The sequence below is a fragment of the Mycobacterium ahvazicum genome (genome assembly GCF_900176255.2).
In the GTDB taxonomy this organism is placed as follows: Bacteria; Actinomycetota; Actinomycetes; order Mycobacteriales; family Mycobacteriaceae; genus Mycobacterium; species Mycobacterium ahvazicum.
Genome location: NZ_FXEG02000003.1, coordinates 1,366,890 through 1,423,757, shown reverse-complemented (window position 1 = coordinate 1,423,757; position 56,868 = coordinate 1,366,890). Strand labels below are relative to the sequence as shown.

The 56,868-nt window shown below is 66.3% G+C and carries 50 protein-coding genes, 3 tRNA genes and 4 pseudogenes (2 of these 57 running past the window's edge); 29 read left to right on the top strand and 28 right to left on the bottom strand.

Translation table 11 applies throughout. The features are described 5' to 3' along the window. Positions 1–137, top strand: the end of a protein-coding gene (locus MAAFP003_RS19285) for a dipeptidase (RefSeq protein WP_096289431.1). The gene continues 1,189 nt to the left of window position 1, outside the view; only the last 137 of its 1,326 coding nucleotides appear in the window; its start codon lies off the left edge, out of view; its stop codon occupies positions 135–137. A 13-nt stretch (positions 138–150) separates the two neighbouring features. Here MAAFP003_RS19285 and MAAFP003_RS19280 read toward each other — a convergent pair whose 3' ends face one another. The 3 genes from MAAFP003_RS19280 to MAAFP003_RS19270 are packed head-to-tail and all read right to left on the bottom strand — an operon-like array spanning position 151 to position 3,574. Continuing rightward, entirely contained in the window at positions 151–1,164 is a 1,014-nt protein-coding gene (locus MAAFP003_RS19280) for a VOC family protein (protein WP_096289430.1), read from the bottom strand. Between the two features lie 8 nt (positions 1,165–1,172). Further along, on the bottom strand, positions 1,173–2,018 hold the full coding sequence (locus MAAFP003_RS19275) for an alpha/beta fold hydrolase (protein WP_096289429.1): 846 nt from the start codon (positions 2,016–2,018) through the stop codon (positions 1,173–1,175). Between the two features lie 8 nt (positions 2,019–2,026). After that, positions 2,027–3,574, bottom strand: coding sequence for a bifunctional 3-(3-hydroxy-phenyl)propionate/3-hydroxycinnamic acid hydroxylase (locus MAAFP003_RS19270; protein ID WP_096289428.1), 1,548 nt, complete (start codon positions 3,572–3,574; stop codon positions 2,027–2,029). An 85-nt stretch (positions 3,575–3,659) separates the two neighbouring features. Here MAAFP003_RS19270 and MAAFP003_RS19265 point away from each other — a divergent pair, with 85 nt between their 5' ends. The 4 genes from MAAFP003_RS19265 to dmpG are packed head-to-tail and all read left to right on the top strand — an operon-like array spanning position 3,660 to position 7,090. After that, entirely contained in the window at positions 3,660–4,307 is a 648-nt protein-coding gene (locus MAAFP003_RS19265) for a TetR/AcrR family transcriptional regulator (RefSeq protein ID WP_096289427.1), read from the top strand. Beyond that, a complete protein-coding gene (locus tag MAAFP003_RS19260) occupies positions 4,304–5,101 on the top strand; it encodes a 2-keto-4-pentenoate hydratase (RefSeq protein WP_096289426.1) in 798 nt (265 codons plus the stop codon). The genes MAAFP003_RS19265 and MAAFP003_RS19260 overlap by 4 nt, the downstream gene beginning before the upstream one ends. 16 nt (positions 5,102–5,117) lie before the next feature. Next, positions 5,118–6,065 (top strand): acetaldehyde dehydrogenase (acetylating), encoded by a 948-nt coding sequence (locus tag MAAFP003_RS19255; protein WP_165796441.1) that lies wholly within the window; start codon positions 5,118–5,120, stop codon positions 6,063–6,065. Between the two features lie 2 nt (positions 6,066–6,067). Continuing rightward, positions 6,068–7,090: a 4-hydroxy-2-oxovalerate aldolase gene (dmpG, locus tag MAAFP003_RS19250; RefSeq protein WP_096289425.1), complete on the top strand. Its 1,023-nt coding sequence runs from the start codon at positions 6,068–6,070 to the stop codon at positions 7,088–7,090. A gap of 27 nt (positions 7,091–7,117) precedes the next feature. On the opposite strand, the gene MAAFP003_RS19245 is transcribed toward dmpG, so the two are convergent. The 3 genes from MAAFP003_RS19245 to MAAFP003_RS19235 form a co-directional block, all read right to left on the bottom strand. Beyond that, a complete protein-coding gene (locus MAAFP003_RS19245) occupies positions 7,118–8,350 on the bottom strand; it encodes an AI-2E family transporter (protein WP_096289424.1) in 1,233 nt (410 codons plus the stop codon). A gap of 88 nt (positions 8,351–8,438) precedes the next feature. After that, positions 8,439–8,777, bottom strand: coding sequence for a DUF3060 domain-containing protein (locus tag MAAFP003_RS29240; protein WP_165796440.1), 339 nt, complete (start codon positions 8,775–8,777; stop codon positions 8,439–8,441). A 247-nt stretch (positions 8,778–9,024) separates the two neighbouring features. Further along, complete coding sequence (locus tag MAAFP003_RS19235; protein ID WP_096289422.1) at positions 9,025–9,318, bottom strand: hypothetical protein; 294 nt, start codon at positions 9,316–9,318, stop codon at positions 9,025–9,027. 172 nt (positions 9,319–9,490) lie between these two features. On the opposite strand from MAAFP003_RS19235, the gene MAAFP003_RS19230 reads away from it, so the two are divergent. Then, positions 9,491–10,864: a cytochrome P450 gene (locus MAAFP003_RS19230; RefSeq protein ID WP_096289421.1), complete on the top strand. Its 1,374-nt coding sequence runs from the start codon at positions 9,491–9,493 to the stop codon at positions 10,862–10,864. Here MAAFP003_RS19230 and bcp read toward each other — a convergent pair. Continuing rightward, positions 10,861–11,334, bottom strand: coding sequence for a thioredoxin-dependent thiol peroxidase (gene bcp, locus MAAFP003_RS19225; RefSeq protein WP_096289420.1), 474 nt, complete (start codon positions 11,332–11,334; stop codon positions 10,861–10,863). The genes MAAFP003_RS19230 and bcp overlap by 4 nt on opposite strands. 100 nt (positions 11,335–11,434) lie before the next feature. On the opposite strand from bcp, the gene MAAFP003_RS19220 reads away from it, so the two are divergent. The 4 genes from MAAFP003_RS19220 to MAAFP003_RS19205 all read left to right on the top strand — a co-directional run bounded on the left by MAAFP003_RS19220 (position 11,435) and on the right by MAAFP003_RS19205 (position 14,615). Beyond that, the gene (locus MAAFP003_RS19220; RefSeq protein WP_096291277.1) at positions 11,435–11,662 is read left to right on the top strand and encodes a DUF3618 domain-containing protein; all 228 of its coding nucleotides are present in this window, start codon (positions 11,435–11,437) and stop codon (positions 11,660–11,662) included. A 249-nt stretch (positions 11,663–11,911) separates the two neighbouring features. Beyond that, positions 11,912–12,625 carry an ABC transporter ATP-binding protein gene (locus MAAFP003_RS19215; protein ID WP_096289419.1) on the top strand — a complete coding sequence of 238 codons (714 nt, stop codon included), beginning with the start codon at positions 11,912–11,914 and terminating at the stop codon, positions 12,623–12,625. Further along, positions 12,625–13,797: an ABC transporter substrate-binding protein gene (locus tag MAAFP003_RS19210; protein ID WP_096289418.1), complete on the top strand. Its 1,173-nt coding sequence runs from the start codon at positions 12,625–12,627 to the stop codon at positions 13,795–13,797. Before MAAFP003_RS19215 ends, MAAFP003_RS19210 begins: the two co-directional genes overlap by 1 nt. Then, positions 13,794–14,615: an ABC transporter permease gene (locus MAAFP003_RS19205; RefSeq protein WP_096289417.1), complete on the top strand. Its 822-nt coding sequence runs from the start codon at positions 13,794–13,796 to the stop codon at positions 14,613–14,615. The genes MAAFP003_RS19210 and MAAFP003_RS19205 overlap by 4 nt, the downstream gene beginning before the upstream one ends. On the opposite strand, the gene MAAFP003_RS19200 is transcribed toward MAAFP003_RS19205, so the two are convergent. Further along, positions 14,612–16,351, bottom strand: coding sequence for a DUF3556 domain-containing protein (locus MAAFP003_RS19200; protein ID WP_096289416.1), 1,740 nt, complete (start codon positions 16,349–16,351; stop codon positions 14,612–14,614). The two genes, MAAFP003_RS19205 and MAAFP003_RS19200, sit on opposite strands and share 4 nt — an antisense overlap. Positions 16,352–16,654: 303 nt before the next feature. Continuing rightward, positions 16,655–16,727 (bottom strand) — tRNA-Lys (locus MAAFP003_RS19195). Between the two features lie 267 nt (positions 16,728–16,994). On the opposite strand from MAAFP003_RS19195, the gene MAAFP003_RS19190 reads away from it, so the two are divergent. Further along, the gene (locus MAAFP003_RS19190; protein ID WP_165796439.1) at positions 16,995–18,191 is read left to right on the top strand and encodes a L,D-transpeptidase; all 1,197 of its coding nucleotides are present in this window, start codon (positions 16,995–16,997) and stop codon (positions 18,189–18,191) included. Positions 18,192–18,196: 5 nt separating this feature from the next. Here MAAFP003_RS19190 and MAAFP003_RS19185 read toward each other — a convergent pair whose 3' ends face one another. The 3 genes from MAAFP003_RS19185 to orn form a co-directional block, all read right to left on the bottom strand. After that, positions 18,197–19,858 carry a cyclic nucleotide-binding domain-containing protein gene (locus tag MAAFP003_RS19185; protein ID WP_096289414.1) on the bottom strand — a complete coding sequence of 554 codons (1,662 nt, stop codon included), beginning with the start codon at positions 19,856–19,858 and terminating at the stop codon, positions 18,197–18,199. Between the two features lie 476 nt (positions 19,859–20,334). After that, positions 20,335–20,410 (bottom strand) — tRNA-His (locus tag MAAFP003_RS19180). Positions 20,411–20,444: 34 nt separating this feature from the next. Then, a complete protein-coding gene (gene orn, locus MAAFP003_RS19175; RefSeq protein WP_096289413.1) occupies positions 20,445–21,092 on the bottom strand; it encodes an oligoribonuclease in 648 nt (215 codons plus the stop codon). Between the two features lie 95 nt (positions 21,093–21,187). On the opposite strand from orn, the gene MAAFP003_RS19170 reads away from it, so the two are divergent. Further along, entirely contained in the window at positions 21,188–22,744 is a 1,557-nt protein-coding gene (locus tag MAAFP003_RS19170) for a helicase HerA-like domain-containing protein (RefSeq protein ID WP_096289412.1), read from the top strand. 188 nt (positions 22,745–22,932) lie between these two features. Here MAAFP003_RS19170 and cmrA read toward each other — a convergent pair whose 3' ends face one another. After that, positions 22,933–23,739 carry a mycolate reductase gene (gene cmrA / locus MAAFP003_RS19165; RefSeq protein ID WP_096289411.1) on the bottom strand — a complete coding sequence of 269 codons (807 nt, stop codon included), beginning with the start codon at positions 23,737–23,739 and terminating at the stop codon, positions 22,933–22,935. A gap of 100 nt (positions 23,740–23,839) precedes the next feature. On the opposite strand from cmrA, the gene MAAFP003_RS19160 reads away from it, so the two are divergent. Beyond that, positions 23,840–25,189 (top strand): MFS transporter, encoded by a 1,350-nt coding sequence (locus MAAFP003_RS19160; RefSeq protein WP_096289410.1) that lies wholly within the window; start codon positions 23,840–23,842, stop codon positions 25,187–25,189. Here MAAFP003_RS19160 and MAAFP003_RS19155 read toward each other — a convergent pair. From MAAFP003_RS19155 to MAAFP003_RS29235, 3 genes are all read right to left on the bottom strand, one after another. After that, positions 25,186–25,983, bottom strand: coding sequence for an MmpS family transport accessory protein (locus MAAFP003_RS19155; RefSeq protein ID WP_096289409.1), 798 nt, complete (start codon positions 25,981–25,983; stop codon positions 25,186–25,188). The genes MAAFP003_RS19160 and MAAFP003_RS19155 overlap by 4 nt on opposite strands. Positions 25,984–26,050: 67 nt before the next feature. Further along, complete coding sequence (locus tag MAAFP003_RS19150; RefSeq protein WP_096289408.1) at positions 26,051–26,695, bottom strand: SACE_7040 family transcriptional regulator; 645 nt, start codon at positions 26,693–26,695, stop codon at positions 26,051–26,053. Positions 26,696–26,763: 68 nt separating this feature from the next. Continuing rightward, entirely contained in the window at positions 26,764–26,919 is a 156-nt protein-coding gene (locus tag MAAFP003_RS29235) for a hypothetical protein (RefSeq protein WP_165796438.1), read from the bottom strand. A gap of 98 nt (positions 26,920–27,017) precedes the next feature. On the opposite strand from MAAFP003_RS29235, the gene MAAFP003_RS19145 reads away from it, so the two are divergent. The 5 genes from MAAFP003_RS19145 to MAAFP003_RS19125 are packed head-to-tail and all read left to right on the top strand — an operon-like array spanning position 27,018 to position 33,086. After that, positions 27,018–28,604 (top strand): carboxyl transferase domain-containing protein, encoded by a 1,587-nt coding sequence (locus MAAFP003_RS19145; RefSeq protein ID WP_423790913.1) that lies wholly within the window; start codon positions 27,018–27,020, stop codon positions 28,602–28,604. Positions 28,605–28,609: 5 nt separating this feature from the next. Then, on the top strand, positions 28,610–30,595 hold the full coding sequence (locus tag MAAFP003_RS19140) for an acetyl/propionyl/methylcrotonyl-CoA carboxylase subunit alpha (RefSeq protein ID WP_096289406.1): 1,986 nt from the start codon (positions 28,610–28,612) through the stop codon (positions 30,593–30,595). Positions 30,596–30,601: 6 nt separating this feature from the next. Then, positions 30,602–31,768, top strand: coding sequence for an acyl-CoA dehydrogenase family protein (locus MAAFP003_RS19135; protein WP_096289405.1), 1,167 nt, complete (start codon positions 30,602–30,604; stop codon positions 31,766–31,768). Further along, the gene (locus MAAFP003_RS19130; protein ID WP_423790912.1) at positions 31,765–32,274 is read left to right on the top strand and encodes a MaoC family dehydratase; all 510 of its coding nucleotides are present in this window, start codon (positions 31,765–31,767) and stop codon (positions 32,272–32,274) included. Before MAAFP003_RS19135 ends, MAAFP003_RS19130 begins: the two co-directional genes overlap by 4 nt. Continuing rightward, positions 32,271–33,086, top strand: coding sequence for an HpcH/HpaI aldolase/citrate lyase family protein (locus tag MAAFP003_RS19125; RefSeq protein WP_096289404.1), 816 nt, complete (start codon positions 32,271–32,273; stop codon positions 33,084–33,086). Before MAAFP003_RS19130 ends, MAAFP003_RS19125 begins: the two co-directional genes overlap by 4 nt. Positions 33,087–33,093: 7 nt before the next feature. Here the strand turns inward: MAAFP003_RS19125 and MAAFP003_RS19120 are convergent, their stop codons facing one another. Beyond that, complete coding sequence (locus MAAFP003_RS19120; RefSeq protein ID WP_096289403.1) at positions 33,094–33,378, bottom strand: Mtp family mycobacterial-type pilin; 285 nt, start codon at positions 33,376–33,378, stop codon at positions 33,094–33,096. Positions 33,379–33,824: 446 nt separating this feature from the next. On the opposite strand from MAAFP003_RS19120, the gene MAAFP003_RS19115 reads away from it, so the two are divergent. Together MAAFP003_RS19115 and MAAFP003_RS19110 are read left to right on the top strand one after the other, a co-directional pair. Then, on the top strand, positions 33,825–34,160 hold the full coding sequence (locus MAAFP003_RS19115; RefSeq protein WP_133160874.1) for a hypothetical protein: 336 nt from the start codon (positions 33,825–33,827) through the stop codon (positions 34,158–34,160). A gap of 187 nt (positions 34,161–34,347) precedes the next feature. Next, positions 34,348–35,247 carry a bile acid:sodium symporter family protein gene (locus tag MAAFP003_RS19110; protein WP_096289399.1) on the top strand — a complete coding sequence of 300 codons (900 nt, stop codon included), beginning with the start codon at positions 34,348–34,350 and terminating at the stop codon, positions 35,245–35,247. 3 nt (positions 35,248–35,250) lie between these two features. Here MAAFP003_RS19110 and MAAFP003_RS19105 read toward each other — a convergent pair whose 3' ends face one another. Next, positions 35,251–36,021, bottom strand: coding sequence for an enoyl-CoA hydratase (locus tag MAAFP003_RS19105; protein ID WP_096289397.1), 771 nt, complete (start codon positions 36,019–36,021; stop codon positions 35,251–35,253). A gap of 141 nt (positions 36,022–36,162) precedes the next feature. On the opposite strand from MAAFP003_RS19105, the gene MAAFP003_RS19100 reads away from it, so the two are divergent. After that, complete coding sequence (locus MAAFP003_RS19100; RefSeq protein WP_096289395.1) at positions 36,163–36,405, top strand: hypothetical protein; 243 nt, start codon at positions 36,163–36,165, stop codon at positions 36,403–36,405. A gap of 19 nt (positions 36,406–36,424) precedes the next feature. After that, positions 36,425–36,694, top strand: coding sequence for a YdeI/OmpD-associated family protein (locus tag MAAFP003_RS19095; RefSeq protein WP_096289393.1), 270 nt, complete (start codon positions 36,425–36,427; stop codon positions 36,692–36,694). Between the two features lie 41 nt (positions 36,695–36,735). Here the strand turns inward: MAAFP003_RS19095 and MAAFP003_RS19090 are convergent, their stop codons facing one another. From MAAFP003_RS19090 to MAAFP003_RS19065, 6 genes and pseudogenes are all read right to left on the bottom strand, one after another. Beyond that, the gene (locus tag MAAFP003_RS19090) at positions 36,736–37,473 is read right to left on the bottom strand and encodes an LmeA family phospholipid-binding protein (RefSeq protein WP_096289391.1); all 738 of its coding nucleotides are present in this window, start codon (positions 37,471–37,473) and stop codon (positions 36,736–36,738) included. A gap of 410 nt (positions 37,474–37,883) precedes the next feature. Next, positions 37,884–38,591, bottom strand: coding sequence for a cutinase family protein (locus MAAFP003_RS19085; RefSeq protein WP_096289389.1), 708 nt, complete (start codon positions 38,589–38,591; stop codon positions 37,884–37,886). A gap of 57 nt (positions 38,592–38,648) precedes the next feature. Then, on the bottom strand, positions 38,649–39,281 hold the full coding sequence (locus tag MAAFP003_RS19080) for a hypothetical protein (protein ID WP_133160873.1): 633 nt from the start codon (positions 39,279–39,281) through the stop codon (positions 38,649–38,651). 1,519 nt (positions 39,282–40,800) lie between these two features. Beyond that, positions 40,801–41,373: pseudogene (locus tag MAAFP003_RS29700) on the bottom strand (PPE family protein); the annotation flags it as partial. Between the two features lie 346 nt (positions 41,374–41,719). Continuing rightward, positions 41,720–42,007: a hypothetical protein gene (locus tag MAAFP003_RS19070; RefSeq protein ID WP_096289383.1), complete on the bottom strand. Its 288-nt coding sequence runs from the start codon at positions 42,005–42,007 to the stop codon at positions 41,720–41,722. Positions 42,008–42,233: 226 nt separating this feature from the next. After that, a pseudogene (locus MAAFP003_RS19065) lies at positions 42,234–42,737 on the bottom strand (integrase core domain-containing protein); the annotation flags it as partial. A 113-nt stretch (positions 42,738–42,850) separates the two neighbouring features. On the opposite strand from MAAFP003_RS19065, the gene MAAFP003_RS19060 reads away from it, so the two are divergent. Further along, the gene (locus tag MAAFP003_RS19060) at positions 42,851–44,080 is read left to right on the top strand and encodes an IS256 family transposase (protein ID WP_096291275.1); all 1,230 of its coding nucleotides are present in this window, start codon (positions 42,851–42,853) and stop codon (positions 44,078–44,080) included. 48 nt (positions 44,081–44,128) lie between these two features. Here MAAFP003_RS19060 and MAAFP003_RS19055 read toward each other — a convergent pair. Both MAAFP003_RS19055 and MAAFP003_RS19050 read right to left on the bottom strand, forming a co-directional pair. After that, positions 44,129–44,821: pseudogene (locus MAAFP003_RS19055) on the bottom strand (helix-turn-helix domain-containing protein); the annotation flags it as partial. Between the two features lie 114 nt (positions 44,822–44,935). Then, positions 44,936–45,009: transfer RNA gene (locus MAAFP003_RS19050), tRNA-Arg, on the bottom strand. 186 nt (positions 45,010–45,195) lie between these two features. Here MAAFP003_RS19050 and lipQ point away from each other — a divergent pair. The 5 genes from lipQ to MAAFP003_RS19025 all read left to right on the top strand — a co-directional run bounded on the left by lipQ (position 45,196) and on the right by MAAFP003_RS19025 (position 54,309). Next, positions 45,196–46,443, top strand: coding sequence for an esterase LipQ (gene lipQ, locus MAAFP003_RS19045; RefSeq protein ID WP_096289381.1), 1,248 nt, complete (start codon positions 45,196–45,198; stop codon positions 46,441–46,443). Positions 46,444–46,627: 184 nt separating this feature from the next. Next, positions 46,628–48,100: a WS/DGAT/MGAT family O-acyltransferase gene (locus MAAFP003_RS19040; protein WP_096289379.1), complete on the top strand. Its 1,473-nt coding sequence runs from the start codon at positions 46,628–46,630 to the stop codon at positions 48,098–48,100. After that, the gene (locus tag MAAFP003_RS19035; RefSeq protein WP_096289377.1) at positions 48,097–49,866 is read left to right on the top strand and encodes an HAD-IB family hydrolase/lysophospholipid acyltransferase family protein; all 1,770 of its coding nucleotides are present in this window, start codon (positions 48,097–48,099) and stop codon (positions 49,864–49,866) included. Before MAAFP003_RS19040 ends, MAAFP003_RS19035 begins: the two co-directional genes overlap by 4 nt. After that, positions 49,863–52,217 carry a glycerol-3-phosphate 1-O-acyltransferase gene (locus MAAFP003_RS19030; RefSeq protein WP_096289375.1) on the top strand — a complete coding sequence of 785 codons (2,355 nt, stop codon included), beginning with the start codon at positions 49,863–49,865 and terminating at the stop codon, positions 52,215–52,217. The genes MAAFP003_RS19035 and MAAFP003_RS19030 overlap by 4 nt, the downstream gene beginning before the upstream one ends. Positions 52,218–52,254: 37 nt before the next feature. Then, positions 52,255–54,309 (top strand): bifunctional copper resistance protein CopD/cytochrome c oxidase assembly protein, encoded by a 2,055-nt coding sequence (locus MAAFP003_RS19025; RefSeq protein ID WP_096289373.1) that lies wholly within the window; start codon positions 52,255–52,257, stop codon positions 54,307–54,309. Here MAAFP003_RS19025 and MAAFP003_RS19020 read toward each other — a convergent pair. Together MAAFP003_RS19020 and MAAFP003_RS19015 are read right to left on the bottom strand one after the other, a co-directional pair. Next, positions 54,278–55,015 (bottom strand): hypothetical protein, encoded by a 738-nt coding sequence (locus MAAFP003_RS19020; RefSeq protein ID WP_096289371.1) that lies wholly within the window; start codon positions 55,013–55,015, stop codon positions 54,278–54,280. The genes MAAFP003_RS19025 and MAAFP003_RS19020 overlap by 32 nt on opposite strands. A 195-nt stretch (positions 55,016–55,210) precedes the next feature. Further along, positions 55,211–56,414, bottom strand: a pseudogene (locus MAAFP003_RS19015) (HNH endonuclease signature motif containing protein). A 207-nt stretch (positions 56,415–56,621) separates the two neighbouring features. Between MAAFP003_RS19015 and MAAFP003_RS19010 the strand changes: the two are divergent. Continuing rightward, positions 56,622–56,868, top strand: the 5' portion of a protein-coding gene (locus tag MAAFP003_RS19010; RefSeq protein WP_096291274.1) for a single-stranded DNA-binding protein. Its footprint extends 239 nt past the window's final position; the window shows 247 of its 486 coding nt (coding positions 1–247); it begins with the start codon at positions 56,622–56,624; its stop codon lies beyond the right edge, outside the window.

The window sequence follows — 56,868 nt, the reverse complement described above, 5'->3', positions numbered from 1 at the left end:
TCCCACAGGCGAAAATCCTGGTGACCGGGGTGGAAGACCCAGCGACGCAGGCTCATAGCATCAACGAGAGCCTGCACTTGGGCGTGCTGGAACGCGCGGCCATCGCCGAGGCCCTGCTGTTGGCGAATCTGGCTTAGCTCGACGCCACTGTTAGTCGTCGGCGATCCCCGGTGCGCTGAGCGCCGCGACGGTGTCTTCCCGTTGCAGCACCGAGCGCGCGGCGACCGCGAATTGGTTGAGTTTGGCGATGACGGTTTGCCCTTCCGGCTGGTGCCCCCAGATGCTGATGCCCTGGTGCGTGGTGGGGTTCCAGGTGGACTCGTCGACGACGATCGGGTTCCAACCGACCTCCCACTCGAATCCCGACGGCGTCACCGCGTAGTAGGACAGCTCCTTGTCGTTGGTGTGCTGGCCGACCGACAGCGCGATGCCGAAGCCCAGTTCCTTGACGCGCCGATAGGAAGCGACCATGTCGTCGAGTGTGGCGACCTGGATGTTGACGTGCTGGACTCGGGTGCGAATCGGGTTGAGCGGCAAAGCGTTTACCGCCGCGATTGCCACGGAATGGTGTCGTTCGTTGACCCGGAGGAATCGGATCTTGAACTTCATTCCGCTGATCGTTTCGTCGATGTAGTCCGAAAGCCGCGCGTCGAACACGTGGTTGTAGTAGCCGCGTACTTGGTGTGGCTTCTTGGTCGTGAGGGCCACGTGGCCCATTCCGCCTGCGCCGGTGACGAATCCGTTCCCCGGTATGTCCAGGGACAGCGGCGCGGTACGGGCGGTGGTGTAGATCTCCTGTGCGAGTCCGTTCGGACCAGGGAACCGCAGGAAGCGCTCGACACCGCGCAGCTTCTCTTCTTCTTCGGTGCCCTCGACGCTGGGCACCCCGTGGTCGGCGATGCGACGGCCGATCTCGTCGAACGTCGAGTGGCCGTCGAGCTGCCAGCCCAGCGCGACGACATCCTCGGCCGGCCCCCGTCGTAGCAGCACGCGACATTCGTTGTCGTCGAGGCGGAATCGGACGGTGTCGGGGGCCAGCTCGTCGAGGTGCATGCCGATCGCGTCGCGGCCGAAGCGTTTCCAGTCGCTGACCTTGTTGGTCTCGATCACGACATAACCCAGATGCACGTTGCCGAACACCGAAGATGATTGTGTGGCAGACATATTGAGTGTTAGCCCTTCAGAAAGGCGGTGGTGACCGCGTTGAACAGTGCGGCGCGCTCCCACTGCACCCAGTGCCCGGTGCGCGCTGCGAGTAGGACGTCGGCGTTGGGCATCCGGTCGGCCAGCATCGCGGCGCCACTGGGTTTGTTGACCTTGTCGTCGCGTCCCCAGACGATCAGCGTCGGCGTCGAGAGGCTGCCGAGTCTGCGGTCGCGGGTGAAGTCCATCCGCCACAGGGTGCGCAAACCGGACGGGCGCTGCAGGGGCGGGTTGGCAACGACCTCGGGATCGATCGACGCCTGGTAACGGGACTCGATCAGCGCGTCGGGCACCGCATCCGCGTCATAGACCAGGTAGGAGCGAATGAACGTGCGCAGCTTCTGCAGGCTTGGTCCGTCGCCGCCGTAGTAACCCAGCAAATTTTTCAGACCGGCGCTGGGCAGTCCGCGGGTGGTTCCGACGCCACCCGGACCCATCAGCACGAGCTTGTCGACGCGGTCCGGGGTGTCCAGCGCCAGCCGCAGCGCGCACGCACCGCCGTAGGAATTGCCGACCAGATGCGCGCGTTTGATGCCGAGCTCGTCGAGCATGCCGCGGATATGAACGGCGAGGTATCCGAACGGATCTCGCCGGTCGACGCCCTTGCTGGAGCGGCCGTAACCCGGCATGTCCGGAACCAGCACGCGGAACTGCGCGGCGAGGGCGTCGACGTTGCGGGCGTAGTTCGACATGCCCGACGCGCCCGGGCCGCCCCCGTGCAGCAGGACGACGGCAGGGCCGGTGCCGCTCTCGGCGACGAAGATCTCTTTGCCGTTGACGCGTACGGTGTGTTCGGTGATGGTGCCGATACTCATTGTGTTCCTTAAGGTTTGAGGCCGGCCGGCGGCGGGGGCAGAGGTTGGCGGTCACTGGCGCCCGCGTAGATGAAACCGTCGGGCCGAACGGCCACCACCGAGGCGCCCTTCTTGCCGAGCCAGGCGATCAGCGACCCGTCAGTGTCGACGACGCAGTCCGCGCGAGGAGCGGTTCCGGGCGGGGCGACCTGCAGGACGGGTACGTCCGCCGCCCGCCAGTCCAGCCATTGGGCCGCGCGCCCGGTGTGCAGTACGGTCCAGCGGCCGCCGAGCATGTCATCGAGGCGCACGTTGTCGCCCTTTTCATCGAGGACGCACGGTTGTGGGATGAGCCAGCCGACCGCCCCGTTTCCGTTGCGCGCCAACAAACCGTCGTGATAGCGCGCGTCGGGCAGCCAGCGGTGATCGCGCAACCAGGTGGTGAAATACGGCACCCTGCTGGCGGTGCGGAGCACGTGATTGCGCATCGCCGCCCGGAACCGATTGCGCTGGATGATGAGGTTGCCGGTCTTGACCGCGCGGTTGGTCACCTCTTTCACATGGGGTAGGCGCTCGGCCTGGTAGGTGTCGAGAACGGACTCCGGCAGCGACCCGTGCAGCACCGCCCCCAGCTTCCAGCACAGGTTCGCCACATCGCGCACGCCCGCGCACATACCTTGGCCGATCCACGGGGGCATCGCGTGCGCCGCGTCTCCGGCCAGAAAGATCCGGCCCGCTCGCCACCGGTCGGCGAAGCGGACATGGTGGCTGTAGCAAGCGAAGCCGAGGATCTGCACGTTCTCCGGCGATATTCCCTGGCGGCTCAACACCTTCCAGATCGCCTCCTCCGACAGCAGATCGCGTTCGTCTTCCTCGTCGCGTACCGGGAACTCCCAGCGGTGGTGTCCCAGCGGGGTGGGGCAGTCGACGGTGGGCCGATCGGGATTGCAGTGGAAGCGAAGCCGGTCGTGGCCGGGCCATTCCCGGAGCACTTTGGTGTCGATGACGATCCAGCGCTCGGCATAGGTCCGGCCGCTGAACCCGACACCCAGCTGGGCACGGGTGGCGCTTGACCCGCCGTCGGCGGCGATCACGTAGGAGGCCCGCACGCGGCGGAACCCGTCAACCGAGAGGTCGGCCAGCAGCAATTCGACGCCGTCTTCCTGCGGGATGAGCCGCAGGCATTCGTGGTTGAGCAGGACGGACACGTTGGGGAAGCGGTCGACCCCATCGCGCAGCACCTTCTCCAGCGCGGGTTGATAGATGAACTGCTGCGGCGGGTGGCCGTTGCCCCGCGAGACGGGCAGCAGCCTGACGAACGGCACTCCGTTGGCGTCGACGAACGCTGCCCCGGAGCCGGGTTGCATGTCGGCGTTGAGGCGATCGGCGAGCCCGATCTGTTGCCAGATGCGGACAACTTCCTCGTCGGTCGAGATGGCCCGCGCACGGGCATAGATGTCGGGGTCGCGTTCCACCACCACGACATTGAGACCCAGTTGGCCTAACAGGTTCGCCGCGGTGCAGCCCACCGGTCCGTAGCCGACGATCGCCACGTCATAGGTTTTTTGGTCAGCCATGTCGACCCTCTTCGCCGATTGTTAATGTAGCGATCCATACAGTAAGCTTTTGTAGCGTGACCGTCAACACCCCCGAGGAGGCACCGTGACGGAAGGCCCCGGCGCAGCCGAACCGCGCGCCCGCAGACGCACCCGCAGCAACGGGGAGCAGTCGCGCGAGCGCATCCTCGATGCGGCGACCGAGGTCGCCACCGAACGCGGCTACGAGGGCACGACGATCTCGCTGGTCAGCAAGAAAAGCGGCCTGCCCCCGACGTCCATCTACTGGCACTTCGCCGACAAGGACGATCTGATAGCCGCGGTCATCGAGCGCAGTTTCGGCCGGTGGCTCGCCGCGCTGGACCTCCCGGGCGGCGCCATGGTCCGGGCGCGGGTGGTCGAACTCGGGACGCAGGTGGCCAAGGCGCTGTTGGATGCGCCCGACTTCATCCGCCTGGGACTGATGCTCGCGCTGGAGCGGCGCCCGATCGAGCCGCGCGCCCGCGCGATGTTTCTCGAAGTGCGCGACCGGGCGTTTGCCCGGTTCGAGACGATGGTGCGCGACGTCGCGCCCGAACTCGACGAGGAGAGCGTGCGACTGCTGACCACTTACGCGATCGCCGGTGCCGACGGGCTGTTTATCGCCAAGGAGATCGGCGGCGACTCGGTGGATCTGCTCAAGCTGTTCGAACTGCACGCCCGCCTGGTCTTCGAGTCGGCGACTCAGCTGTTGGGATCCGGGGACCTCAGATGACCGATGTGTTTGCTGCGGACCCGCAGCTGGAGGCGGCGGCCCAGCGGTTGTACGCCGCACAGGTGAGCGGTGACCCGATTCCGCCGCTGACCGAGTCGTACCCCAATTTTGATGTGGCTCAGGCCTATTCGGTTCAGCGGTGTAATCTGGCTCGTCACGTCGGTGCGGGTGCGCGGCTGCGCGGCCACAAGATCGGGCTGACCTCGGCCCCCATGCAAAGCCTGCTGGGCGTCAATGAGCCCGACTTCGGCTACGTCCTGGACACGATGATGGTGGCCGATGGGACGACGGTGCCCAGGGGTGATTTCTGCGCACCGCGGGTGGAGCCCGAGGTGGCATTCCTGCTGCGGGCGCCGTTGCGCGGTCCGGGGGTGACGGCCGGCGAGGTGCTGGCGGCCACCGAAGCGGTGGCCGCGGCGCTGGAAGTTGTCGACAGCCGCATCGCCGATTGGCGGATCAGCCTGGCGGACACCGTCGCCGACAACGCCAGCTCGGGCGCGGTGGTGCTGGGCAGCTGGGTGCCGATCTCGGACGCGCCGCGGCTGCCCGACACCACCGCGGCGCTGTACCTCAACGATGCGCTCGTCGAAACCGGGCAGGGCACCGCCGTGATGGGGGACCCGGCCGTGGCCGTCGCGTGGCTGGCCAACGCCCTGTCGGAGTACGGAACCGCGATCGAGGCGGGGCAATTCGTGATGTCCGGCTCCTACACCACCGCCGCGTTCGTGCACGCCGGCGATCGGGCATCGGCGACGATCATCGGCCTCGGCACCGTCGGCCTCAGTTTCGCGTAGACCGAAAGGAAACCCCATGGCCAGTCCGGCATTTCCCGTGGCGATCATCGGTTCGGGCAACATCGGCACCGACCTCATGCTCAAGATCCTGCGCAGCGACGGACCGCTGAGCATGGCGGCGATGATCGGCATCGACCCGGCCTCGGAAGGACTGGCGCGGGCGAAACAACTTGGCGTGCCGACGTCCTCCGACGGTGTTGACGGGTTGCTCGCCCTTCCCGGCTTCGACCAGATTCGGTTGGTCTTCGACGCCACGTCCGCCGAGGCTCACCTCAGGCACTGGGAGGCGTTGCGCCACAATGGGGTACGCGTGCTCGACCTCACCCCGGCGGCCGTCGGCCCGTTCTGTGTTCCGGTGGTCAATCTCGAAGACCACATCGATTCACCGAACCTCAACATGGTGACGTGCGGCGGGCAGGCGACGGTGCCGATCGTCGCCGCGGTGAACCAGGTGGCACCAGTGTCCTACGCCGAGATCGTGTCGTCGATCTCGTCACGGTCGGCCGGGCCCGGTACCCGCGCGAACATCGACGAGTTCACCGAGACCACCGCCACCGCATTGCAAGTGGTCGGCGGCGCCCAGCGGGGCAAAGCGGTCATCGTCCTCAACCCGGCCGATCCGCCGATCCTGATGCGCAACACCGTGTACTGCCTGGTCGAGGGTGATTGCGACCAGGTCGCCATCGAGGCGTCCATCGCCGCGATGATCGAGCGGGTCCAGCGCTACGTGCCCGGCTACCGACTCAAGCAGCCGGTGCAGTTCGAGACCTTCGGTCCCGACAACCCGCTCTCCATTCCCGAGACCGGAAAGTTCATCGGCACCAGGATCACCAGCCTGCTCCAGGTGACCGGCGCTGCCGACTATCTGCCCGCCTATGCCGGAAACCTCGACATCATGACCTCCGCGGCGCTGGCCACCGCGAAAAGCATTGCGGCACAAACGATGGCAAAGGCGGGTGTGTGACCATGAATACGACCGAGCAGCTCTACATCAGTGACGTCACCCTGCGTGACGGAATGCACGCGGTGCGCCACCAATACACGCTGCGACAGGCCGCCGACATCGCTGCGGCGCTCGACGCCGCGGGGGTGGACTCGATCGAGGTCGCCCACGGCGACGGGCTCGGCGGGTCCAGCTGTGTCTACGGGTTTGGTGCACACACGGATCTGGAGTGGATCGAGGCGGTCGCCGCCGTGGTGCACCGCGCCAAGGTCGCGACGCTGGTACTGCCGGGAATCGGCACCATCCGGGACCTCGCCGCGGCACACCGGGCGGGCGCCGGCGTGGTGCGGGTTGCCACCCACTGCACCGAGGCCGACATTTCGGCACACCACATCTCGGCCGCCCGCGACCTGGGCATGGACACCGTCGGCTTCTTGATGATGAGCCACCTGACCACTCCGCAGGCGCTGGCCGAGCAGGCCGCGCTGATGGAGAGCTACGGCGCCGGCTGCGTGTACGTCGTCGACTCCGGCGGCGCCATGACCATGCGCGACGTCGCCGAGCGCGTCGACGCGGTGCGCCAAAGGCTCTGCGCGGAAACCGAAGTCGGTATCCACGCTCACCACAACCTGTCGCTCGGCGTGGCGAATTCCATGGTGGCCGTCGAGCATGGGTGCCGCCGCGTCGACGCGTCGCTGGCCGGCATGGGCGCCGGTGCGGGCAACGCCCCGCTGGAGGTCTTCATCGCGGCCGCGACCCGGATGAATTGGCAGCACGGCTGCGATCTCAACGCCCTCGAGGATGCCGCCGACGACCTGGTCCGCCCCCTTCAGCAGCGTCCCGTGCGCGTCGATCGCGAGACGCTCACCCTCGGCTATGCCGGGGTGTACTCCAGCTTCCTGCGCCATGCGGAGGCCGCGGCCGAGCGGTTCGGGGTGGACGCACGCGCGCTGCTCGTCGAGGCCGGGCGTCGCGGCATGGTCGGCGGCCAGGAGGACATGCTGGTCGACATCGCCCTGGATCTGTCGGACGCGGCGGCGCATTGACCGTCGTCGCAACAGCTTTCGGCACCCTCACGCATCGTCCAGGATGGGAAAGAGCAGTTCCCGAGCCAGCAGCTGCAGGGCCGCTGCGAGCGGGATCGCCACCAGCGCTCCCACGACGCCCAACCACGCCGCGCCCAGCAGCACGGCGACCACGGTGACGCCGGCCGGCACGCGCACGGCGCGGCCGATGATTTTGGGGGTCAACAGGTAATCCTCACCAAGCCGGAAGCCCATGTAGAAGGCGACCGTCGCGATGGCGACCGGGATGGAGACGCTGAGCGCCACCGCGGTGACGATGAATCCGCCGACCGTTGAGCCGTAGGGGAAGAGGTCCAAGATGGCCACGACCACGCCCAGCAGGACCGCGTAGGGGACATCGAGAAGCAGACACCACACGAACGTCGCGAACCCCGCGATGATCGACGTCAGCACGTTCCCGAAGAGATATGCGCCGAACTTGGCCACCACCGCGTCGCCGATCAGGATCGCGCGCGGACGCCGGGAGTTGGGCATCAGCCGGTAGAAGCCGGTGCGGATGCGACGCATATCGGCCAGGAAGTAGACGGTGAGCATGGCCACGATGCCGACGTGGGACACGACCCCGAACACCTGCGACCCGGTGTGCACGATCCCCGCGACGGTGAAGCGGCCGGACCCGTTGGCCAGCTCGGTGATGCGCTGCTGCAGGTGGACGCGCTCGTCGATCCGGCCGATCAGCGACGAACGGTCGTGGGCGTGCTGCAGGTAATGCGGCAGTTGCTCGGCGAGCTGGCGTGCCTCCTGCACGAGCGGGGGAATAGTGGCGGCCAAGGTCCCGGCAATCAGGGCGAACACCAGGGTCACCACGACGGCCACCGCCGCCCAGCGCGGCACCTTGCGGTTGACCAGCCACGACACGGCGGTCTCGAGTCCGAGCGCGAAAAACATCGCGACGCCGATCAATACCAACACCGACGACATCGCGCCGAGCACGCGGACCGCGCCGTAGGTCACGGCCACGCCGGCCGATGCGGTCAATCCGACGACGAACGGGGAGCGCCGGTCGAATCGTTCGCCGCGCTGGCCGAATTGGTGTTCGTGGGAACGCAATCGCTCGGCGCGCTGTTCGGCGTCGGCGATCGGTCCCTCGTCGTCACTGTGCGGCTGTCCGACCAAGGGGTGATGACCTCGATCGCCGAGGTGGGCCGGTGGCTCTGCGTTGCCACCACCACGTGCACCCCGCGGGCGCGGATCGGTCCCGCGTCCATGATCACCGCTCATGTCGCCGGAGTCTGTAGCCGTGGCCGGTGATTCACAAGGGGACTTGTGCCCTAGGTCGGGCATTCACGCCAAGCGCACGGTATAGACGTCACCCGTCTTGGCGCCAAGACACGATGTTGTTGTTACCCGTCTTGTTGATCGTTGGGGACCCGGAACGGTAAGTGATCGCGTTGTCGTCGCCGAAAGCACTGATGATGTCGGCGCTGTCGACGGTGACGTGATTCGCGCTTCCGGAGACGTCAAGCCTGCGACAGTGGCCGGTGACGGTATAGGTGTTGTTGTCACCTTCCAGCCTGAGGTTTCCGCCGTTGCAGTCGATCGTGTCCTTAGCTCCGCCATTGATCATCGTGAGATTTCCGTGCACGGTGGTGCCGGAGTAATGGCTGACGAGGGCCGCGATCGCGAACACCGCCGCGAACGCGCCCACCAACACCACCCGACCACGGGGGGTGTTCGCCAGCCTCGCGACGTCCCCAACCCACCGGAGGACTACCCGGCCGCTGCTTGACGTTCCGGACGAATGCGGAGCGCCCCCGGACGGCTGCCCCGCGCCGCGCTCCAGGTCGCGTATGTATTCCTCTGGGTCTCGCTTCTCTGGGTCTTCTTCCGGGGCCATGACTCGATATTCCGCTCTGCAATTCGGTTTTGGTGTGATTACGCCGGGTCGCGGTATTTCACGGCCAGGGGAACCCGGGTGCCGGCGGTGGTACGTCGGCCGGGTTGGCCTCCTCGAAGTGATACACCGGGCCGGACGGGCCGTTGGTCACGGTGACGGCGAACCAGTGGCACACACTCAAGTCGAATCCCGGCGGTATCGGAACGGTGTATCCCCATTTCTGACCGGGGCAGTAATGCCAATAAGACGGCCCAGCCTGGGCAGGTGCGGCCAGGCCCAGGCCGGCCACGGCTACACCGCCAGAGATCAGCGCGCCCGCAACGATCCGGCCGAAAGCCCGAGGTGTATTCATCGATAGTCCCTTTGATGTCAATTGCGCCGTCCGTCAGGTGATCCATTACCGAAATTCTGGCGATCGCCGGCGGCTACCGATCCCAATCGAAATCCAGAATGGCTTTGTAGACGGACCGTCTCGTCGCATACTGCTTTCTACAGGCAGCCACTCGTCCGCAGGAGAGGCCACGGTGACTACGGAAGACACCCGGACCGGCAAGGCAGCGAAGGCCGGCAAGCCCCACCGTTACCACTTTGATCGCCACACCCCGGAGTACCGCGAGCGGTTCACCGCGATCACCGAGGAGATGCACGCCACCTGCCCGCTGGCGTGGACGGACACCTATGACGGGCATTGGGTGGCCGCGGGCAGCCGGGAAGTCTTCGAGCTCGCCCGATGCCCGCACGTGTCCAACGACCACGACGTGACCGGCGACGGCACCGGCTATAAGGGCATCACGATTCCGACGCTCCCGCAGGGCACCGGCGTCCGTGGCGGCATGCTGGAGATGGACGAACCCGAACACTCCCGCTACCGCAGCATCCTCAACCCCTACCTGTCGCCGGCGGCCGTCAAGCGCTGGAAGCCGTTTGTCGACGAGATCGTGCGGGCGAGCATCGACGAGAAAATCGAAGGAGGGCGGATCGACTTCGTCGACGATCTCGCGAACGTCGTGCCCGCCGTCTTGACCCTGGCGATGATGGGCGTTCCGCTGAAGAAGTGGCAGCTCTATTGCGAGCCGGCCCACGCCAATGTTTACACCCCCGCCGATTCCCCGGACGCCCCAAGGGTTTTGGAGCAGACGATGGCGATGGGCATGGACCTGTTCAACCACCTCCTGGAGATCCGCGAGAACCCGCGCCCCGGCCTGGTGGATGCGTTGGCAAGGCTTCAGATCGACGGTGAACCCGCCCCCGACAGCGAGCTGCTCGGAATGCTCGGCTTGATCATCGGCGGAGGGTTCGACACAACGACCGCGCTGACCGCGCACGCGCTCGAATGGCTAGGCGAAAATCCCGAACAGCGCGCACTGCTCCGGGAAGAATCCGAAACGCTGCTCGACTCGGCGACCGAGGAGTTCCTGCGGTACTTCACGCCCGCGCCGGGGGACGGTCGCACGATCGCCGCCGATCTGGAAATAGCGGGCACACATTTCAAGGAGGGCGATCGCCTGTGGTTGTCCTGGGCGATGGCCAACCGCGACCCCGCGGTGTTTCCGGAGCCGAATCGGTTGGACCTCGGCCGTAAGAACAACCGGCACTTCAGCTTCGGCCTCGGCATCCACCGCTGCATCGGCTCCAACGTCGCGCGCGTCGTGTTCAAGTCGATGCTCACGGCGGTGCTCGACCGGATGCCCGACTACCGCTGCGACCCCGAGGGCACCGTGCACTATCCGACCATCGGCGTGATTCAGGGCATGCAGCATCTGCCGGCCACCTTCACCCCCGGAAGGCGGCTGGGGCCGGGGCTCGACGAGACGCTGCAGAAGCTGCAGCGGGTCTGCGACGACCAGGGATGCGCGCGGCCCATCACCGAGCACACGGCGGCAGCCGTCATCGGCTAGACGGACAGGTCGCGACGCAGCTTGGCGACGTGGCCGGTGGCCTTGACGTTGTACTGCGCGATCGCGATCTTGCCCTTGTCGTCGACGACGAACGTCGAACGGATGACTCCGGTGACGGTCTTGCCGTACATCTGCTTCTCGCCGTAGGCGCCGTAGGCCGTCAGCACCTTGCGCTCGGGATCGGACAGCAGCGGGAACGTCAGCCCCTCGGCGTCGCGGAACTTGGCCAGCTTCTCCGGCTTGTCGGGGGAGATCCCGACGACGTCGAGGCCGGCCTCGTTGAGCTCGGCCAGGCTGTCGCGGAAGTCGCAGGCCTGCTTGGTGCACCCCGGCGTGGAAGCGGCCGGGTAGAAGTACACAACGACCCGGCGGCCCTTGTAGTCGGCCAGCGATACTTTGTTGCCGTCGGCGTCGGGCAGGCTGAAGGCGGGCGCTTTATCGCCCGGCGCCAGCCGCGTGGTCTCGGTCAACGTGGGTCCTTTCTGTTCCCGGCGCGCTGGGGTCAAGGCCAGCTGATCTAGGGTAGTTCCTCAGGTGCACCACGCCGACGAGGACTTGGAGGACAGGACCGTGGCCGACCGGGACCCCGAAGCCATCAAGCAGGAGATCGACCTCGCCCGCGACCAGCTCGCGGCGACCGTCGACTCACTCGCCGAGCGTGCCAACCCTCGCCGCCTGGCCGACGACCTCAAGATCCGGGTGATCGGATTCGTCACCAAGCCCGCGGTTGCCGCTTCACTGGCGGGCGTCGGGGCGCTGGTCGTCATCGTGGTGGTACGCCGGGTCAGGAATCGCTGACCGCGGCTGAGGCCACCGCGGCCGTTGATTGCGATCAGCGGGATCCGATTGGGTAGGGCGGGCGATCCTTATCGTGGCGCAACGTCACGTCCTTAGCCGGAAAGCACCTGCGTAACAGTACCTTTCAACGCTCGATCCTGCCTTTGGGTAACCGCGCGACCCTTGGTTGCCGTGGGCGACACCACAACCCGTCGCGTGGACAGCGCGGCCTGCCTATGGCAGCGTCGGGCTGGCGAAAGGACGATCACGGTGGCGACTGGCACGGTGCGAATAGTAGACGGCCACAAGCGTTTTGGGTCCGACAGCCATGCACTTGCCAGTATCGACCTGACCATCGACGACGGCGATTTTCTCGCGATCCTGGGACGAAGCGGCAGCGGCAAGTCCACCTTGCTCCGGGTGATCGCCGGCCTGGAGACGCTCACATCGGGAATCGTCGAATGGTCTTCGGGCAACGGGGTAACGCGCCCGCACACCGGGGTCGTATTTCAGCAGCCCCTGCTGATGCCGTGGCTGACGGCCGGCGAAAACGTGGTGTTCGCCGGACGATTCGCCGCCAACCGCAAGTCGTTTGAACCCGAGTACGCCCGCGAACTGCTAAGACGTTTCGACCTGCAGCGGGTGGCGCATCAATACCCTGACCAGCTCTCCGGCGGACAGGCTCAGCGAGTGTCGATCATCCGGGCCGTTGCCACCCGGCCGCGGCTGTTGCTGCTGGACGAGCCGTTCAGTGCCCTGGACCCCGCCATCCGCGGCGACTTGCAGACCTGGTTGGCCGACCTCGCCGCCGAATTGGGCATCACCGTCGTCCTGGTCACCCATGACGTCGACGAGGCGCTGCAGTTGGCCAGCCGCATCGTGCTGCTCGGTGCGGACGGGCGGATCCGCCGGGAATGGCGGCCGGACAGCGGCAACGAGGAACTCCGAGAAGAGATCCTGAGCCATTACCGGGTGACCGACTGATGAGCCCTGCGCTGCTCTCCCGGCGCTCGCTGCTGGCCGGGACGGTCGGCCTGGCCGCGGCGGGGGGCGTGGCCGGATTGGTTGATCTCGCCCGTGCCGCGGCCGTCGACCGGACCAACACCAGCGGTCAACTGCGGATTGGTTACCTGCCCATCACCGACGCCGCGCCGCTGCTGATCGCGCACGCCGCCGGGCTCTATCAGCCGGGTGTGGTCAGTGCGGCCAAGCCGGTGCTGTTCCGCAGCTGGGCGTCGCTGGCCGAGGCGTTCGTCACCCGCCAGGTCGATGCCGTGCACATGCTGATGCCGACCGCGTTGCAGCTGCGCTTCTTGCTGGGCAGCGCGGTGCGCGTGCTGAGCTGGAACCACACCAACGGCTCGGCGTTGACCGTCGCACCGAACATCACCGAAGTCGGGCAGCTGGCCGGAACGCAAGTGGCGATCCCGTTTTGGTGGTCGATCCACAACATCATCCTGCAAGAGCTGCTGCGCGCCCACGACCTGGTGCCGGTGGTGCGCCGAAGTGCCTCGCGCAGTGCCCGGACCGTCGAGCTGATCGTGATGAGCCCGTCAGACATGGTGCCGGCCTTGGCCAACCGATCGATCGGGGGCTACGTGGTGGCCGACCCGTTCAACGCTATGGCCCAGGTGCGCAAGATCGGGCGAATCCACACATTCCTCGGTGACGTGTGGCGCGATCACGCCTGCTGCGTGGTGCTGGCCCACCAGGATCTGATCGACAACCGGCCGCAGGCGGCGGCGTCACTGGTCAACTCGATTGTGCTTGCGCAGCAACGTATTAACGCCGACCGGCCCGCTGCGGCCACTGCGCTGTCGACCGGGGCCTATCTGCCCCAGCCGATACCGGCCATCAAGACCGCACTGACGTACCGCGCCCAGGACTACCATTTCGCCCATCCGGACTGGCAGCCGCAGCGGTTGGGTTTCCAGCCGTTCCCGTTCCCGAGTTTCACGCGGCGGCTGGTCGAGGCCATGCACGACACCGTGGTCGACGGCGACCGGCAATTTCTCAACCGGCTGGATCCCGCCACCGCCCATGCTCAGCTTGTCGACGACAGCTTCGTGCGAACCGCGCTGACCGCCCACGGCGGCCCGCAAAGCTTTGGTCTCCCAACTGATCTGACCCGCGTCGAACAGGTGCAGCCGCTATGACCACCGAAGAGATCCGCTCCGTCGACTCATCGGGTGAAGCCGCGTTGTCCGCGCCCGAGACAACGCCCGGGTGGTCGCCGCTACGGCGTTGGTGGCCGCCGGTGCTGGCGATCGCGGTGGCGGTGGGCATTTGGTGGCTGGGCACTGCCGTGCTGGCCGGCCCGCAATCGCTGTTGCACCAGACCACACCCGGCCGGGTGGCCACGTCGCTGGCCGAGCTCTACAACCGCGGCGTGCTGCTGTCCGACGCCGGGGTCAGCCTGTGGCGCCTGCTGGTCGGATTGCTGGTGGCCGCCGTCATCGGACTTCCCGCCGGATTGCTGATCGGGCTCAACGACGTCGCCGACCGCGCTACGCGTCCGGTCGTGCAGTTTCTGCGGATGATCTCGCCGCTGTCCTGGGCGCCAATATCGGTGGCAATCTTCGGAATCGGCAACCAGCCGGTCATTTTCCTGATTGCCGCGGCCGCGGTGTGGCCGATCCTGATCAACACCGCAGCCGGCGTGCACGCCGTGGACCCGGGGTATCTGCAGGTGGCCAAATCCTTCGGGGCGACCCGAACCGAGCGGCTGACGGTTGTGGTGTTGCCCGCCATCCGGGGCCATCTGCAAACGGGCTTCCGGGTAGCGCTGGGCATCGCGTGGGTGGTGCTGGTGCCGGCCGAAATGCTGGGTGTGCGTTCGGGTCTGGGCTACCAGATCCTCAACGCCCGCGACCAGCTGGCCTACGGCCAGGTGGTCGCGGTGATCGTGGTCATCGGCTTGATCGGATACGTGCTGGATCTCGGTGCGCGACGGCTGTTGTCGTCGCCACGCTAGGCGGTGTCGGATGCCGCGCTGTGCTGCACGTGCACCGGCAGGTCGTCGGCCCACGGCTGGGTGGTGACCATGTCGTCGACGTCGATGTAGCCTCGCTCGAATTCTCCCGTCGCCGCATCGACCAACCGGTATTCCTGCCGCTGTCGCTGGATCGGCTGTGCGTCCAGAATCACCACCCGCACGTCGCCGGGCTCGAAGCCGCAGCGCTGCTGTAGCGCCTCGATCAGGCACTCGTTGTGCATATGGCCGTCGCCGAAGTTCCACCCGAGCACCATCGAGCACAGCACCTCGCCCTCGCACAGGTTGTAGTCGTCCTCGTCGTAGCCGGCCAGCGCGCGGTGCACCAGCGTCAGCAGTGCCCGCCCGTGGGTGTTCATCCCGCGGAACGCCAGCGCCAGGTGCAAGGGGATCAGCGTCTCCTCCTTGCTGCCGTACAGCCGCTCGAGTTGCAGGTGCTGCATCGGACCCAGCGCACGGGAGCCGGTGCGGAACTTGTCGTCCACCGCGGGCTTGACGCACCACACGGTGGTGTCCCAGTTGCCGGCGTAGTAGCGCATGCCGGGCAGGAAGGAAACCTTGCGGGGGAAGAGGTTTCCCACCACGACGACCGTCGTGATGACCGCGAACAGCACGACGGGCCACGGGCTGGTCAGGTCCGACAGACCGATTTGTGCGTGGGCCACGAACAGCCACAGCACCCCGAAGATCATGAACACGTTCCACTCGAGCGGTACCCCCATCGGAAACGCCAGCAGGATGTTCAGGTGAAACACGATCATCACGAATGCGGCGATCGCGGTCGGCCAGCCGCCATGAGAGAAGAGCAGCGCCAGAGGCACCAAACCCTCGATCGCCGTTGAGAAGTGCGCGATGAAACCCGACAACGCGCTGGGCCTCAGGTCGTCCGGATAGTGCTTGAACAGCGAGCGTTTGAGCACGCCCGAGGGCAGGAACGGGTTGTTGGCCAGCATCGTCGAGATCACAAACGGGAAGTGTCTGGTGAGTTTCGAGGTGGCTGCGCCTAACCAGATCACCATGAAGACGAGCTTGGCTCCGATGACGATGTCGGCCCCGACGAACAGGAACGCCAGCGCAAGCGGCCCGTACACCTCGGCGCGGGCAGCCAGGAAGATCACCTTGTCGCGCAGGCTGATTGCGGCCAACACCGCGAGGATCGCGATGGTGTGCCACCGCGGCAGCACACCAATTGCCGTGCCCAGAGCCGGAATTGGGCCGGAACCGTCGGACACCAGTGCCATCCCCAGCAATACCAGCAACGCGCCGTAGAGCGTCGCGTCGACCGGGGTCCGGTCGATGCCTTTGGTGAGCGGCACTCGCGTCGGCCAGGGGGGCAACCGGATGGTGCCGGGCCGCAGCCAGTAGAGGATCGACCCCATCGGCGGGAAGTAACGCCCGGCCAGCGGCCCGAAACAACAACCCAGACCGACGACTTCGAACAGCATGGTGAACAGCACGGCCTTCTGGAACACGATCGGCTCCGACCACCACGTACTGACCTCGCCGAAGCCGCCGATGCCCGTGGTGCACCATCCGAAGAACCAGCCGCCGAGGATGTAGAGCGCGATCTTCACGCCGTACATCACATGCATGATCAGCGGAGTGCCGAAACCGTTCTCGGCGACGTGGCGCTGCATCGGGATGATCCGCTCGGCGCGGGGCAGCTTGCTCCATTCGGGAACGTCGACGACGGGCAGGTTTGGCTGGATGAACCCCATGGAGGCTCCTTCGACGCAGCTCGTTGACCAGGGGTGCCAATCGTGCGCCAGGCACCGAGAAAAAACTACTCCGAGCAACCACAGGTTGGAACACACCTTTCCCGGGCCGGCAAGTCCACATGTGCCTGTCCGGCGGTCGCGGAGATCGCCATCGTCACGATGACTTGGCAGGTAGGCTCCCCAAAGCAGTTACGGCGCCGGTGGTCTCACTGGCCTACCACCCAGGAGTAGCAATGGAGTCGCGGTCCACGCCGCGGCCGGCTCCGATCCGGAGCCGGTGTGACGCCGATACGAGACTTGAAGTGCGCCGTCAGGGTTTCGAACCCCGGACCCGCTGATTAAGAGTCAGCTGCTCTACCAACTGAGCTAACGGCGCTTGGTCGACCACGACCGCGTTGCGACTTTAACAGGCATCCCGTCGCGGAACGAAATCGTCGGACCTCCCAGTGTAGAGGCGCTGAGTCGCGTGTTTTGCGGGCTTCGGGCTGCTGACTTAGAGTCACGGGGCTGTTGTTCAAGATCGCTGGTCGGGACAAACCAGCTGAGTTGCCCTGAGCACGGGGCGTAACCCATTAGAATATTCGCAAGTATTCTCCGGTCAGCGGTGACCAGAACATAACCGAGGAATGTGGAAGGTCACTTGATGACGGCTTTGCGCAGACACCGACCATGGCTGGTTATCGCCATGGTCATGTTTGCCGTGGTCGGCGTCGCCTGTAGCGGCAACCACGCCGCCGCGCCGCCGAAGATCATCTTCGACAAGGGCACGCCGTTTGCCGACCTGCTGGTCCCCAAGCTGACCTCCTCGGTGTCGGACGGCGCCGTCGGCGTCACCGTCGACGCGCCGGTCACGGTCAACGTTGCCGACGGTGTGCTGGCGTCGGTCACGATGGTCAACGACAACGGCCGGGCGATCAATGGTCAACTCAGTCCGGATGGACTGCGCTGGTCCACCACCGAGCAGCTCGGCTACAACCGGCACTACACGCTCAACGTCAAGGCGACCGGGCTCGGCGGCGCGGCGAGTCGCCAGATGAGCTTTTCGACCAGTTCGCCCGCACACCTGACGATGCCGTACGTCGCGCCGGGCGATGGCGAGGTCGTCGGCATCGGTGAGCCGGTGGCGATTCGGTTCGACGAGAACATCGCCGACCGCGCCGCCGCGCAGAAGGCGATCAAAATCACCACCAACCCGCCCGTCGAGGGCGCGTTCTACTGGCTGAACAATCGCGAAGTGCGTTGGCGCCCAGAGCATTTCTGGAAGTCGGGAACCGCGGTCGACGTCGCGGTCAACACCTACGGCGTCGATCTGGGCGACGGGATGTTCGGCGAGGACAACGTCAAGACCCACTTCACGATCGGCGACGAGGTCATCTCGACCGCCGACGACAACACCAAGATGGTGACCGTCCGAGTCAACGGTGAGGTCGTCAAAACGATGCCGACGTCGATGGGCAAGGACAGCACCCCGACCGCCAACGGCTTCTACATCATCGGCGGCCGCTACAAGCACATCATCATGGACTCGTCGACCTACGGCGTTCCGGTCAACTCGCCCAACGGATATCGCACCGAAGTCGACTGGGCCACGCAGATGTCCTACAGCGGCGTCTTCGTCCACTCCGCGCCGTGGTCGGTCGGTGCGCAGGGCCACACCAACACCAGCCACGGCTGCCTGAACGTCAGCCCGAGTAACGCCGAGTGGTTCTACGACCACAGCAAGAGCGGGGACATCGTCGAGGTCGTCAACACGGTCGGGCCGACGCTGCCCGGTACCGAGGGCCTGGGCGACTGGAACATCCCCTGGCCGCAGTGGAAAGCCGGCAACGCCAACACCTGACGCGGCTAGTCCGTGGGTTTGAGGCCGAGGTTGCCGGCGTGCTCGAGCCGTTGGTCGACGATCGCTTTGATCGCGTCCTGGGTGGTCGAATTTCCGGTGATGGCGCGCAGGAAATCCTGCCGGCGCAGCCGCCACAGCGTGCCCGCCTGCAGGCATCGCACCGTGGCGGTGCGCGGCACGTCGAACAGCAGGGCGATCTCGCCGAAGTGGTCACCATCGCGCAGCGTTCGCACCGGCTGATCGTCGACAACGGCTTCGAAGACGCCGGAACCGATCAGGAACATGTCGTCGGCGGACTCACCCTGCCGGACAACGACATCGCCGTCGGCGGTATGGGTGGCGATCAACGACGACGCAAGCTGGTCGGCGGCCGCGACCGACAACGGCCGAAAAGCCGCCACGCTCCTGATGGCGTCCAATTCCTCGCGCTGCGCCGGCGCGCGCCGTTCCACCCGCAGCACGCGCAACAGGCCGTAGGTCGCACCCAGCAGCGCCAAACCCGCTGCGACACGCAGCGTTGCGCGCACTCCGATCGCGGCGTTCACCTCTGCCGCGCACAACCCGGCCACGCCGACGACCGAGACGGCGATCACCGCGTTGATTCCGGCGAGCAGGTCCAGCGACCGGCCGGTCGCGCTGCGCTGTAGCAGGGTGCGCCCGCACACGATCTGGTAGGCGATCCCGATGCCGAAGGCGCTCAGCAGGGGGATCGCCAGAGCCTCCGCCGAAGTCACCGCGAGGGCCAACAAGACCGCCACGCACGCCAGAAACCCGAAGACCATCGGCAGCGACATCGAATGACGGCCGAGCGAGAGACTTGCGATACCACCGACCAGTCCGCCGATACCGACCGCCCCGATCAGCACCGGGGTCCCCGACGCGCCGATATGCAACAGGTCACTCGCGATGCTGGCGACGACGCTTTGCGCGGTACCGGTCAGCGATGCGGTGACGGCCATGACGGCGACCACGACCCTGGCGTTCGTTGAACTGCGCAGCACGGCGACGCCACCGGCGAGTTCGTGGACGATTCGGGAACCCTCGTTGCGCACCCGGGTGTCGACTCCGCGAATAGTGAAAAGCGGCCACGCTCCCAGCGCGCAGAAAACCACGATGGTCACCAGCGCGGCGGCAGGACCGGAGGATCCCAAGGCGATCGCGGCCACACCCGCGCCCACCAGCACCCCGGAGGTCTCGAGCAGCGCGGAAACGGCATTTGCGGCGACCAGCTGGGCCGGTGAGTCGGCCAACCACGGCAGCAGGGCGTCGTACAGCGCCTTCGGGGCCGACTGGGTGAACCCCTCCAGCGCGATCACCAGAAACAGCAGTGCGCTCACGGTGTGATATCCCAACAGCGGAATCACAAGCGCCACTGCGACTCCGCGGGCGACGATCGAGCCGGCCAGGACGCGCTCGCGCCGGAACCGGCCCGCCAGGGCGGCATACACCGGAGCGCTGATCGCCCCGGTGATCTGGCGAACGATCAAAAACCAGCCGGGCCCCACCGGGCCCAGCAGGTCGAAGGTGACCACCAACATCGTCGATACCCAGGCCACATGGGCGACGACGCCGGCGGCGATCGATGATTCCGCTCTGGCGATATTGGCATTGGAAAGGGCATTGCGAAACGCAGCCCACCGACTTGCTTGTGCCGGAGCCTCGGCCATTCGGTCAGCATATCTTTCGGCCGACCCGTCCGCTCGAGATTCGCGGCGCGGTGTTAATTAGTTGCGACGCAATGGATTACAACCAAAGCGCTAAGCGCAGGTGAAGAGCGGGTCGCACACGAGGGTGGCCGTGCACCCCGATACTGCCGGGGCCGTGAACGCGAGGACCAGGGCGAGGACGACCTTGTACTTCAGACCAGACATGACCACTCCGAACCTATGCAATGGGCTGATAGTACGCCACAAAAGGCCGGGAAAGGCGGGCGCTGGCAAATGCCGGCCCCGGCCGATGTAGGGATTTGCCGCCGGCAGCCAACAAGACTGGCCCGCATCGCAAGGTCATTGCGCCACAATGCAATAGGTCGTGAGCCGGCATCGGAATGGGCGCCCGACGAGTGGCGGTTTCGCTGCCGCCGAGCTTGCGATCGGCCTGAAGAAGCAAAAAGGTCAGAGGGCGGAAATGCCCTCTGACCCTGTGGGGTGAGTGACGGGACTCGAACCCGCGACATTCAGGATCACAACCTGACGCTCTACCAGCTGAACTACACCCACCACGACCGCTTGCGAGAAGCGGCGACTGTCGATACTAGCGGTTCGGTGGCTCGACGGCCGAATCAATTGTCGGTTCCGCGCCGTCGGTGCCCTGCAGCTCGGCGGCCACCGCGGCGATTTCGCTGGTAGAAGGCCCGGGAAGGGGTACGAAGGCGGTGCGGCGGTAGAACTGCAGCTCGCGGATCGACTCGCGGATGTCGGCCAGCGCCCGGTGGGCCAGCCCCTTGGCCGGCTGGCCGTAGTACACGCGGGGGTACCAGCGGCGGCACAGTTCCTTGATCGAGCTGACGTCGATCATCCGGTAATGCAGAAACGAGTCCAGGGCCGGCATATCGCGAGCGATGAAGGAACGATCGGTGGCGATCGAATTGCCCGCCAGCGGCGCCGTCTTGGCCGTCTTGACGTGCTTGCCGACGTATTCGAGCACCATCGCCTCGGCCGTGGCCAGGTCGACGGTCGAGGCCCGCACCTCGTTGATCAGCCCCGATCGGGTGTGCATGTCGGTGACCACGTCGATCATCGACGAGAGGGCGGCGTCATCGGCGTGGATCACCACGTCGATCCCGTCACCGAGAATGTTGAGATCGGCGTCGGTGACCAGGGCCGCGATTTCTATCAACTTGTCCGCGCCCACGTCCAGCCCGGTCATCTCGCAGTCGATCCACACCAATTCGTCGCGCACAGCGCCCAGCGTATTCCCACGTGAGCCCTGCCCCCGTTGCCCCCTGGCAAGTAGTGTTGGGCGTTGCATTTTTCTCCCGAGAGGGGCGCGGCGCGATGACCACAGAATCGGCGGCCGGCCGGATCGCCGGCGGCTACGCCGTCGAAGGCCAGGCATTGGAGTTGGGCACCGTCGTCATCGACGGCACCGCGGACCCGAGCGCGCAGATCCGCATCCCGTTGGCCACCGTCAACCGCCATGGTCTGGTGGCGGGGGCGACCGGGACCGGTAAGACCAAGACGCTGCAGCTGATCGCCGAACAGCTCAGCGCGGCCGGGGTTCCGGTGTTGATGGCCGACGTGAAGGGCGACCTGTCGGGACTGTCGCGGCCGGGGGAGGCCAACGACAAGACCGCGGCGCGCGCCAAAGACACCGGCGACAATTGGGTGGCGACCGGCTTCCCGGTGGAGTTCTTGTCGTTGGGCACCGAGGGGCTCGGCGTGCCGATCCGCGCGACCGTCGCCAGTTTCGGCCCGGTGTTGTTGTCAAAAGTGTTGGGGCTCAACGCTACTCAGGAGTCGACCCTCGGCCTGATTTTCCACTGGGCAAAAGAGAACAACCGCCCGCTGATCACCCTGGATCAACTTCGCAACGCGATCAGTCACCTGACCAGCGACGAGGGCAAGGCCGACCTGAAATCTCTGGGCGGGGTGTCGTCCACGACGGCCGGCGTCATTCTGCGCTCCCTGGTCAACCTCGAAGGCGAGGGTGGCGACACCTTCTTCGGCGAGCCGAAGCTCGATCCGCACGACCTGCTGCGCGTCGACAACCAGAACCACGGCACCATCTCGCTGCTCGAGTTCAGCGGTCAGTCATTGCGCCCGGTGATCTTCTCCACCTTCTTGATGTGGTTACTCGCCGACCTGTTCAAGGAACTGCCCGAGGTCGGTGACATTGACAAGCCCAAGCTGGTGTTCTTTTTCGACGAGGCGCATCTGTTGTTCACCGACGCGTCGAAAGCGTTTCTCGACCAGGTCGAGCAGACCGTCAAGCTGATCCGCTCCAAGGGCGTCGGGGTCTTCTTCTGCACCCAGTTGCCCACCGATCTACCCAACGACGTGCTGTCCCAGCTGGGCGCGCGAATTCAGCACGCCCTGCGTGCGTTCACCCCCGATGACCAGAAGGCACTGTCCAAGACCGTTCGCACCTATCCCAAAACCGATGTCTACGACCTGGAGTCGGCGTTGACGTCGCTGGGTATCGGTGAAGCCGTCGTCACGGTGCTGTCCGAGAAGGGCGCTCCGACGCCGGTCGCCTGGACGCGCATGCGGGTTCCGCGGTCGCTGATGGGCGCCATCGACGCCGATGAGATCGCCAAGGCCGCGAAAGACAGCCCGCTGCAAGCAAAGTACGGCCAGACGGTTCAGCAGCCGCCGGAACCACAAGTGCGCCAATCGGTTCCGTCGTCGTCAACGGAGGCTTCTCCTCCGCAAGTCCCGCCGGTGTCGTATCCGGACCCCTACGACATCCCGCCGATGCCCGCGCCGGCGGAGCCTAAGGGGCCGGCCCGGTGGGAGGAAGTGCTGCAGAATCCGACCGTGAAAAGCGGCATCAACACCGCGATACGCGAAGTAGTGAAGAACCTCTTCGGCACCGGCCGGCGCCGCAGATAGCCGTCAGCGCACGCGAGCGTAAGCAGGCTGCGAAATTACGCCCGGATTGTCGCAGTGGGCTTACGCTCGTGGATTCGAGTTACCCGCCCCGCCCGCTCAGACTCCCGCCGGTCTGGCCGCGAGCCTAACGCCACTGCGAATTAGTCAGCGGATTTTCGCAGCCAGGTTAGGCTCGCGAACGGTTAGGCTCAGCTGCCGCCGAGCTTCTTGTAGAACGCGCCGGCGATCGGAGCGACGATCGCGCGGGGGGCATATCCGCTGCCGACCGACATCGCCTTGGAGGTCAGGCCCGGAACGACGCGCATCTTGTTGCGCTCCAACGCATCCAGCGAGAGCTGGGCGGTGTGCTCGGTCGAGATCCACAGGAAGTCGGGCACCAGCCGTTCGACCAGTGACCGCTCGGCATCCTGAGGCAGATCGGTGCGCACCGGGCCCGGCGCCAGCAGCGTGACGTGCACACCCGAGCGGCGCAGTTCGCCGCGCAACGACTCGCTGAAGGTGTTGACGAAGGCCTTCGAGGCGGCATAGGTCGCGTTGTAAGGAATCGGCGAATTGCCCGCCGCTGAACCGGAAATCAAGATGCCGCCCGCGCCGCGCTCGACCATCCCCGGCAGTACCGCCAACGTGAGGTCATGCACCGCTACGGCATTCAGTTGCACCTGAGCCTTTTCACCTGCCGGGTCGAGGCCGGAGAGCGGACCGAAGGTTCCGGTGCCCGCGTTGGCACACAGGATGGAGATGTTGCGCGTCGCCAGTTCGTCGCACAGTTTGGCGCGCTCCGCCGGGTCGGCGAGGTCGGCGGGCCGCACTTCCACGGTGACGCCGTACTTCTCGGCTAGCCGAGCGGCAAGGTCGTTGAGTTTGTCCTCGCGTCGCGCGGTGACGATCAGGTGGTGCCCGCGCGCGGCCAATTCCGTGGCCAGCGCTTCGCCGATGTTTTGCGAAGCTCCGGTGACGACGGCGCGCGCATCGGGGCTGGGAGCGGGTACTGGCATGGGCCAATCGTAGACAGCGGCCACATCCGTGCGACAGCGGCTGCAACCGGGCCGCAACCGTGCGCGGCGGCTTCTCGGCTTAACAAATAGAGTGCCGGGCATGGGGCAGCCGGAACCGGGGGTGGGCGAGGTCGCGCGATCTCGGGTGGTGGCGTGGGCGCTGTGGGACTGCGGGTCAACGGGTCTGAACGCGATCGTGGCGACATTCGTCTTCTCCGTCTACCTGACCAGCAGCGTGGGCGAGGGGCTGCCCGGCAGGACCACACCGGAGAGCTGGCTGGGCCGCGCGGGGGCACTCGCAGGGGTGACGGTCGCGCTGCTGGCGCCACTGGTCGGTGTGTGGGTGGAGTCGCCGCATCGCCGGCGCGTGGCACTGAGCGTGTTGACCGGCCTGGCGGTGACGCTGACCTGCTCGATGTTCCTGATCCACGACCGGCCCGCCTATCTGTGGGCCGGGCTGGTGCTGCTGGGCGCGACGGCGGCCTGCGGTGACCTGGCCAGCGTCCCGTACAACGCGATGTTGCGGCAGCTCTCGACCCCGCGGACGGCGGGCCGCATCTCCGGTCTGGGCTGGGCGTCGGGCTACCTCGGCAGCGTGCTGCTGCTATTGCTGATCTACACCGGCTTCATCGCCGGCTCCGGCTCCGGGCCCAATGCCGTGCGGGGGCTGCTCCGGGTGCCCGTGGCCGACGGGCTCTACGTCCGGGAGGCCATGCTGGCCGCCGCGGCCTGGCTGGCGCTGCTGGGGCTGCCGTTGCTCCTGGTCGCGCACCGGCTGCCCGACAGCGGGGAGGTGTACCAGCCGACGACCATGCTGGGCGGCTACCGCAAGCTGTGGACCGAGATCTCCGCGGAATGGCGCCGGGACCGCAATCTGGTCTACTTTCTGGGCGCCAGCGCGCTCTTCCGTGACGGGCTTGCGGCGATTTTTGCCTTCGGTGCCGTGCTGGGGGTCAACGTGTACGGCATCTCGCAGGCCAACGTGCTGATCTTCGGGGTGGCGGCCAGCGTCGTCGCCGCCGTCGGCGCCGTCGCGGGGGGATTTGTCGATCACCGGATCGGGTCCAAGCCGGTCATCGTCGCGTCGCTGGTCGCGATCGTCGCCTCGGCGCTCACCATGATGGTGCTCTCCGGTCCGGTGGCCTTCTGGGTGTGCGGCCTGACGCTGTGCCTGTTCATCGGGCCGTCGCAGTCCTCAGCGCGTGCGCTGTTGCTGCAGATGGCGCACAACGGCAGGGAAGGCGTCGCGTTCGGCCTGTACACGATGACGGGCCGGGCCGTCGCGTTCGTGGCGCCCTGGCTGTTCTCGGTGTTTGTCGACGTCTTCGGCGCGGTGCGCGCCGGGCTGGGCGGGATATCGCTGGTGCTGATCGCCGGACTGATCGCGATGATCGCGGTCCGGGTTCCGCCGCGCCACACCGCGGTGGCCGAACCGGTCGAACAGACCTAGCGTCCGGCGGCGTCGCAGACGGTGATGCCGGCCCCGAGGCGCTGGCGCACCTGAACGCCGTCCACGGTTACCGAGCAGGTGACGTTATGGCCGATGTTGATGATCGTGACGCTGGCCGGATGCGCGGCCGACTGCGACAGACTGACCTGCTTGGTCCACGGCAGCGAGACGTTGAACTCGGTCTGGATGACGTCGCCGGTGTCCCAGTAGGTGATGCTGATGGCCCGGCCCTCGCCGCTGACGGTGTAGACCACGTTTTGCATCGCACCCGGAGTGGGCGCCGGTCCGGCCGAGCCGCTGGGCGGCGGCACCGGCAGCAGCGTCTGCAGCGGCGGCGAAGCCCGGGTCGACGTGCGAGGCGTCGGGCTTTGCGCACTCGACGTGGGCATGGCGGGCAACGGTGGCACGGCGGTCTGGGTCTTCAGCGCGCCATTGGTCAGGACCAGCGCGATCAACAGCGCGACCACCAACAACACCGCGGCGCCGGCGCCGATCAACAACCAGCGCGGAGATCGCGGGCCTTCCGGCGGCGGGGGCGGGTCGCCCCCGGGAGGCATCCCGCCCGGCGGCTGGTCCTGGTCCTGCTGCCAGTACGCCGGCAGGCGTCGGGTCGTGTTGGTCTCGTTCACGCTCGGCGCCCACTGCGGCGCATACCCGCCGTAGGCAGGCGCGTACGGCGCTTGGTCGGCGTAGGCCGGGTCAGCGAGCGGCGCGTTTCGCGGGCCAATCGGCCCGGTCGGTTCGGATCCCGCCTGAGGGGGACCAAACCGGTCGGGTCGACGTGGATCGTTCATGTCCACCTCACAGATTGCAGGGTACCTAAGCCGAGCGGCTGGGCGTGGAATCTCTCGATGACGCCAATCAGCCGACGTGGCCCCCGGCCGCCAGCGCGGCGATCGTCATGGCCCGCATGACGGCGCGCGACCGCGTTCCGCGGGCCGGCTTCTCCGCCGTTTTGATGCTGTGCGGCGTCGAGTTCAGCAAGCCGAACACCGCGTGCGCCGCCAGCCGCGCATCGGCTTCGGCCAGCGCGGGGTCCAGCTCGCGCAGCACGCCGACCCATACCTCTACATACTGCCGCTGCGCCTTGCGCACCTGGCGCTGCGCGGCCGCGGGCAGGTGTGCCAGGTCGCGATCCTGGATGCGGATCAGGTCGGGCTCGCCGAATGCGAAGTCGAGGTGAAAATCGATCAGCCCTTCCAGCGCGCGGGCCGCGTCGGTGCTGCGGGCGGTCACTTCGCGTGCCCCGGCGAGCAGTCGGGCGCTGATGCCGACCAGCAACTCGACCAGCATCGACTCCTTGTTGGGGAAGTGGCGGTAAATCGCCGGGCCGCTGACCCCGGTGGCGGCGCCGATGTCTTCCAGACGCACCGCGAGAAATCCGCGCTCGGCAAAGAGTCGCTCGGCAGCGGCCAGGAGTTGCAGCCGCCGGTCGGATTTCAACTGGCTGCGTCGATTTGGCGCTTCGCATTGACCGGGCGGGGTGTCCGGGGTGGACGCTGTCATGACGGACCTCCCGCGTACATCCGGAAGTTTCGGTTAATCGTCGCTAACGTAGCACGAGTTATTGGTGATTAACTCAGTGTTCGCAGGTACCCCGACACCTCGGTGACGTCAGCCACCGGCAGCCTCTGGTCGATCAGGCCGAGCTGGCGCAGCACCGCGGCCCGGTCCCAGTAGAGCCGTTCGCTTTCCATCGGATCTGCGCGCGATTTATGTTGCAGCGTCAAGGTGGCTGTCCCTGGACGGGGTAGCACACCCGGTGGTATTCTCGGCGCCGAGTTAATGATCATTAACTGAAAGTCGCGTGACGGCGAGGAGGCCTGTCGTGACTGTGTCGGTTACGACCGCACCTTCGTTCGCCGACGAGCACCGTCGGCTGGTCGATGAGTTGAACACCAAACTGGCGGCCGCGGCGTTGGGCGGCAATGAGCGTGCGCGGGAACGTCACGTCAGTCGTGGCAAGTTGCTGCCGCGCGAACGAGTGGACCGGCTACTCGATCCCGGTAGCCCCTTTCTCGAGCTGACCCCGTTGGCCGCCAACGGGATGTACGACGACGAATCCCCCGGGGCCGGGATCATCACCGGCATCGGGCGGGTGTCGGAGCGCGAGTGTGTCATCGTCGCCAACGACGCGACCGTCAAGGGCGGCACCTACTACCCGATCACCGTCAAGAAGCACCTGCGCGCTCAGGAAGTCGCGTTGCAGAATCGACTGCCGTGCATCTACCTGGTCGACTCCGGCGGCGCCTTTTTGCCCCGTCAAGACGAGGTGTTCCCCGACCGCGAGCATTTCGGGCGCATCTTCTACAACCAGGCGACGATGAGCGCGAAGGAAATTCCGCAGGTCGCCGCGGTGCTCGGTTCGTGCACGGCGGGCGGCGCCTATGTGCCGGCGATGAGCGACGAGGCGGTCATCGTCCGCGAGCAGGGCACCATCTTCCTCGGCGGCCCGCCATTGGTGAAAGCCGCTACCGGAGAAATCGTTTCGGCCGAAGACCTCGGCGGCGGCGACCTGCATTCGCGGGTCTCCGGAGTCACCGACCATCTCGCCGACGACGACGAGCATGCGCTGCGCATCGTGCGTGCGATCGCGGCCACATTCGGCCCACGCCAGCCCAGCCCGTGGGAGGTGTTGCCCACGGTCGAGCCCCAAGGCGCGCAGACCGAGCTCTACGACGTCGTCCCGCCGGATCCGCGGGTGCCTTACGACGTGCACGAGGTGATCCTGCGGCTGGTCGACGGCAGCGAATTCAGCGAATTCAAGGCGAAATACGGCAAGACGCTGGTGACCGGATTCGCGCGAATCCACGGCCACCCGGTCGGGATCATCGCCAACAATGGGGTGTTGTTCAGCGAATCCGCGCTCAAGGGAGCGCATTTCATCGAGCTGTGCGACAAGCGCAAGATTCCGTTGCTGTTCCTGCAGAACATCGCCGGCTTCATGGTGGGCCGCGACTACGAGGCCGGCGGCATCGCAAAGCACGGCGCCAAGATGGTCACCGCGGTGGCGTGTGCCCGGGTGCCCAAGCTGACCGTCGTGATCGGCGGATCCTATGGCGCGGGCAACTATTCGATGTGCGGGCGGGCGTATTCGCCCCGTTTTCTCTGGATGTGGCCCAACGCCCGGATCTCGGTGATGGGTGGCGAGCAGGCGGCCTCCGTGCTGGCCACGGTGCGCGGCGAACAGCTCAGCGCGTCAGGTAAGCCGTGGACGCCAGACGACGAAGAAACGTTCAAGGCGCCGATCCGCGCCCAGTACGAGGATCAGGGCAACCCGTACTACTCGACGGCCCGGTTGTGGGACGATGGCATCATCGACCCGGCACATACGAGAATGTATGTCGGGCTTGCCCTTTCGGTGTGCGCGCAGGCGCCACTGGAACCGGTCTCCTACGGCGTCTTCCGGATGTGAGTGCAGTGTTCGACACCGTCTTAGTGGCCAACCGCGGCGAGATCGCGGTGCGGGTGATCCGGACCTTGCGTCGGCTCGGCATCCGGTCGGTGGCCGTCTACAGCGATCCCGATGCGCAGGCGCGGCACGTGCAAGAAGCCGATGCGGCGGTGCGGCTGGGGCCGGCGCCGGCGCGCGAAAGCTACCTCGACATCGGCAAGGTGCTCGATGCCGCGGCCCGCACCGGCGCTCGGGCGATCCACCCGGGTTATGGATTCCTTTCCGAGAACGCTCATTTCGCTGCCGCGTGCGAGCGCGCCGAGGTGGTGTTCCTGGGGCCGCCGGCCCGTGCGATCGAGGTGATGGGCGACAAGATCACCGCCAAGAACGCGGTCGCCGCTTTCGACGTTCCGGTGGTGCCCGGGGTGGCGAAATCGGGACTGACCGACGACGAGCTGGTCGCCGCGGCTGCCGAGATCGGCTATCCGGTGTTGATCAAGCCGTCGGCCGGTGGCGGAGGTAAGGGCATGCGGCTGGTGGAAGACCCGGCCCGGCTGCCCGAGGCGCTGGTCGGCGCGCGCCGGGAGGCCGCGTCGTCGTTCGGCGACGACACGCTCTTCCTGGAGCGATTCGTGTTGCGGCCCAGGCATATCGAGGTGCAGGTTCTCGCCGACGGCCATGGCAACGTGGTGCATCTCGGCGAACGGGAATGCAGCCTGCAGCGGCGTCATCAGAAGGTCATCGAAGAGGCGCCCTCGCCGTTGCTGGATTCGCAGACCCGCGCGCGGATCGGGACCGCGGCCTGCAACACCGCCCGCAGCGTCGACTACATCGGAGCCGGCACGGTTGAGTTCATCGTCTCTGCCGAGCAACCCGACGAGTTCTTCTTCATGGAGATGAACACCCGGCTGCAGGTCGAACACCCGGTCACCGAGGCGATCACCGGGCTCGATCTGGTCGAGTGGCAGCTGCGGGTGGGCGCCGGCGAAAAGCTCACCTTCGGCCAGGAGGACATCGAGCTGAACGGACACGCGATCGAGGCGCGGGTGTACGCCGAGGATCCCGGCCGCGGCTTCCTGCCCACCGGCGGGCGGGTGCTCGACGTCTTCGAGCCGTCGGGACCCGCTGTGCGAGTGGATTCTTCGCTGCTACCCGGCACGGTGGTCGGCAGCGACTACGACCCGATGCTGAGCAAAGTGATCGCCCACGGCAACGATCGCGCCAAGGCGCTGGCCGAACTCGACCGGGCGCTGGCGCGGACGACGATTCTGGGCGTGCAGACCAATATCGAATTCCTGCGCTTCCTGCTGGCCGACGACCGAGTGCAAGCCGGCGACCTGGACACCGCACTGCTCGAGGAACGGCTGCCGGACTTCGCGCCGCTGCCGGCGCCCGACGACGTGCTCGCGGCCGGTGGTCTCTACCGCCAGTGGGTACTGGCCCAACGCGCGCGGGACAATGTGTGGGCGCAGCCCTCGGGTTGGCGTGTCGGCGCCGAGGCCGCCCCCGTGCGCACCGCGATGCACACGGCGCTGCGTACCGAGACGGTCTCGGTGTCCGGTCTGCCGAGTGCCGCCACGGTACAGGTCGGTGACGGCGAAACCCATTCGGCCAGTGTGGAAGTCGAGCGCCGCAGCATGAGTGCGACGCTGGACGGGCTGCGCCGCGAGTACCGGTGGGCCGAGGCCGACCGGCATCTGTGGATCGCCGACGAGCGCGGCACCTGGCATCTGCGCGAGGCGCAGGAAACCAAGATTCACCGCGCGTCCGACACCCGGCAGGCGGAGGTGCTCAGCCCCATGCCCGGCAGTGTGATCGCCGTGCAGGTCGACTCCGGCGCCGCGGTGTCCGAAGGCGACGTGGTGGTGGTCGTCGAGGCGATGAAGATGGAACACTCGTTGGCCGCACCGGTTTCGGGACGCGTCGAGCTGCTGGTGTCGGTCGGCGATCAGGTGACGGTTGACCAGGTGCTGGCCCGCCTGGTCCCAGACTCCGAAGAGAAAAAGGATTGAAAGATCATGACGACAACGATTACCGCGGGGACCTTACCCAAGGAATACGAAGACCTTCGCGCCACCGTCGCCGACTTCGGGCGGACCGTGGTTGCTCCCGTGTCGGCCAAACACGATGAGGAGCACAGCTTTCCGTACGAGGTCGTCGCCAAGATGGGGGAGATGGGCCTGTTCGGGCTGCCGTTTCCCGAAGAGTACGGCGGGATGGGCGGCGACTACTTCGCGCTCTCGCTCGCACTCGAGGAACTCGGCAAGGTCGACCAATCGGTGGCGATCACGCTGGAGGCCGGGGTGGGCCTTGGGGCCATGCCCATCTTTCGATTCGGCACTGACGACCAGAAGCAAAAGTGGCTACCCGACCTGGTGGCCGGCCGCGCGCTGGCCGGTTTCGGGCTGACCGAGCCCGGCGCGGGTTCGGACGCGGGGGGTACTCGCACCACAGCCAAACTCGACGACGGCGAGTGGGTGATCAACGGCTCCAAGCAGTTCATCACGAATTCGGGTACCGACATCACCTCGCTGGTCACCGTCACCGCAGTCACCGGCACGCTTGCCGACGACAAGAAGGAGATCTCGACGATCATCGTGCCCAACGGCACACCGGGATTCACCGTCGAACCGTTCTACAGCAAGGTCGGCTGGAACGCCTCAGACACCCATCCGCTGACTTTCGAAGACGCCCGCGTTCCGGAAGAGAATCTGCTGGGCGCCCGCGGCCGGGGGTACGCCGGCTTCCTGTCGATCCTCGACGAAGGCCGAATCGCGATCGCCGCACTGGCCACCGGTGCGGCGCAGGGCTGTGTCGACGAGAGCGTCAAGTACTCCAAGGAGCGACAGTCGTTCGGCCAGCCGATCGGCTCCTATCAGGCGATCAGCTTCAAAATCGCCCGGATGGAGGCGCGTGCCCACGTCGCCCGCACGGCCTATTACGATGCGGCTGCAAAGATGTTGGCGGGCAAGCCATTCAAAAAGGAGGCGGCGATCGCCAAGATGATCGCCTCGGAGGCCGCAATGGACAACGCGCGCGACGCAACCCAGATTCACGGCGGATACGGCTTCATGAACGAATATCCCGTGGCGCGTCACTACCGCGACAGCAAGATCCTCGAGATCGGTGAGGGCACCACCGAGGTGCAACTCATGCTCATCGCGCGATCGCTGGGGCTGTCGTGAGCTTGCCGGACCGAGTGGGCAAGTCGGTTGTCCAGCGCGGCTTGTGGTTTGAGGAATTCGAGATCGGCACCACCTACCTGCACCGCCCCGGACGTACCGTCACCGAGGCGGACAATGTGCTGTTCACCACGCTGACCATGAACACCCAGCCGCTGCACCTCGACGCGGCATGGGCCGCCGAGCAACCCGGCTTTCGCGGTGAGCGGCTGGTGAACTCGATGTTCACCCTGTCGACACTGGTGGGCCTGTCGGTCACTCAGCTGACGCTGGGCACCATCGTGGCCAACCTCGGCTTCTCGGAGGTGTCGTTCCCTAAACCGCTCTTCCACGGCGACACCTTGTACGCCGAAACCGTGTGCACCGACAAGCGTGAATCGAAGAGCCGCCCGGGCGAGGGCATCGTGAGCCTCGAACACACCGGACGTAATCAAGACGGCGACGTGGTCGCTCGCGCTGTCCGCAAGACCCTGGTGCAAAAGCGACCAGCCGACGAGGAGCCTCGATGAATTTACACGCAGCCGGCCCCGGGTGGCTGTTCTGCCCGGCCGACCGTCCGGAGCGTTTCGCCAAGGCTGCCGCGGCGGCCGACGTGGTGATCCTCGACCTCGAGGACGGCGTGGCGCAGGCCGACAAGCCGGCCGCCCGCAAGGCGTTGCAGGACACCCCGCTGGACCCCGAGCGCACCGTGGTGCGGATCAACGCCGCCGACACCGACGAACACTCTCGCGATCTCGAGGCCCTGAAGCCGACGCCGTATACGACGGTGATGCTGTCCAAGACCGAATCGGCGGAACAGGTGACCGCGCTGGCGCCACTCGAGGTGATCGCGCTGCTGGAAACCCCACGTGGTGCGGTGTTCGCCAGAGAGATCGCCGCGGCGCCGGGCACGGTGGCGCTGATGTGGGGTGCCGAGGATCTGGTCGCTGCGCTGGGCGGCAGCTCCAGTCGCACGGCCGACGGCACCTACCGCGATGTCGCCCGTCACGTGCGGTCGACGGCGTTGCTGACGGCGTCGGCGTTCGGGCTGGCCGTGCTCGACGCGGTGCACCTGGACATCGGCGACCTCGACGGCTTACGCGCCGAGGCACAAGACGCGGTGGCGCTGGGCTTCGCCGGAACCGTGTGCATTCACCCGACGCAGATTCCGGTGGTGCGCAAGGCCTTTCGGCCCACTGAAGAGAAGCTGGACTGGGCGCGCCGGGTCTTGGCGGCGGCGCGCGGCGAGCGCGGGGTGTTCGCTTTCGAAGGGCAGATGGTCGATTCGCCGGTGCTCAAGCACGCGGCGGCCCTGGTCCGGCGAGCCGGAGATTCCGCCTAGCCGGCACTCACGGGTGCGGCGGTACCGGGCACCAGAACAGGCCGCAATTGAAATTCGGCTGCTTGGACGGCGGTGGCGGCGGGTACGTCGGCGGATGCTCGGTGTCCCAGCACTGGTTCCAATACTTGTTCTCGCCCCACGCCGGATTCCACGGTTGGTTGGGGCACCAATACACCTGCGGCGCGGGACTCGGCTGTGCCTGAGCAGTTCCCGCGGCCAAGCCGAATCCGGCCGCCGCGACACCGCTGCTCAGCAATGCCGCCGCGACGATCCGGTTCCGAGTGGCGATCATGGGGATAGTTCACAACACGCGGTGCGCTACCGATCCCAAACTCAACGGCCGTTGCTACATCGTCACCGGATCACCGGCATCTCACTCCCCGTCGACGCGGGCTACATGGTCAAATAGGGCGCTGACGGAATGCGGGGGCCTCAACATGTGTCGCCCGTGTAACGGCGTTGTTTCCGCTGTTGTCAAGATCTTTGGCCGTAGGGAACTCGCTAATGCGGCACCTTCGGTGTCTTAACGAGATTGCAAAAGAGCAGAAACATTCGCGAACGCCGAGCCGGCAAATCTGTCGTAATCTTTGATCCAGCACATGTCAGTTGCTTGCTGCATTAAGTTTAGGTCCACGGAAGGAACGAATGATGACCATCGCGCGGGGCTTCGCCGCAATCGCTATTTGCGCCGGTTTCGCTGTCGGTTCAGCCGGCACAGCGTGGGCTGACACACCGACCATGAGTGGCAGCTACACCGAGACCGTGACGACGCCAGGCGGCCACAGCATAGACAACAGCTGGACGATCAACTCTTGCGGAAATGGATGCCTCTGGATCAAGGCCGGGCTCGGGGCCAGCCAGGCAACGTTGGTCGATGGTCAATGGGTCATGGACACGATGAGCAACGTCAATTGCGTGGGCGGTGGTTACACCCTCTACGGCACGACCACTCACACAGTGTGGGATCCCAACACGCTGACCGGCACGGCCGCACACACCTACGTGACGGGAGCCTGCGGCAACCCGCCCGGGTACACGCAGGTCGACCAGATCGCGATCAAGTCGGCTTCCTGACATTTCGACGCTCAGATCCCCTGAAACCCTTGGGTTTCAGGGGATCTGAGCTATCACCGCACGATGCACCCGGGGGACGCCCGCGATCAGGGGGTTGCCTGCCGCGCGGATAGCTGCTGTCTAAGGCAAGCTAACTAATTGCGCCGTTCAAACCGACGGCTCCCGCGCAACGACACCGTGGAGTGTTATGGGCAACCAGTACTTTCCGTTGGTCATCGCGGTGGTCATGCTCGCCCTCGGGCTGACCCTGACCGTGGACGACTTCAAGCGGGCCGCCACGATGCGGCGACCGCTGGCGGTGGCGCTGATCTGCCAGTCCCTGCTGCTGCCGAGTCTGTGCCTGCTGATCGCCGAAGCCTTCCATCTGGAGCCACATCTGGCGGTCGGCCTGATGCTGATGGCCGCCACGCCCGGCGGGACGATGGCGAATATCGTCAGTCACCTGTTCAACGGGGACCTGGCGCTCAACCTGACCCTGGCCGCGATCAACGCCGCGCTGTCGATCGTGGCCCTTCCGGCCATCCTGGCCGCATCGATGACCTGGTTTCTCGGCGAGGGACGCTTCATCCCGCTACAGCTGGACAAGTTCGTCACGGTGTTCGCGCTGGTGCTCATCCCCACCGCGATCGGTATTGCGATACGCCACCGCTTCCCCGAGCTGGCGCGTCGATTGAAAACGCCTGTCAAGGTCGTCGCGGTACTGCTGCTGATCGTCGCGATCGGCGGGGCGATCGCCCAAGGCGAGACGACGCTGTTGCACAACTTCGGTGTGGTGAGCGCGGCGGTCGTGTCCTTCTGCGCGGTCAGCCTCACCGTCGGCTATCTGGTGCCGCGGTTGATGCGCCTGGGTCCGCCGCAGGCCATTGCGATCAGCCTGGAGATCGGTCTGCACAACACCGTGGTGGCCCTCGGCGTGGCGCTCAGCCCGCAACTGCTCAACAGCGTCGAAATGGCAACGCCGGTGGCGATTTACGGCGCTCTCTCGCCGCTGATGGCCCTGACGTTCATCGGGGCGGTACGCCTGCTGGACCCCGCGTTTCGCGTGAAGGCGCAGCCCGAGACCCTCGCGAGCGAACCCGCGGCTTAAGACTTACCTACGCTGGGCAGCGGCGAGCCGGTCGGCGAACTCCGGCGACTGGATCGACGACACCTGCGGCCCCAGTTCGGTGCGCATCGCGAATTCGTGGTCGTCGTTGTCCAGCGATCCCGGACTAGCAGTGGCACGCATGCTGGCCTTGGTCGCCAGCACCACCTGGCGCGGAGCGGACGCGGGCCCGGCGGCAAGCTTCAATGCCGCAGCGACGGGATCGTCGGCGACGCTGAGCGCCAACCCGCGCCGCACGGCGGATTCGGCGTCGAAGCGCATGCCGAACAGCAGGGCCGCGCGGGCGACTTGCGGGCCCACCGCCCGCTGCAGCATCCAGGTCGCACCGCCGCCGGGGTGCAACCCCAGCTTCTGGAATCGGGGATCGAACAGGGCGCCGGGCCCGGCGATGCGCACGTCGGCGGCCAGGGCCAGGTTCAGGCCCGCACCGACCGCGGGGCCGTTCACCGCGGCGATGGTCGGCAGCGTGCAACTGCTCAGGGCCATGAAGCCGTCATACAGCTGCTGCAGTCCCGATTCCGCGGCTCCGGCGCCCGCGGCGCCCAGGGCACCCAGGTCCGCGCCGGCGCAAAACGCCTTGCCCGCCCCGGTGACCACGATCGCGTGCACCTCCGGATCGGCTTCGGCCCGCTCGACCGCGGCGCGCAGCTGGGCTGAGCTCTCGCCGGTCAGCGCGTTGCGCCGGTCGGGGTCGTTGACGGTGATCAGTGCGACGCGATTGGCCACGCTGAACAGGACGGAATCGGACTGGGCCATCGGGGCACCTCCGGTCGGCGACGTCATCGGCGAGCTAAAGGGTACTTGGGGCCGCCGCTTCAAGAATTCGTAGAGGATCCCGCAAGCCTGGCTGCCGATCCTGGAAACACCAGTGAGCGGCACCACGACGAGGGGGTATCCATGAGCACTACGACGATCATCAGCACCAAATCCCAGGCGATCCGCTGGGCGGTCTTCGCGGCGATAGTGCTGGGTTTACTCGCGCTCGGTCTCGGTGTCGCACACGCCAACCCGCCGCTGCACGATCAGCAGTGTTCCCTGCGGTACGCGACGATGCGCGACGCGGACGGACACATGATGCAGTGCGAGCGGATGGCGAACGGGAATCACGGACTGGTGTGGCAGTACACCCCGGGGTCGTGATCGTCGCTAATCTGGCCGGGTGAGCGGCAACCAGGTGCCCGGTGGGGTGGTGCACAAGCTGCCCGCGGATCTGCGCGAGGCATTGACCGCGAACTCGACCGCACTAGCGGCGTGGCGCGACATCACGCCCCTGGCGCGCAACGAGTTCATCTGCTGGGTCGAGGACGCCAAGCAACAGGCGACCCGGGAGCGCCGCATTCGCCGTACCCAGGAGGAGCTGGAAGAAGGCCAGCGCCGACCCTGCTGCTGGCCGGGCTGCAAGCACCGCGAACGCACCGGCCGACCATAATCTTGAAACTGGCTGTCCGCCAACGGCTTTGCCTATTGCGGTCAGAAGTTGGCGAAACAGCTGTCCTGGCTGCCGCCACCGGCCGGAATAGTGGCGTTGTTCGTCGAGAAACTCGCCTCGACACCGCTATCGGTCACCTTGACGTTGTCGGCGTGTATGCCCAACGGGTAGTTGTTGGCTTTCGAAGTGAGCTCGTCCAGGCTCTTCTGCACGCTATCGGTCGACATCGTGGAGCCCAGTGCGGTCAGGCTGACCACCTGTAGCGATAACCCGTTGTTCACGATCTGCGGTTTGACCGTGGCACTGTCCAGCAGGCCTTTCAGCGAGACGGTGCCATCACCGGGGTTGGTGGTCACCTCGCCCGTGACAAGGCTGCCAATCGTCGGGATGGCGTCCTGGATCGACTGCTTGATGCCATCTGTGGACCAGGTGATGGTGCCCTTCAAGGACTCGATCGTGCCCGCGGAGTTGTTCGCCTGGTTCAGCCGGATATTGCGGATGTCGATGCTCACCTTCATGCCCTTGACGCTGCGGACCTGGTTACCCGCGGTCTGGACGGCGATGTCGGGGTAGTGCTTGGTGAGGTATTGCCAGAGCACCGGCGGCGCGGTGGCGAAGGAGACAGCTGCGCTGTCTTGGACCTCGCATTGCACCGCGTTTGCCACCCTGCTGCTGGCCTCGTGCCGGGCATACAACTCGCCGCCGATCAGGGCGGCGGCCACGACGGCGGCCACCACGCCGAGGATCGCGGCAAGAGACCACTTCCGCCTGCGCGGCAACCCCCGCCTCTTGGCCGGCGGTGCGTCTTCTGGCGGCGTGAATGTGGGCAGTCTGGTGGTGGCAGCTTCCTGCTGGGGTGGCGGAGCGGGCTGAGGGCGGCCGCCCCTGCGGCGGCGGGCCCGGTGGCCGCGGTGGCCCACCCCGTGGGGGCTGACCCTGAGTTGGTGGCAGCGGCCGCGCGGCGTGCACGGTGGGTGGATCTTGCGGAACGTCGCGCAGGGGGATGCGGCGAGTTTCTGATTCCGACGGCGGGCCGGGAACCTGAGGCCGCTGGGGCGCCGGTCGATTGGCGGGTCCGCCCGGTATGGGCGGACGAGCCCGTTCCGGCGGTTCGCCGCCCGAGGGTCCTCGCGGAGTCGTCACCAGCGCGATTGTGCCTCATCGGCGACGCGAAGGGAAAGGCGCGGTGTCAGAGCTGGTGTGCCACGAAAGTCGCGGCCTGACTGGGCATTCCGGACTGCGCGTACGACAGGTGCGCTGGCGAGAACAGTTCGTCGTGTGTCGGTAGCGCCAGCGCCCCGCCCGGCGTGCACACCGGGTCGCCGGCAGCGCACAGGTCAACGGCCTTCGCGCCGTACCAGGGGCTGACCTCGCTGACCGGCGCTCCGAGGTACCGGTCCGAGGGATTGCCGAACAAGGCGAGCGCCGCAACGTGGTCGGCCTGGTCGGCCGTCAGGATGTCGGGGATCAAGCCGGCAATCGGTGCGCGGGCGATGGTGGCCTCGTCGATCGCCATGGCACCCAGGGAATATCCGCCGAGCACGAGCTTGGTGCCGGGACAGGTCGCGACCATCGACTGAACGTGAGCGTGTACATCGCTGCCGCCGGCGGATGCCGACGGAGCGAAATCCTCGCCGGCGAGGTAGTTGACGGCATACACCCGGAGGGACCGGCCGCCGACCTGCGGGCGCAGTGCATCGATGAACTGCTGGCCGACCACGCCGACACCGGGTGCCTCGTTGGTGGCGCGTGCGAAGGTCACTTCGATGTCGGGGCAGGTGACGGCGGATGCGGGGGCGATCACCTGGGGTGCGTTCAGCGCGGCCCAGGTCGTCACCATTGCGGCACCCAGCGCGTAAGCGAACCGGCGTGCGTTCACGTTCCCATGCTGACACATCGCGGACGCGCTTCGGGGCGCGGTAATCGAGCGGCTGGTCGACTCCCTGCGGGCGTCTTAGGTCAACGCGATCGGGTCGAGACCGAAATCGGTTCGTACGGCCTCGACAAAGTCACTGACGGCCGCGCTCGAGGCCTGGTTCCAGTTATTCGACGGTGCGCCGACCTCGGAGATAAGGGCCGCAAAAAGCGTGAGGATCGCGGCGTATTGGGCTTTTTGCAGAATGTCGTTGGGCATTATCAACTTCATTTCCGCCATAACGCTGTTCAAGTCAACCATTGAAGGCGTCGCGACGAGTGCCGCGCGGAACGTGGGGGCCGCAATTTGCTCAGCGATGGAGGGAGTCGGTTCCGTTGCGTGCGAGAGCAGCTCGAGGGCGGGAGACGCTGTGGCCGTGGCCGCGCCGCCGGTTCCCTGCTCGACGAGGTGCTTGACCTCTTGATTGGACGACACCAGCTCATCGAATTCCGCAGATAATCCCTTGAACTTCGACGAACTAACCTCGCCCTGCACGATGTCCAAAGTTTTCACGAAGCGAACCGACACATCGCGCATCAAAGAGTCGTGCTGCCGCTTGGTCTCCAGGGTTTCGCCTCGGTGAAACGCGGCTTTGGATGACATGAACGTCGTAAAGCCGCCAACGCCGGCGCCAAGCAACGTCGCAAGCGAAGTGAGTACAGCTTGATCCATGTGCATATGCGAATCCTATCCCTTGAGAATTTTAGCTCGACGCCATTGGGTCCAAACCGAAATCGCTTCGTACCGCGTCGATAAAGTCCGCGACGGCTGCACTCGAGACCTGGCTCCAGTTGCTGGTCGGTGTATCGGCTTCGGAAACATGGGCCGCAAAAAGCGTTGCGATCGCGGCGTATTGAGCTTTTAGCAAAACATCGCGAGGCATTATGAACTTCATTTCGGTCATCAGGCTGTTCAGATCAGCCATTTGAGGTGCCGCGCCCAGCGCCGCGCTGAAGGTGGCGGTTGCGATTTGGTCAAGTGTGGTAGTCGATTCCGCTGCGCCCGCGAGGAGTTTGAGCGCCTGATCGGCGGTTGGCGCGGCCGCGCCGGCTTGTACCTGCCCGAAGAGGTTTCTGACAGCGTCATTTGACGACACTAATTCGTCAAGGCCGGCGGATAAATTCAACGTCGACAACGAACTAATCCCGGCCTGTACCATATCCAAGCTTTTCGCGAATCGAAGCGACGCATCGCGCACCAAAGCTTCATGCTGAATTTTGGTTACGACAGTTTCGCCGCGATAAAATGTGGGTTTGGTGTTGACGAATGCGGTGAGGCCGCCGCCGCCCCCGGCGCCCAATAGCGTCGCACCCGAAGTCAGCGCAACCCGATCGGTGTGCACGAACGGCTGCCAGCCCACCTGGTCCCCGAGGGCCAGGTCCGGCGCAGCCCCCGCAGGCTGGTGCACGTCCGTCACGAATTGCATCGGATCCCCCAGGGGGGCCGCCGGCATCGCCGGCACCACGCCGCCGCCCGCACCCCCGGGAACTACGAGCGGCCCAGTTATCCCCGGTACGGCCTGTGGCGGCGCCAACGCCGGTGCCGCCTGCAGCACCGCCTGTGGCTGAGCGGCCGGCACTGACTGCGGCTGGACCCCCGGGACCTGCTCCGCGGGCGCCGCCGTCGTCCCGGACGTCGTCCCCGACGTCGTCCCCGATGACGACGTTGTCCCAGCCGTCGATGAGGACGTCGTCGCCGACGTCGATGTCGCCGGGGCCGTTGATGTTGTGGTCGCCGCCGGGGCCGCCGCGGCCGGCGTCGCGGTGGTTGCCGGTGTCACCGGCGCGACCGGGGTGATGGTGCCAGAGGTGACGGTAACTGTGGCGCCCTGAAGGCCACCGGTCAGCGAACCGCTGGGGCCGAGGGTGACAGTGGAACCGGGGCCGACGGTGACGGAGCCGGAGGAGACGGTGATGTTGGTGCCGATGAAGCGGGGGAAGGACGCAGATTCGAAGGGCCCGAGGATGATCGGCTTGAACTCGGGGTAGGTGAGAACGGCGCCGTCGGCGCCGGCGGTGACCGAACCTTGGGTGGCGGTGAAGGGCGAGCCCGGGCCGATCGTGACGGTGCCCTCGTTGACGACGACCGTCGCGCCCTCGGAGCCGGCGGTATTGGCGGCGCCGGGCCCGATGGTGGTCGGGCTGGTCTCGTGGGTGCCGTCGCCGCAGTGATTCCACCAGTTCCCGCCCCGGCCGCCGCGTTGGGCCTGCGCGCGAGCCTGGTCGAGCTGACGGTCGGACTTAGTGGTCTGTGGCGGCTCGTCGAACGGTTGCAGCGTGCCGGCGGATTCGGCGGCTGCGGCGTAGCCGTACATCGCGGCGGCGTCCTGAGCCCACATCGCCATGTACTGGGCTTCGCAGGCCGCGATCGCCGGGGTGTTCTGCCCGAAAAAGTTGGTCGCGATCAACGCCATCAGCAGCGTACGGTTGGCCGCGATCACCGGCGGGGGCACCGTCATCGCGTACGCGGCTTCGTAGGAAGCCACCGCCGCATACGCCCGCGCCGAGGTTTGCGCGGCCTGGGCGGCAGTGGCGTGTAGCCACGCCAGGTAAGGGGCGGCTGCCGCGGCCATCCGCATCGACGACGGGCCAAACCAGGTCAGGGTCAGACCCGAGACCGCCGAAGACCAGCCGCCGGCAGTCGACTCCAATTGCCCGGCCACCACGTCCCAGCTCGCGGCGGCAGCGAGCAGCGGCCCCGAACCGGGGCCCGTGTACATCAGGCCGGAGTTTATCTCCGGCGGCAAAAGAGCAAAATCCGGCATGTCATTCGCTTTGAGGGGTTAAGCGCGCTGATTTGTCAGCAGGAGCGTACTCGGGAATCTTGCAATTTATAGCGGCTCAGAGAAACCGCGAGTAACAGAATTGTTAACGCTTAAGGTCGGTCGCGAACCGTGCCGCCGGCGCGTGAAAACGACGCGGTTGCTGGCTCTTTCGTGGCCATGTGCCTTTGCCGTCCTCCTGGCTTCAGGCCCGCCGCGCCCGCGAGTGCAGGCCAAGCATCGCCCACCTGCACATTGCGGTCCAGCACTCAGATTTTTTGCCCGAATACCCGGTTCTCAACGACCGCTGCGCGCGTCCGAGCATTGGCTGGCAGCAAACCATCGACGGTCAGGCGACCAGGCTATCCGCGACCCTCCGAAACATCTTGGCGATGGCCGGTCCGTCCGGCAGCGGCGCTTGCTTCTCCAGGTGGGTCGCGGCACCCCTCAGCTGGTCGGCGGTGTCGAACACCTCGAGAAGTCTGCTGCGTACGGCACCTCGGTGCGGCGGGAGGCTCAGGGCCTGCGCTATTTCCTGAGGGGATCCGATCAGGTGAATCCGTTTGGAACCGATTTCATGCAGCACGTAGATGTCGCCGAGGAGTTGGAACTCGTAGGCGAAAGCGTCAAAAGTCACTGACCAAGTCCTTGTCGACTTCGTGACCGCGTGAACCGGCAGACGCTGGTGGTGCGGTCGCGGAATAGGTGCGCCCCCCGAACCGGCGCCGAGAAGTTATTCGTCGCCGCGGGCCCGGCGGACGGGTGCGGATCGGCGGCAAAATGTCGACCTGAGCGCCCCTGTTCAGAGTCGGTTGATGGGTGACGTTTCTGTTTCGGTTGATCCTTGACACTCGTGTTGTGTTTTAGGGTCCTGTGCTGGTGCGCATGGCCCGTTTGATTCGTACCTCGCCGGTGCTGCGGCGGGCGGTGGTTTTGACTATTTGATCCCCGATCCAAAACCGCAGCAGCTGGCCGTCGACGTGGACATCGCAGCGCGCACCGGCGTAGTAGCGCCCGATGCTGACCTGCTGCCAGGCCACGCAGACCACCCCGTTGGTGGTCACCCGGCGACTGACCCAGGCATCGCCGCTACGGTCGACCCCCGGTGGCGCCGGCGCGCTGGCCCGGGCCACGGCGGCGGGGCGGGCGAACCGCTGGGCGGGGGTGTCCATGTTCAGCGATTGGTGTGGTCGGGCGGTGTTGTAGTCATCCACCCACTCATCGAGGGCTTGCTGGGCGGCCTTCAAAGTCGCAAAAGGTGCTGCGCTGCCTAGGAATTCCGCACGCAGACTGCGGTGGAACCGCTCGATCTTGCCCGTCGTTGTCGGCGAACGGGGCTGGGTGAGCAAATGCTCGACCCCGTTTTCGGGGCGTGTCTCATTGACTGTGTAAGTGGTTGGGCCTGAATGGTGGGTGACCACCAGACAGGAGTTCTCAGTTGTCTCAATCTGACTCGCCCAGGGACGATGCGGCTGCCAAGCTGGCCGAGCTGTTGCCGGCGGCGGCGGTGGATGCTTTGTTGGCCGATGCCGAGGCCTCGGGCACGCCGATCGATGGTCCTGACGGACTGTTGGCGCAGATGACCAAGGCGGTGCTCGAACGCGCTTTGGATGTCGAGATCGCCGATCACCTGGGCTATGAGCACGGCGATCCGGCCGGTTATGGCTCGGGTAACTCCCGCAACGGGCGTGGCCGCAAGACCGTGTTGACCACGGCCGGGCCGGTCGAGCTCGAAGTGCCCCGGGACCGCAACGGCACCTTTAGCCCGGTGATCGTGCCCAAGCGTAAACGCCGCTTGGGCCAGGTCGAGGACATGATCTTGTCGCTGTACGCGCGGGGAATGTCCACGCGCGATATCACCGAGCATCTGGCCGAGGTCTACGGCGCCACCGTGTCAGCAGCCACCATCTCGCGAGTCACCGACGTCGTGACCGAGGAGATCGCCGCCTGGCAGTCCCGACCGGTCGATCCGGTCTATCCGATCCTGTATATCGACGCCATCCGCCTCAAAATCCGCGACTCCGGGGTGGTGGCCAACAAGGCCGCCCACGTGGTCATCGGCGTCGATATCGACGGCATCAAGCAGGTCCTGGGGATCTGGATCCAGCAGAGCGAAGGCGCGAAGTTCTGGCACGGGGTGCTCACCGAGCTGCGCAACCGCGGGTGTCGCGACGCGCTGTTCGTGTGCTGCGACGGGTTGAGCGGGCTACCCGAATCGATCGCGGCGGTGTGGCCAGCCGCGGTGATCCAGACCTGCGTGGTGCACCTGCTGCGCTCCTCGATGCGCTATGCCTCCTACACCGAGCGCCGCAAGATGGCCGCCGCGATGCGTCCGATCTACACCGCGCCCACCGAAGAGGCCGCCAAACTCGCCCTCGAGGACTTTCGCGCCCAATGGAAAACCAAATCGCCCGGTGCGGTAGCCGTATGGGATCGCGCCTGGGCCGAATTCGTGCCGTTTCTAGCGTTCCCCGTCGAGATCCGCAAGATTATCTACACCACCAACGCCGTCGAGTCGCTCAACTATCAACTCCGCAAGGTCACCAAGGCCCGCGGCTCGTTCCCCTCGGACGCCGCCGCCCTAAAACTGCTCTACCTGGCCATCCGCAACATCAACCAGAAACGAGGATCCCACGGACCAGGAACCTACCGCTGGACCGAAGCCCTGAACACCTTCGCCATCCAATTCCCCGACCGACTCCCCCTATGACCCCAAAGATAAACGGCTACAACAACTTACACAGTTATCTTGACACGCCCCGTTTTCGCGGCAGATCGCATCGAAGAGCACCTCCACCGGCGGATGAAAGAACCGGCCAGTGAACACCTTGCCGTTATCGGTCAAGATCTGCTCGGGCGCCCCGTAGGTCGCTAGTGCCGCCCGCAAGCCGTCACAGACCGCACGGGTGCGCTCACGCGCCATCAACTTAGCGCACACGCACATCCGGGAATGATCATCAATACCCGTCAACGCCTTCGCCGAGGTGCCGTCGGCCAGCGGAAACCCGCCGACGATGTCCATCTGCCACAACTCCATCGGCGCCCCCCGCTCCCAGCGTTTCCACTTGCGCGAACGCCGATCCCGGGCGGTCGGGTCAATCAAGCCAGCCCGCAGCAACGCCCGATACACCGCCGACGACGACGGCACCGGAGACACCTGGCGCTTGGCGAGCTCGAACACCAACCGCCGCGGCCCCCAATACGGACGCGACCGCCGCAACTCCAGCACCGCGGCCTCCACGGCCGCGGGCATCTGATGCGGACAACTCACCGGCCGATGCGACCGATCCGCCAACCCATCGAGGCCCTCGGCCTCATAGCGGGCTAACCACGAGTGCAGCGTTTGGCGCGACACTCCCACTTTCTCGGCGACCTGCGAAATCGACAACCCATCACTGATCACCGCCAACACGGCCGCATACCGTTGCTCGGCCACGCTCAACTCCCTCATCTAGGGAGTGTCAAGGATCAGCCGAAACCGCTGTAAAGGATCAACCGAAACACTGTCAGGCATCACCCGGAATCGAAACGTCAAGCATCAGCCGAGGTCATACATCGACCTGAGCGCCCCCGGCACGACTCGAACGTGCGACCTAGGGATTAGAAGGCCCTTGCTCTATCCACCTGAGCTACGGAGGCAATGCGCAGGTCAGTCTATCCAACAAACGACAACACCCCGACTCGCCGACGCGACACGCGCGAAAAGCCTTGCACCGCTAACGAAATCAGTTATCGTATAGAACCTCGACACACGTACAACACCAGCTGGTAAACAGCTGTTAACCGCAACGAGGCGTGTGCACAAGGGTCGAGGAGACCAGTTCAATGGGCGTGGCCATGAGTATGACTGCGCGGTACGCGAGGGCGGGATCCCAGGCGTTCCGCCTGGTAGCAGATGCCAGAGGGGCCACTCGGGCCGCGGGTCTGCTGCTGCGCGGATCACCGTTCGCCCTGGGCTGGTTCGCCGGTTGGTTGTCGACGGAATTTCCCCCGCACGTGGTTACCGGGCATGCGTTGTCGCGGATCTCGGCCCCCTCCATCGGACGGGTGGGGGCCTCCTGGGCCGGCCAGCGGGCCGAGCAAACGCTCACCGCCAGCCTCACCGAGTCGTTCGGGCCGGATTACGCCGATCTGGTGAGCCACCCGGCCTTCGAAGCCTCCGAGTGCGTCCCCCGCGGCGGCCTGTTGCACCGGCCGGGGCCGCACGCGCGCTATGCCGCTCAGACATCGGACATTTCGTATGGCCCGGGCGGTCGGGACAACCTATTGGACATCTGGCGCCGTCACGACCTGGCGCCGGGCCGTCGCGCGCCGGTGCTGATCCAGGTTCCCGGTGGGGCGTGGGCGGTCAACGGCAAACGCGGCCAGGCCTACACCCTGATGAGCCGGATGGTCGAACTCGGCTGGATCTGCGTGTCGATCGACTACAGCAAGAGCCCGCGTTCGACGTTTCCGGCGCACCTGATCGACGTGAAGCGGGCGATCGCGTGGGTCCGCGAGAACATCGCCGACTACGGCGGCGACCCTAGCTTCATCGCGATCACCGGCGGCTCAGCCGGTGGCCATCTGGCCTCGTTGGCCGCGCTGACGCCCAACGACCCACGGTTTCAGCCCGGGTTCGAACACGCCGACACCACGGTCCAGGCGGCGGTGCCCTACTACGGCGTCTACGACTTCACCAACGCCGAGGTCATGCACGAACTGATGCTGCCGTTCCTCGAGCAGTTCGTCATGCGCGCTCGATACGCCGAAACCCCTGAGCGCTTCGCCGCGGCGTCGCCGATCAACTACGTGCACGACGAAGCGCCCCCATTCTTCGTGCTGCACGGCGAGCGGGACGAACTGGTTCCCTGCACGCAGGCGCGCACGTTCTGCGCCGCGATGCGCGACGCCGGAGCCCCGCTCGTGGCGTACGCCGAGCTGGCCAACGCTCACCACGCATTCGACATCTTGTCCACGGCCCGCTCGCGGCTGGCCGCCCAGGCCGTGGCGGACTTCTTGGGCATCATCTACGGGCGCCGGGCCACCGCGCTGCTCGATTCGTGGTCACTGTCGGCGACGTCGGCCAGTTGAGTCGCGCAGATCAACTGCCTGCCACAACGTTTCATCCGACGGTTCGCCGCGCCTGCCGCGGCCACTGAATCGTGCCTTTCACCAGCGGGTCAACGCGACTAGCGTTGGTGGAGCTATCCGGTTGGCGGAGCTGAGGCAGGAGGCTTGACGGCGGTGACAAGGTTGGCGCGTCGATGCGGCGATCATGACTGAGCCCGAGGGGGGCATCGGATTGTCCGACGAGCTCGGGCCGGTCGACTACTTGCTGCATCGAGGCGAAGCGAACCCACGGACCAGGTCGGGCATCATGGCGCTGGAACTCCTCGACAGCACGCCGGACTGGGAGCGGTTCCGCACCCGATTCGAGAACGCGTCGCGAAAGGTGTTGCGGCTGCGGCAGAAAGTCGTGGTGCCGACGCTGCCGACGGCCAATCCGCGCTGGGTGGTGGACCCCGACTTCAACCTGGACTTCCACGTGCGGCGGGTGCGCGTGTCCGAACCCGGCACGCTGCGCGAGGTATTCGATCTCGCCGAGCTGATCCTGCAGTCGCCGCTGGACATCTCGCGGCCACTGTGGACCGCGACGCTGGTCGAGGGCCTGCCCGACGGCAAGGCCGCAACGTTGTTGCACGTCAGCCACGCCGTCACCGACGGCGTCGGCGGCGTCGAGATGTTCGCCGAGATCTATGACCTCGAGCGTGATCCTCCGGCCCGGCCGACGCCGCCGCTGCCGGTCCCGCAAGATCTCTCGCCCAACGATCTGATGCGAGAGGGCTTCACCCACTTGCCGTTCGCTTTGATCGGTGGTGTGGTGGGCGCGGTCTCCGGAGCGGTGTCGGCAGCCGGGCGCGTGCTCATGGAACCGGTATCGACGGTGTCGGGGATCGTGAACTACGCCATTTCCGGCATCCGGGTGGTCAACCGGGCCGCCGAGCCCTCGCCGCTGCTGCGCCGGCGCAGTCTGGCCACCCGTTCCGAAGCGATCGACATCCCGCTCGCCGATTTGCATAAGGCCGCGAAAGCCGGCGGGGGATCGATCAACGACGCCTATCTGGCCGGGCTGTGCGGCGCCTTGCAGCGCTACCACCAAGCACTCGGCGTCCCGATCGGCTCGCTGCCGATGGCGGTCCCGGTCAGCCTGCGAGCCGACGCTGACACCGCTGGTGGCAATCGGTTCACCGGCGTCAACCTGTCGGCGCCGGTGGGTGCCGGCGACCCGGTCTCCCGGATGCGCAAGATCCGCGCCCAGATGACGCAGCGGCGAGACGAACCCGCGATGAACATCATCGGCTCGATGGCGCCGGTGCTCAGCGTGCTCCCTACGGCGGTGCTGGAGGGGATCACCGGCTCGGTGGTCGGCGCCGACGTGCAAGCCAGCAATGTCCCCGTTTACCCGGGCGACACCTACATCGCCGGCGCAAAGGTGTTGCGGCAGTACGGTATCGGACCACTTCCCGGCGTGGCGATGATGGTGGTGCTAATTTCGCGTGGCGGATGGTGCACCATCACGGTGCGCTACGACAGAGCATCGGTACGAAAGGAAGCCTTGTTCGCTCAATGCCTGTTGGAGGGGTTCAACGAGATTCTCGCGCTGGCCGGTGATCCGGCGCCGCACGCGGTGCCGGCGTCGTTTTCTGCGCAACCCGGTGCGATGGCGCAATCGGTGTCGGGCTCATGAGCGCCGCCAAAGATCGCGGGATACCAACGCCGCCAAAGGATTTACGGTTGCCAGGCTCGGTCGCCGAAATCCGTGCCAGCGCCCCCGGCCCCAAAGTCGGTGCATTCTTCGACATGGACGGAACGCTGGTCGCCGGGTTTACCGCGGTCATCCTCACCCAGGAACGCTTGCGCCGGCGAGACATGGGCGTCGGCGAGCTGCTCAGCATGGTCCAGGCCGGCCTGAACCACCGGCTCGGGCGTCTCGAGTTCGAAGATCTGATCAGTAAGGCATCCGAAGCGCTGCGCGGCCGGATGCTGACCGATCTGGACGAGATCGGCGAGCGGCTCTTCGCTCAACGGATCGAGTCGCGCATCTACCCGGAGATGCGCGAGCTGGTGCGTGCCCACGTTGCTCGCGGTCACACCGTGGTGCTCAGCTCGTCGGCGCTGACCATCCAGGTCAATCCGGTAGCCCGTTTCCTCGGGATCGCCAACACACTCACCAACAAGTTCGCGGTCAACGACGACGGGATGCTGACCGGCGAGGTCGTCGAGCCGATATTGTGGGGGCCGGGCAAAGCCGATGCGGTACAACGGTTTGCGGCCGAGCACGACATCGACCTGAAAGACAGCTACTTCTACGCCGACGGCGATGAGGATGTCGCGTTGATGTACCTGGTCGGCAACCCACGGCCCACCAACCCCGAGGGAAAAATGGCCGCCGTCGCCAAGCGCCGGGGTTGGCCGGTCCTGGAATTCAACAGCCGGGGCAGCGTGGGCATCCGGCCACAAGTGCGCACGCTGGCGGGCATCAGCTCGATGTTCCCGGTCGCGGCCGGCGCACTGGGTGTCGGGCTGGCGACGCTGAGCCGGCGGCGTGGGGTGAACTTCTTCACCTCGATGTTCCCCCAGACGTTGTTGGGAGCCAGCGGCGTCAGTCTGAACGTCATCGGCAAAGAGAATTTGACCGCACAGCGTCCCGCGGTGTTTATCTTCAACCACCGCAACCAGGTTGACCCCGTCATCGCCGGTGCGCTGGTGCGCGACAACTGGGTCGCCGTCGCCAAGAAGGAGCTGCAGAAGGACCCGCTGGTGGGCACCCTTGGCAAGCTCACCGATGGTGTGTTCATCGACCGCGATGACCCCATCGCCGCGATGGAGACGATGGCCGAAGTTGAGGAGCGCGCCAAGAAGGGCCTGTCGATCCTGATCGCCCCGGAAGGTACCCGAATCGACACCACCGAGGTCGGGCCGTTCAAGAAGGGGCCGTTTCGCATCGCGATGGCAGCGGGAATTCCGATCGTGCCCATCGTGATTCGCAACGCGGAGATCGTCGCCGCCCGCAACTCCACCACGATCAACCCGGGCACGGTCGATGTCGCGGTGTTCCCGCCGATCTCGGTGGCGGACTGGACAGTTGAGACGCTGCCTGAGCACATCGCCGAGGTGCGTCAGCTTTATCTGGACACCTTGGCCAACTGGCCTGAAGACGAAGTGCCGGACGCCGAGTTGTTCGCCGAGAAGAAGGCGGCCAAAAAGGCAGCGGCCAAGCCGAAGGCCACCGCGACGAAGGCAACCAAAGCCCCGGCGAAGAAAGCGCCTGCGAAGAAGACCGCACCCCGGAAGTCTGCGGCCAAAGCTGCAAAGCCCGCAGCCAATTCGCAACCGGCGCAGCCGAATCCGAACGAATCAAAGGTCGCTCTCAAAGACGGTGAGGCAACGCAGCCCGGTGCGGACCAGCCCGGCGGTGCCGAGTCTACGTCTCGGCCCAGAGGGCGCACGTGACACAACCGGCCGCAGACACCAGCGCAGTCCTGACCGCGCAAGATTCGCTGGTGTTGGCGTCCATGGAGTCCGGCATCGAGACGCAGCTGGTGATGGAATGGCTGGGGCAGCAGCGAGCCCGGAATCCGGATGTGAAGTTCGACGTGCTCAAGCTTCCTCCCGGCGGCGCGCCACCGACAGCGTTGAATCTGCTTGTCGACCAGCTGGAGTCCGGCGAAGACCGCTCGATCGTGCCGGTACGGGTGTTTTGGCTGCCGGCTCCCGACCGCGGCAGGGCCGCGAAGCTGGCCGGGCTGCTTCCCGGCTGGGATCCGTACCACCCCAACCAACGTCGGCAGCGCCAGATCCTGCACAAGGATCGCCACCGTGCCCGGGTGGTAACCGGCGAAGCGGCCAAGATGTCCGAGCTCCGCGAGCAGTGGCGCGATACCACTGTCGGCGGGGATGAACGGAACTTCGCCCAATTCGTAACGCGCCGAGCCCTTTTGGCGTTGGAGCGGGCCGAATACCGCATCCTGGGCCCGCAGTACAAGTCTCCGCGGTTGATGAAGCCGGAGATCTTGGCGTCCACGCGGTTTCGTGCGGGACTGAAAAAGATTCCGGGTGCCACGGTCGAGGAAGCAGGCAAGATGCTCGACGAGCTGGCCACCGGATGGAGCCGGGTGTCGGTGGACCTGGTTTCCGTTCTGGCCAGGGCGATTTGCCGCGGATTCGAACCCGAAATCGACTACGACGCGTTTCAGGTCGCCGCGATGCGCACCGGGCTCGAACTACATCCGGCGGTGCTACTGTTTTCGCACCGGTCTTACATCGACGGCGCGGTGGTGCCGGTCGCGATGCAGGAGAACCGGTTGCCGCCGGTGCACGTGTTCGCCGGCATCAACCTGTCGTTCGGATTGATGGGTCCGCTGCTGCGCCGCTCCGGCGTCATCTTCATCCGCCGCGACATCGCCGATAACCCGCTCTACAAATACGTGCTACGCGAGTACGTCGGCTACATCGTCGAGAAGCGCTTCAACCTGAGCTGGTCCATCGAGGGCACTCGCTCGCGCACCGGCAAGATGCTGCCTCCCAAGCTCGGCCTGATGTCCTATGTGGCCAACGCGTATCTGGATGGCCGCAGCGAAGACATTCTGCTGCAACCGGTTTCGATCGGCTTCGACCAGCTGCACGAGACCGCCGAATACGCGGCCTACGCGCGGGGCGGCGAGAAGACACCCGAGGGCGTGCTCTGGCTGTACAACTTCATCAAGGCCCAGGGCGAACGCAACTACGGCAAGATCTACGTCCGCTTCCCCGAGGCCGTCTCGATGCGCCAGTACCTCGGCCCGCCGCACGGCCCGCTGGGTCAAGACGACGACGCCAAACGGCTTGCGCTGCAGAAGATGTCGTTCGAAGTCGCGTGGCGGATCCTGCGCGCGACCCCGGTAACGGCGACGGGTTTGGTGTGCGCGTTGCTGCTCACCACCCGCGGTGCCGCGCTGACGCTCGACCAACTCCACCACACCTTGCAGGACTCGTTGGATTACCTGGACCGCAAGAACACCCCGGTGTCGAACAGTGCGTTGCGGCTGCGCACCCGCGACGGGGTGCGCGCGGCGGTCGACGCACTGTCCAACGGACACCCGATCACTCGCGTCGACAGCGGCCGCGAACCAGTGTGGCTGATCACCCCCGACAAGGAGCACGCCGCGGCGTTCTACCGGAACTCGGTCATCCACGCCTTCCTGGAGACCTCGATCGTCGAACTCGCCCTGGCGCACGCCCGGCACACCGAAGGCGACCGCATGCAAGCCTTCTGGTCGCAAGCCATGCGGCTGCGCGATCTGCTGAAATTCGACTTCTACTTCGCCGATTCGACGGCCTTCCGTGACAACATCGCCGAAGAGATGGCATGGCATGACGATTGGGAGTCTCACGTCGCGGCCGGCGGCGCCGCGATCGATGCGCTGCTGTTCGCCAAGCGGCCGTTGATGTCCGACGCGATGCTGCGGGTGTTCTTCGAGGCCTACGAGATCGTCGCCGACGTCTTGCGCGATGCGCCCGCCGACGTCGGCCAAAAAGAACTCACCGAGTCCGCACTCGGGGTCGGCCAGCAGTACGTCGCGCAGACCCGGGTGCGCAGCAGTGAGTCGGTGTCCACGCTGCTCTTTGCCACCGCGCGTCAGGTCGTCGCCGACCAGGATCTGATCGCGCCCGCCCCGGATCTCACCGAACGCCGGGTCGCCTTCCGGCGGGAACTGCGGGCGATCCTGCGGGATTTCGGCTACGTCGAGCACATCGCCCGCAACCAGTTCGTGGCCCGCGAATTCCAGGCACGCGAGGAGCGCACCGCTCGCCCGGCCGGGTAGCGCGGGCTTTGCCGATGCCCGCCCATACCCTGGGTGTATGACGATTGGCCAGTCCGCAGCCAAGGCCAGGGAGCTGGTGTGGCCACTGCTTACCGGCGTCGCGGTGCTGGCCGGCTGCACGGCCGCCGGCATCGGAGCGTTGTCGCTGGCCGACGCGCTGACCGCCACGGGATTGCCCAATCCGGGCCCGGCGACCACGCTGGGCCTGCCGTTCGTCCGGGCGGCGGGCGAGATCGCCGCGGTGCTGGCCGTGGGGTCGTTCCTGTTCGCGGCGTTTCTGGTGCCACCGCAGAAGTCCGGCGTGCTCGACGCCGGAGGCTACCGCGCGCTGCGGCTCGGGACGGTCGCGTCGGGTGTGTGGGCGGTGTGTGCCGCACTGCTGATCCCGCTCACCATTTCCGACGTATCCGGTCACCGGTTGGCCGAGATGCTCGATCCGGTGCGGCTCTGGTCGCTGGCCAGCCTGGTCAATACCGCCTCCTCGTGGCGGTGGACGGCGTTCCTGGCCGCCGGCGTCACACTGGCCAGCCTGGCGGTGCTGCGCTGGTCGTGGACGCCGCTGCTGCTCGCCGGTTCGCTGCTCACGTTGATCCCGCTGGGGCTGACCGGTCACTCGTCGGCCGGCGGCTCACATGACCTGGCCACCAACAGCCTGCTGATCCACCTTGTCGGCGCCAGCCTGTGGGCCGGCGGGCTGATGGCTCTGCTCGCGCATGCGCTGCGCGGCGGCGATCACCTGGCCCTCGCGGCCCGGCGGTTCTCGATGCTCGCGTTGTGGTGCTGGGTTGCGATGGCGCTCAGCGGCGTGATGAACGCCCTGGTGCGAGTGTTGCCGTCGGATCTGCTGACCACCACCTACGGGCGGCTGGTGCTGGCCAAGTTCGTCGCGCTGTGTGGGCTGGGTGTGCTGGGGTGGCGTCAGCGTCGCGTCGGAGTCGTTGCGCTGCAACGTGCTCCCAGTTCGCGCAGCGCCCTGATCCGGCTCGCGCTCGTCGAGGTGGTCCTGTTCGGCGTGACGTTCGGCATCGCCGTCGGGCTGGGCCGCACCCCGCCGCCGCCACCGCCGATCCGGTTGCCGTCAATCCCCGAGGCCGAAATTGGTTACGACTTCGACGGCCCGCCGACGGTGGTGCGAATCCTGCTGGACTGGCGCTTCGATCTTGTCTTCGGCACGGCGGCAATCATTTTGGCCGCGCTGTATGTTGCCGGGGTGTTGAGGCTGCGCCGGCGAGGCGACCAATGGCCCGCCGGTCGGGTCGTGGCCTGGCTGCTGGGCTGTCTGACCCTGCTGTTCGTGACCTCGTCCGGGGTCGGCCGCTACATGCCGGCGATGTTCAGCATGCACATGGTCGCGCACATGGGGCTGTCGATGCTGACGCCGATCCTGCTGGTGCTGGGCGCGCCGGTCAGCCTTGCGCTGCGGGCGCTGCCCGCCGCCGGTCGCAACGACCCGCCGGGAATGCGCGAATGGTTGCTGGCCGCCCTGCACAGCCGGGTGTCGCGCATCCTGACCAATCCGATCGTGGCCACGGTGTTGTTCGTCGCGGGCTTTTATGGCCTCTATTTCACGTCTATCTTCGACGACGCGGTGGCCAGTCACGCGGGGCATTTGGCGATGAACGTGCACTTCCTGGTCAGCGGCTACCTCTTCTATTGGGTGGTCATCGGCGTCGACCCGACGCCGCGGCCGATCCCGCATTTGGCCAAGGTCGGCGTGGTGTTCGCGTCGCTGCCCATGCACGCGTTCTTCGGTGTGGAACTGATGGGCACCCCAACCGTGCTGGGGGAGGCCTACTACAGATCCCTGGGCTTGAGTTGGCATACCGACCTGCTGGGCGATCAGCGCTTGGGCGGCGGAATCGCTTGGGCGGCAGGCGAAGTGCCGCTTGTGATCGTGATGCTGGCGTTGCTGATGCAGTGGGCCCGCAGCGATGCGCGCACCGCGCGGCGTCTGGACCGGGCGGCCGACCGCGACGACGACGCCGATCTGACCGCCTACAACGCCATGCTGGCCGAACTCGCGAGGGGGCCCAAGCCGGCATCTCAGGGGCCCGGATCGACTATGCCGGGGGAGGTTCGGAAGCCGGGTTGAGGGTGTCGCTGTCGGCGGCGACGCGCGCGGTCCGGTCCAGGCGCGCCACTTCAAGTTCCGAGTCCGCCAGCAGCTGCTCGATGCACGCCTCCGAGGCCCCGAGGTAGGTGCTGTCGAGGTCGATTTCCGTGGCCACGCACCAGGCTTGGTCTTCGGGCCACCACAGGTTGGCGGACTGGTGGCCAAGGGACGGCGATTGCACCGACTGGGCGGCAGCGGTGAGTGGTCCGCGAGCCAGGTAGTAGGCGCGACCAGGCAGCTGAAATGTCGGCAGGTCGTCAAATGCGAGGTCGATGCCGCCCCAGCCATCCCATACCGCAAACCAGCAATGGTCCACGGCCGCGGTATGTCTCGCGAGGGTGCGGATGAGCGAAGCGGCGACATCGGCTGGAAGTGTCCCTACCGAAGGTGCTTCGTCTACGACGGCGGATTGTCGGGCGCGGTACCCGGGGGTGTACCGCGATGCGCAACCGATCAGCCGATTGAATTGCATCTGCGGGTGCGCCAACTTGTGGTTGGCGCGGGCGACGTCGGCCCAGCTCACCGTCACCCCGCCGATGGCGGCGGGGTGGAACACGCGGGCGTAGGCGTCGAAAACGGCCGGAACCAGCGACCCGACGTTCTCCCCAAAGCCATGCGGCCTTTCGATCATCCATTGCGCAGCACGGAGATCATCGACGATCTCCAACGCACCGACCGTAACCACTCGTCCACCATAAGTTCGACGCGCCGCCGGAGAGTAATCCCGCCACGCACGAGCGTAAGCACTCTGCGAATATTGGCACGGTTCTTTGCTGTGTGCTTCCGCTCGGGCATTGGGGTCGCATAGTGCTTCGGTGCGTATGTCTTGATTTCCCAACCTGTTTGGCTTCGGACCGATGGCTGGGGGCCGGTAACCAACCTAGTTGTTGGTTGGTGGTGGTTGGGGTTGGAAGGGGTCGTACCACCACCATTGGGCGCGTTCGCCGGTGGGTCCGGGGCAGGGTGGCTGCGCTCAGTGGTCGGCCGTCCTCGTCGGTGATGGTGAGCGCGTCGGCGGGTCCGGTGAGGGTGATCAGGCCGCGGTGATGGGCGCGGTGGTGGTACGGGCAGACCAGCACCAGGTTGGCTAGTTCGGTGGGGCCGCCGTCTTCCCAGTGCCGGAGGTGGTGGGCGTGCAGACCACGGGTGGCCCCGCACCCGGGCACCGCGCAGCTGCGGTCACGATGCTCCAGGGCGCGGCGCAGCCGCCGGTTGATCACCCGCGTCGCACGCCCGGCACCGATAACCTCGCCGTCACGTTCGAACCAGACCTCGCAGGTGGCATCACAGGTCAGGTATCGGCGCTCGGCGTCGGTCAGCAGCGGACCCAGATGCAGCGCGGCGGCACGCTGCTCAATATCGAGGTGCACGACCACGGTGGTGTGCTGCCCGTGCGGGCGGCGGGCCGCCTCACTATCCCAGCCGGCCTCCACCAGCCGCATCAACGCGTCGGTGGCGTTCGGCAGCGGGGGCCTGTGCTCGGGGTCGCTTTCGCCGTGATCGCGTTTCCATTCGGCGAAAAGCGCATCACGATGAGAGGCCAACGCGGCGTCGAACTTCGCGGCGTCTAGGTGGGGGAGTTTGATCCGCCAACACGTGAACTCCTCGTCCGAGGTCTGGGTGATCGAGGGCGCCGGTTCGGGCCGCGGGTCGGGCTGGGGTCGTGGTTCGAGTTTGACCGCGGTACGCAGCTGGCTGACCGTGGCGACCTCGGCCAACCCCGCATAGTGTGCATCGGATCCCTGACCCGCGCCGGCGGCGATGACGCCGACCTGATCCAGCGACAGCCGACCCTCAGCCATGCCCGCCGCACACCGCGGGAACTCCTCGAGCCGGCCCGCGATCGTGGTGATCGTGTGGGCATTCGCCGAGGACAGGGCCAGCTTCCAGCCCAGCAACGCCGCCACCGAGCGCGCACCGGTCGCCCCGCACAGCTCGTCGCGCTCGATCTCGGCAGCAATCTCCACAATGCGCCCATCAATCGCATTGCGCTGACCCGCTAACTCCGCCAACTCCTCGAACAACACCCCCAGACGATCCGGCGGGCGCGATTCAACGACGCTCGGCGAGGCGGTCAACGACATAACGACATCATCGCGACCACCACCGACAAATCCCGGCCGCCCGACCCCGCGCCGCACCCGCCTCGCGTCCTTATCCACAGTCACGATTTTGTCCACAGACGGGCCCGGCAGCGGCGGGACGACCGGCCTGACTCGTCGGTGTCTGCGCGCTCAATGAGCGGCAAGTACGAGCACTACCTGAGACACCTGCGAAAGGAAATTGAGCCCATGTTCGAAACCCAGCTGACCGTCGTCGGTCACATCGTCAACGATCTGCAGCGCCGCACCGTCGGCGGGCAGGAACTCATCAAGTTCCGGGTAGCCAGCAATTCTCGCCGGCGCACCGGCGAGGGAAGTTGGGAGCCGGGAAACTCGCTGTTCATCACCGTCAATTGCTGGGGAAAGCTGGTCACCGGCGTCGGGGCCGCGCTGGGCAAGGGCGCGCCGGTGATCGTGGTGGGCCACGTCTACACCA

Excerpts from the sequence above, each read along its gene's own strand:
- MAAFP003_RS19280 (WP_096289430.1), bottom strand. The coding sequence starts at position 1,164 with ATGTCTGCCACACAATCATCTTCGGTGTTCGGCAACGTGCATCTGGGT.
- MAAFP003_RS19275 (WP_096289429.1), bottom strand. The coding sequence starts at position 2,018 with ATGAGTATCGGCACCATCACCGAACACACCGTACGCGTCAACGGCAAA.
- MAAFP003_RS19270 (WP_096289428.1), bottom strand. The coding sequence starts at position 3,574 with ATGGCTGACCAAAAAACCTATGACGTGGCGATCGTCGGCTACGGACCG.
- MAAFP003_RS19260 (WP_096289426.1), top strand. The coding sequence starts at position 4,304 with ATGACCGATGTGTTTGCTGCGGACCCGCAGCTGGAGGCGGCGGCCCAG.
- MAAFP003_RS19255 (WP_165796441.1), top strand. The coding sequence starts at position 5,118 with ATGGCCAGTCCGGCATTTCCCGTGGCGATCATCGGTTCGGGCAACATC.
- dmpG (WP_096289425.1), top strand. The coding sequence starts at position 6,068 with ATGAATACGACCGAGCAGCTCTACATCAGTGACGTCACCCTGCGTGAC.
- MAAFP003_RS19245 (WP_096289424.1), bottom strand. The coding sequence starts at position 8,350 with ATGAGCGGTGATCATGGACGCGGGACCGATCCGCGCCCGCGGGGTGCA.
- MAAFP003_RS19235 (WP_096289422.1), bottom strand. The coding sequence starts at position 9,318 with ATGAATACACCTCGGGCTTTCGGCCGGATCGTTGCGGGCGCGCTGATC.
- MAAFP003_RS19210 (WP_096289418.1), top strand. The coding sequence starts at position 12,625 with ATGAGCCCTGCGCTGCTCTCCCGGCGCTCGCTGCTGGCCGGGACGGTC.
- MAAFP003_RS19205 (WP_096289417.1), top strand. The coding sequence starts at position 13,794 with ATGACCACCGAAGAGATCCGCTCCGTCGACTCATCGGGTGAAGCCGCG.
- MAAFP003_RS19200 (WP_096289416.1), bottom strand. The coding sequence starts at position 16,351 with ATGGGGTTCATCCAGCCAAACCTGCCCGTCGTCGACGTTCCCGAATGG.
- MAAFP003_RS19190 (WP_165796439.1), top strand. The coding sequence starts at position 16,995 with ATGACGGCTTTGCGCAGACACCGACCATGGCTGGTTATCGCCATGGTC.
- MAAFP003_RS19185 (WP_096289414.1), bottom strand. The coding sequence starts at position 19,858 with ATGGCCGAGGCTCCGGCACAAGCAAGTCGGTGGGCTGCGTTTCGCAAT.
- MAAFP003_RS19170 (WP_096289412.1), top strand. The coding sequence starts at position 21,188 with ATGACCACAGAATCGGCGGCCGGCCGGATCGCCGGCGGCTACGCCGTC.
- cmrA (WP_096289411.1), bottom strand. The coding sequence starts at position 23,739 with ATGCCAGTACCCGCTCCCAGCCCCGATGCGCGCGCCGTCGTCACCGGA.
- MAAFP003_RS19160 (WP_096289410.1), top strand. The coding sequence starts at position 23,840 with ATGGGGCAGCCGGAACCGGGGGTGGGCGAGGTCGCGCGATCTCGGGTG.
- MAAFP003_RS19155 (WP_096289409.1), bottom strand. The coding sequence starts at position 25,983 with ATGAACGATCCACGTCGACCCGACCGGTTTGGTCCCCCTCAGGCGGGA.
- MAAFP003_RS19150 (WP_096289408.1), bottom strand. The coding sequence starts at position 26,695 with ATGACAGCGTCCACCCCGGACACCCCGCCCGGTCAATGCGAAGCGCCA.
- MAAFP003_RS19135 (WP_096289405.1), top strand. The coding sequence starts at position 30,602 with ATGACGACAACGATTACCGCGGGGACCTTACCCAAGGAATACGAAGAC.
- MAAFP003_RS19125 (WP_096289404.1), top strand. The coding sequence starts at position 32,271 with ATGAATTTACACGCAGCCGGCCCCGGGTGGCTGTTCTGCCCGGCCGAC.
- MAAFP003_RS19120 (WP_096289403.1), bottom strand. The coding sequence starts at position 33,378 with ATGATCGCCACTCGGAACCGGATCGTCGCGGCGGCATTGCTGAGCAGC.
- MAAFP003_RS19115 (WP_133160874.1), top strand. The coding sequence starts at position 33,825 with ATGAGTGGCAGCTACACCGAGACCGTGACGACGCCAGGCGGCCACAGC.
- MAAFP003_RS19110 (WP_096289399.1), top strand. The coding sequence starts at position 34,348 with ATGGGCAACCAGTACTTTCCGTTGGTCATCGCGGTGGTCATGCTCGCC.
- MAAFP003_RS19105 (WP_096289397.1), bottom strand. The coding sequence starts at position 36,021 with ATGGCCCAGTCCGATTCCGTCCTGTTCAGCGTGGCCAATCGCGTCGCA.
- MAAFP003_RS19100 (WP_096289395.1), top strand. The coding sequence starts at position 36,163 with ATGAGCACTACGACGATCATCAGCACCAAATCCCAGGCGATCCGCTGG.
- MAAFP003_RS19085 (WP_096289389.1), bottom strand. The coding sequence starts at position 38,591 with ATGTGTCAGCATGGGAACGTGAACGCACGCCGGTTCGCTTACGCGCTG.
- MAAFP003_RS19080 (WP_133160873.1), bottom strand. The coding sequence starts at position 39,281 with ATGGATCAAGCTGTACTCACTTCGCTTGCGACGTTGCTTGGCGCCGGC.
- lipQ (WP_096289381.1), top strand. The coding sequence starts at position 45,196 with ATGGGCGTGGCCATGAGTATGACTGCGCGGTACGCGAGGGCGGGATCC.
- MAAFP003_RS19040 (WP_096289379.1), top strand. The coding sequence starts at position 46,628 with ATGACTGAGCCCGAGGGGGGCATCGGATTGTCCGACGAGCTCGGGCCG.
- MAAFP003_RS19035 (WP_096289377.1), top strand. The coding sequence starts at position 48,097 with ATGAGCGCCGCCAAAGATCGCGGGATACCAACGCCGCCAAAGGATTTA.
- MAAFP003_RS19025 (WP_096289373.1), top strand. The coding sequence starts at position 52,255 with ATGACGATTGGCCAGTCCGCAGCCAAGGCCAGGGAGCTGGTGTGGCCA.